Genomic DNA, 55633 nt, shown 5'->3' on the forward strand with positions numbered 1-55633 from the left:
CCGAAGATTTCCATTTCAGTTGCGTTTGGGCCGACCCGTTTCATGACACCGGCAACCCAGTCCTGCACGTCATGCTTTTTGGGGGCATGGAAGGATGCATAGTGCTCATTTTTGTTCGAACTTTTCGTAATCTGGCCCCATATGGGTTGCCCACGGCCGCGACCTTTGTGGACCTAGGAAAGGTGCTTTTCACCGAAATTCTCATCTGCTACACACACAGTGTGTGATTGACCGGATAGTCAGAGTAGCTGCCATGTCGGTCGAAAAATACAAATGAAGACGGTAGGTTAAAAGAGTGCAAGCTTCTTCAAACCCCTGTCAAAGAGCCTATGGTCCCGTAGCTCAACTGGATAGAGCACCTGACTTCTAATCAGGATGTTGGGGGTTCGAGTCCTCCCGGGATCGCCATTTTCATGATCTATTGTCATTCGACATCCAAAGTCCGTTTTCACGTCAACACCGGTGTCTTGTGGCGCTATTGTGCCCGCCACGCATTTAACGAATTCAATTCATCAACTTAACTGAACTTGCCTGCCACACATGTTCCTAAGACTTCCAGGTCCATACCGTCGCCCGGAGGTGATGACACTCACTACGTGCCTCTTTCACGCTACGGTCCCTGGAATCCAGAGCCTTTCATACACAATCGCCGACCCAGAACAGTTCAGACGTTCGGCGCAAGCCGTATGACTTTTGCGCAGAAAGGTGCGCAGCGTGAAACTCAGGACACAGACAGCTTGTCTTCCGTCCTTCGCATCCGCTGCGCGTGCACATTCCAGTCTAAGGAAGGTTTGTAAAAAGGCTGGCGCAGTCCACGTCCGTCTTGCGTGACCCAAACACGTCCGCCAAAAGGTTTCGGCCTGGGTTGATGACAAATCCGGTGTTTGCTGAAAGGCCTTTTGCAAGATACAAGTCCGCCCGCTGATCCTTGGCATCGGATGACACGCGCACCATGTCGCTGACCAAATCCCGCCCTGCTAGAAGGTCGCGCACCACCTTGGGGTTTTTTATGAAAATTCGGATCGCCCCCGTACGACCCACATCGATATGTTCACCTGAAAAATCGCCTGCCACAAAACGGACAGGCATCGTGCGGCAAGCGTTGTTGATGCGAATCGAGGCGGTGCCTTGACCGGCAATCCCGCGCAGCATCAAAAGGTTCCCTTCTTTTGGGTGCAATATATCGATGACGGCGATGTCCCTTTCCGGGACGATGATCGAGTCAGCCTTTGCAACATCGAGTGTTGCGACGGTGATCAATATCACACTGACCGCCAATCCAATGGTCGCCAGATGATCTTTTGGCGTTCTGAGTTTCATGACAATTCCTTTCATGGTTGCTGCGCCACGCTTGCGGGCTGTGCAACCAAGAAAGCTGAAAGGTGCGGGACCTGCGCCCGAATTTACGTTTCCGAACGTTTGAAATCGCAATTGCGAACCTATTTGTCGCCACTCCCGTGGTGTTTATAGGCAGACGGAGTTTGACCGGTCAGGCGGCGAAACTCTGTGTTGAAACTAGATTTACTTTGGAAACCGGCTTCCAACATGATGTCTGTCACGGGCAGATCAGTGGTCGTCAGTAGCATCGCCGCATGGCGCACGCGAAAACCATTAATATAGCGCGAAATGTTCTCTCCGTGAACGCGGTTGACCGCTTTTGAAACGCTCCGTGCGGGGCAGTGAAGCCGCCGACCCAACCGCGCAAGCGTCAGATCCGGGTCCGTGAACATTTGCTGTTCTGCCATCAGTTGATCGAGCTTGCGCAACAGATCCTGGTCTTCTTCCAGAGGTGTCTCTGTATTGGGATCGCGCGAAACCTGCCGCGTCTGACCGCCAAGGACAAGTGGAACGCCAACCAGCGCACTCAGCAAAACGACCGTAACAATCACACCAGATACGCCAGTCAGTAGCTGGATAATCCCTGTGTTGCCCGCGGAAAGCACCGCAACAAAGATCAGATCAGCCGCAACGATCAAGGCGATGAAGAGGAGCGCAAAGAGCAACGAAACTCTGGTTATGCGAAATTTGTTGGGTGGGACCTGAACAAATGCGTCCGGCGGTCGGCGCAGCATCCTTGCCAGCAAAATTGCAAAGATGGCATTGGTGCCGATCACGACCAAATCAGCGGACCAGGCCATTGGTAGAAGAAGCGCAAGTTGCCCTACTACAAGAGCAATGGCCGCTATCACAAGCCTCTGCCGGGTTGGGGACCCGGTCGTAGACGCAAGTGATTGAAAACCAAGCCATAGCGTGGGGGCTATCAATATCGCTATATGAGGCTGTATCCGGCTCAGCGCATCCATCGCATATACCGATCTTAATCCCACAAAGACCGTGACCACTGCAACTAGGCAAAGTGCCAGGCCAAACAGAACGCGCGCAGCAACAGGCAGCAGCGGTCTGCTCTCCACCGCTGCTGCGATAAAAACCGCAAGAATCGAAATGAGCCAAGACGTGGGAACCGTGCTCACTGTGGTATTCCTCAAATCAATTTCTCAAACCCAATGGCTTAGATGCCATGCTACGTTTTGGGTGCTGTTCGTCCGAGTTGTTTGACCCGCAAGACTACGATGCGATCGAATTTAACACCACGCACATTGGAATTTGCTAGTCGTCTCTGGTACGAGATCGCGTTTTAGAACTATGTTCAAGTCAAACTGCGGCGTGGGGCAATAGTGGATGCTGCAAGCGGGTTACTCCCAGCCGGTGTGAATGACCTCTGACCATCGGTAGCGGACATCGCGCCTTCGGCTATGGACGGGGGTTTTGGGACGTTTGCCAAGGGCGAAGGATGGAATCTCATAATAGACAGTTGTGACTGCACCGTTTCGACGGTTTTCGCGTCCGCAAACAAATTGGAAACATGGGCAGAACCTGCTTTAAGCATGTCAAACATGAAAGGATTTCTCGTATCAATAAGGTCACCTCAAAGACGCTGTCACTAGCTCATCACGACGTAGTAAAAAACACCCGTCGATGGCTTGAACAAATGGTAGTGGGATTAAATCTATGCCCATTTTCCTCGAGCGTCATAGCCCGAGACCAAGTCCATTTTGCTGTATGTGATGCCACCGCCGATGCGGAACTAAAGCAGTTCTTTGTGACTGAGTTACAGCGCCTGCTCGTGAGCAACGAAAATGATGTTGCCACGAGCTTGCTCATGTTTACCCGAGGTCTAGAAGAGTTCGATGAATACCTCGCCTTACTCGATTGGTTTCAGCAACTATTGGAGCAGGCAGAGTTGACAAAGGATGTGCAACTAGCCTCCTTTCATCCTCAATATCAATTTGAGGGTGTGGACGCGGGCGATCTTAGTCACTTTACCAATCGCTCGCCCTATCCAACCATACACCTTTTGCGTCAAGATCAGATGACCAAAGTCCTCGCTCACGTTTCTGACCCCGATAAGATTTATCTAGATAACATAAAAACATTGAATAAACTTGGCCGCCAACAGGTCGAAACACTCTGCCCCTGGGGGAAATAAATACTGTTTGCGGTGGTTTGTAACCGCGTCTGTCGACAGGGTTTTCGGGTCCAAAGATGGCTAAACCTAAGAGAGAGTTTGGCTCACCCAGTTTGTAGCATCGCTATGATCTAACCTAGCGGTAAGCGGCAGCAAATTCAGCGACACAAACCTTAGTCGATCCAAAATGCAGCCCCAAAACCCCAACGGCTGGTTTGGCGAAGCTGCATCGCAGAAATTGGTGGACGATGATCGGCTGGAATGGACCGTTTGCAGCGATGCGGCGAACGGTATTATCGACTCCACTTTATCATTTTTCTGCATCGCAGCCAAACTCCAGTTTCGGGAAATGCGAAAATAGTTCTCGAACTCACGGCCCGTACCGGCCGTTGACGAGCAGAGCGTCAACTGGTTTGTCGATGGAAAAACCGTGATTTTAAATCAATAGGTTATCTCTTTGAAAATCAAACCTTGGATGTCGAACGTCATCTATATAGTGACTCGCAGAGGCGGCTCTCGGCTGAGAGGTGGAGGGGCGCTAGACCTTCGCAAGACCAGCCCCAACTAATTCTGCATCCTGCGCGACACCAGACTGTGAATCTCTCCCTACCACGCCCCCTCCCGTTTTGGCCGGAACTTTCGCAAGCGATGGCAATATGCGGAAACAGCATCTCAGGTATGCAGTCACTGCACTTGTCCAACCGAGGTGCAGGCTATACCTGCCACATTGTCAGGACCGCAGACACGGCGACAAAGCCAATTGCGGAAGAGCCACGGCAAACCAGAACGGTTTACCGAATTTTTCGACCCCAAACACAAAAAGTCTCCGCAAGAGACCTGATCCAAGGAGTAAAGCAATGACCCTCAACTTGAAAAAAAGCTTCGAATTCATCCTTACGGTGGTTTCGGGAACGGCTTTGATCTTTCTCCTGGCGATTGCGCATGTTCTGTGACCTGCATTGCCGTTGATTGATAAGTTTCAAAGACCTTATGAGGCAAGAAAGGCCGGGCTAGAATTGGCCCGGCCTTCTTATTTTCATGACGCGCCCAATTTGCGGGTGCTGTCCTGTTTACTCACCCCAACAACAAGTTAGGCAGCCACAAAGCCAGCTCAGGCACGAAGGTGGTCAGGAGCAGCGTCGGGAGCCAGGCAAACAGAATAAACATCAACGTCGGCAGCAGCATTTTAGAAACCGGCGTGTCGCAAACCTGCGCGCCCAGATACAGCAAAGGTGCCGTTGGGGGCGTAATATTTGCCATACCAAGGTTCACGCCGATAACGGCTGCGAAGTGGATCGGATCCATGCCAGTGCTTTGCGCAATCGGCAGCAAGATCGGGGTCGACAGCAGCAAACCAGAGATGTCGTCCATCAGCATCCCGATCAGGATCATCACAACGTTGATCATCAGAAGGATAACAATCGGATTGTCCGACACCGAGTAAACCATGTCTTTGGCCAACTGAGGCGCACCCTGAGCAATCAGATTATCCGATACGATCAAAACCATGAAGATCATCACCATCACAACACCGATGGTCACACCAGAGCGTTGGATTGTTTGCGCCAGGCCTTTCCAAGTCAGCCCGCGATAGAAGTAGATCGCAACCGGGATCGCATAAACCACCGCAATACCCGCAGCCTCGGTCGGAGTCATGACGCCGCCATAAATACCACCGAGAATGATAATCGGCATCAGCAACGCAGGACCGGCCAGACGCCCCTGAGCACCAAAAGCAGGCATGAACGGTGTCGGACGCTCCTTCAACTGGATGTTGTCATACTTGCGCAACATGATCTGGTTGGTGATGATCAACAGGCTGATCAGGATGAACGCCGGAATGACCGTCGACAGAAAGCATTTCAGGACGTGTTGCTGTGCGATCCAACCATAGAGAATGTGAGACGAACTGGGTGGGATCAACAATCCAAGCGGGCTTGCACAGACGATAAGCGCCGCTGACTGCCCCGCCGGATAGTTCGAATCCTTGAGATGCGGCATCATGATTGAGCCGATACAAGTCAGCGTCGCATTTGCGGCACCCGAGATTGACCCAAACACACCACAGGCCAGAACCGCCGCAGCGCTTAAGCCGCCTTTGATGTGGCCGATAAACAGTTCGGCCAAGGCCACAAGTGGTGCTGCGATCTTACCTTTCTCCATGACGCCTCCGGCGATCATGAAGAGTGGAATAGCCAGCAATACCAACGAGCGAACCCCAGTGGACCCCGTCGGAAGATACCCGGTGATCGATTGGTCACCAACCGCGGCGATAAAGATCAGGACCGCACCAAATGCAACATAGACGCTGACGCCGAGCAGCAGCATCAAACAAACAATAATCAGGCTTCCAGTGATAATCATGCGTCATTCCCCTTCGCGATTTCCGACCTTAGGGGAAGGCCGAGCCCTTTTCGAATGTGTACGTAAAGATATGCGCTGGTGAACAGTGCCATTAGCCCAAAGGCGACCATGATCGCGATCCGCCATGAAACGAACGGAATTCGCAACACAGGCGTTGAACGCAGACGTGGGAACGAGAAATCATCAAGCAAAGAAACATAACACGCATAGCACAGGAACATGATTACGATGAGTTCGATCAGCAGAACCGCGAAGCCGCGCCACCAAATTAAACGAGGATTATGAATCACAATTCCGAGAATGTCGGCGTTGATATGCAAGTTCCGCGACGAAGCCAGAACAGCGCCGGCAAAAAAACCTACGATACTGATGGCCAACAACCATTCTTCGTAGGCGAAAAGGTCACCGCCAAAGCCATATCTGATTACAACGACCGCACCAAACGTAAACGCCATGATGAAACCAGACAACGTGACGATCACGCGCATGAGGAATGCAATAAGCTTTAATGGCACCCCAAAAATTGGCGGCAACTCATCAGTGATTTTTTGCTGATGCCCCGCGGTGATGTAACCGAAGAACGTCAGCTTATCGACATCGGTGTTCGACATGTCCCTTCCCCCTGTTCAAATTTTTTGTTTCAGCAATAGAAAAAAGGGCCGGCGGTTGGCCGGCCCTCAGAAATTTGCTGATTAGTTGGACGCGGACATCAGGCGTTCGATGATGTCTTTGCCGACAGACTTCTCCATCAGCGGCCAGATGTTCTCACGAACATTTGCCGCCATGGCCGCCTGTTCTTCGTCGCTCAGGCTGAGGATGGTGTAACCGCTGTCCACAAGCTTCTGGCCAAAGATCGCATCATTTTCGCGGTTGTACGCGAAGAAATCATCAGACGCCTTGGTCATGGCGGCCTGCAGTGCGGCGCGCTGTTCATCGTTCAGCTTGTCGAGTGTACGCTGGGACGCGTAGAAAGTGGTCAGCTCGGAGATCGAGTTGTACTCAACAAAGTGCGAACCGACATCGGACTTTGCAAAGATCGAATAGGTAGCCGTTTTGGTGCAGCAGATCGCGCCATCAACGATACCGGACTGGATCGCTGGGAAGATGTCACCCCAAGCCATTGTTGTAGCCTGGAAACCGAGGGACTCGATCATGGCCTTCACAACGCTGGAAGACCAAACACGGATGTTCATGCCTTTGTCGTCAAAGGTGTTCCAGTTGGTTGGCTCTTTGGTTGCAACGATACCAACAAACCCTTCTGGGTTTTGCGCCATTACGTGCACGCCATAGTCGTCAGTCAGTTCCTGAAGGATCTGGTTATACTGAGAATCCATGTTGCGCATGACGCTATCCATTTCGTCCCAACCGGAAACGAGGAACGGCATGGACAGGAATTCCAGGCGCGGATCGGTATCAGCATAGATAAACGCAGCGGCCAGGTCGATGTTGCCACGGGCAACGTCTTCGAACAGAGCTTCGCCAGAACCCAGCTGGTTGGCTGGGAAAACGTTGATAGACAGGCCAACATCAGCTGCGGCAACATCTGCTGCAACTTGTTCCATCATCTTGGTGCCTTGGTGGTCGATTGGGAACACGCCAGCAAAGCGCAGGGTCACGTCGTCAGCCAGAGCTGCTGTCGACATCAGGGCGCTCAGTGCGCCTACTGCCAAGCCTTTAACGCTATTGGAAAATTTCATTGGGTCTCTCCCGGTTGGATGTGCCGTTTTTTATTGTAAATTTCAGGTCAGTCGAGGAAGTGAAGGTAAAATTTGAGCGGCCCCCAAAGCTCCTTTTGAAGGTTGGGTTTGCTTTCCTTTTGACTGTGACTAGACGTAAAATTCATGAAGCAAGTTACCCCTCGCACTTGTGCTAGAACAACAGGTGAATTGACTAAAATCAACAGGGGCGCAGGCGATTTAACTAATTTTTAAGGATGATTTAGGTCTACCCGGATCGCGCGTAGACGCGATCTTGATCAATCGGTTTTCCACAATCTCATTCGCGAGGCCCGGTACCGGTGAAATAAACACTGAGATTCGAGTGTTTCTATGTCCTGTTTTCTACCGTCCGATGATCACAAGAAAGCGGAAGTCTCTGACTCAATCAATCATTCTCGCAAGGTTAAAACTAGGTCTCACTTTCGACCTATAAAGAGTCATTATGAAGGTAATTTAACCAAACAGGTTTTCTCCGGGAATCGCTTGAGCGAAAGATCCCAACGCGCGTCGGGCCAACGCAAGGCCATTGCCCGATGCTTGGGCCGATACACCGCGGTGTAGAGCGTGCCAAATCCTTGGCTGAATGCCGTTGAATAAAGCGGAGGTCGTAAAAACGCCCGGACAAATTTCTCAATTGGTTCAACGTGCAACGTCAAACGCTGTAGCAAATATCGCTCTCGTTCGACCGTTGCAGTAAAGCGCGCGTGGCTTTCCCACTCAACGCGCTCTTGATGGTTGGTTGCCACCGGAGAGTTGGTAATGACCGTCGGTCGATCTGGTGCCATGAGTGCGGTCAGATAGTTGCGTTTGGCATCAAGGACAGTGACGTTGTAGCTCATATGGGAAGGCAAGCGTAGCAGCGCCTCGCCTGCTGCCTGCGCGGTTTCGCAGGTTTGCAAAACGTAGCGGATGATTAACGGCACGCCGAATCCATCTCCGACGACCCGTCGACCACCAAATGTTAAGGACACAGCAAGCCCAGCATCGTTTATCCCGTCCACCAGACCGAACATCCCGTCGCTTGTGCCCATCACACTGCGGCCTTGCCAAGAGGTCTTCAAGATCAGTTTGTCAAAGGCTTGTGGGCTATAGTCATAGTTCCGAACTAGCACCGGCTCCTTTCCTGGCCAAATCGCCTGCGAACACCCCGAAAGATAGGGCGGCGGGCAATAGAAGCTAAGAAAGCGCGCCGCGGAGTCCGAGCCGCCCGCCTGTTCGCACAACTCCTCATAGAGCGGTGCGATCTCTGGCATGTGGTGTTCGATAGCACGGAGCCCGTCCAAATAGGACGGCCGTGCTTCAATTCCTTCACGGGCCCACCATTGATAATAGGCGGGCCAATTCTCTTGGAAAAGTCCGGCCCATTTGGGGCCGGGCTTATCTTCGCTGACGGAGCGCCAAGTCATGTGCGAAAAAGCACTCATCTCAGTCATGACTGGCGTTAAAGCATCTTGAATGCAGGGTCCGCAAACTCAGGGCTCGCCGCAGCCGACGGGATTGGCTTGGCGGCAACTGCGTTCTTGATACCATGAATCCAGCGCTTCCCACGTTCGTTGAGTTGGAACCCTTGTGTCATAGAGCGACCGCGCGTCACAAGGATGCCAATATCAGCGCCCTCATAGCGGTAGTCGCCCGGCTTGAGAATCCGCAAAAAGAACGCCTCGTTTTCGCTTTCAACTGCGCGCCGGTGATAGTCAAAACGGTCAAATTCGATCCGCCCATCTTCAAGCATCCGATAAATCCCGGTTTCCGGCATCTCGGTGACGATGTCGACAGAATCGTCGGTGTGTTTGATCACCATCTGCGACCAGCTGTCGATCATCTTGGGATCGGCCCAACGCGCATTAAGTTCGTCAACGTCCAACTCAAAGGGCTTTTTGGAGAATTCCAAAAGGTGGAACAGGAACAGCGGTGCATCCGCATGGGCAAAAGCCGCGTGATTGGTCATCGACGACGCCCCGGTGATCCGTGGGTTCAATTCCCCCAACCAGATTTCGTTGGTCTTCTTGTCGATCAGGAAATCGAGTTCAAAATATCCGCGATATCCCTCTTTGCGGAGCTGCTCACCGAACTGAAAGGTCAGCTCGCGTGCTTTTTCGCGAATCTTCGGCGGAAAGGCTGTTGAGAAAATCTCGTTTCCGCACCAACCACCGCGATAAGGTGTCAATTCTTTGAAGCCTACCAATTCGGTCATCAGCGGCCCAACGATTGTGCCTTCCTTGGTCGCGCAGCCTTCGATCGCCGATCCACGGCAGTCGATCCGCTTCATGATCTTGATCTCACCCTGATCAACGATCTCGTGCTCATGCTTACGGAAGTCAGCTTCGTTTTTTATGAAAAATGTCGTATGGCCGCTGTCACCAAAGGCGGATTGAAGCACAAGATCACTGCCCAATTCGGCTTTTTTGCAGATCTTTTCGAGATGTGCGTAGCTGTTCACCTTCGACAGAGTGTTTGGAACTGACGGCACACCGGCCTTGTTGCCAATCCGAACCGTTTCGATCTTGTCGTCCATTTTTGTACGCAGTTTGGCTTTGGGGAACCAAATTTCGCCGCCTAGCTCCTTGACCAAACGCTCAGTTTCCGCGTCGAACATCAGGAAAACGAATTTCGGCTTTCCACCCCGACGTTTGACCAGATCAATCACCTCTTTGTGCTGCAAGAGGTAGTTGTTAATTTCTTCAATCGACTGAAACTCTGAATGCGGTGCCTCTGTGGGAACAAAGGTGTTTGGATGCCGTCCATCATAGCAATCAATATAGCAGATATATTTGAAATTCTTGCTCCATTCGTCCAACCCTAACAAGTTGAAATTGGTCGCTGAGACGAAGTAGATGGGCTCCTCATTTCGGTGAAAATGGCGCCGAATTTCGGAAATGTTTTTTAGAACAGCCTTAGGCATCGTTGAACTCCCTCAGTTCTTTTTCTTGATGGACTTGGTTAGCTTGTCCAGGCTCTCTTGCGTGAAAACACGTAGCCCCAATTCCGGGCGATAGCCGTGGATTTCGCTCACATCGAGCGCTCGCATAAAGGCGAGGATTTCTTCACTAATAACTTGTCCCGGAACAAGGATTGGAAATCCCGGCGGGTACGGAATGATGAAACTGGCCGAAACGATTTCCAGGCCGCTTTCCATCGCGCCTTTGATCGACCCTTCTAGCTGCAGATAATCGCAATTGTCGTCATCATACGCTAAGAAGAACGCTGAACGGATGTCACCTTCGGGCGTCTCCGATCCATGACGGAACGCATCATGGAACCGGCTAAAGTCCGGCAAAGGCGGCAAATCTTCCATTAGGTTGGCGATACGCCGCTCGAAGCCCAATCGCTCCATCTTTGAGGCATCATCCAGTTGATCATCCAAGTCTTTGGCGATCTCGACCAAAACTTCGATCAAATAGGCAATCGACGATCGGGTGGTGCCGATGTTGGTCATGAACAGTACGGTGTTGCGTGAGGTTTTATTGATCTGGATACCAAACTTATCCATCAAAATCTTGGTTTTGAACGTATCCCCATCCCAACCGGTATTGCCGACAGCAAGCGTGATCCGTGTCGGATCAACGGTAAACTCATCATGCTCCCACGAATCCTGATGATTGCCAGCCCAGCCTGAATCCATGTCATAATAACTGGATAATCCACTTTCACGATGGTGTTCCGGGACCATGTCGGCGACGGTCAAAACCCGGAAATACTTTTGCAGCAAAGGGTTCGTCATGATCGCCTTGCGCAGGGACATAGCGGCTTCCTGCTGGCGCTGAACGAACTCATAGCCCTCAAGTTCGACTTGGCGGCGACCGACATCAAGCGACGCAACAATCTGATAGTTAGGGGAGGTCGACGTATGCGTCATGTAAGCTTCGTGAAACGCCTGTTCGACCTCACCTCGGAACTCTTGATCATTGACGTGGATCATCGACCCTTGACGCAGCGATGTCAGTGTTTTGTGCGTGGATTGGGTCGCGTAGGTCCGAACCCGCGCATGCGGGGGGGGCAACAACCGTGTGTTCAGAAGCGTTTCATCATCTGCACCTTCAAGCTCTGCCTGCTGCGCGGCATAGGCGTCCGCATGTTCTTGGGTACGCAGTTTTACCCGAAGTTTGTTGGCGGCAGACATGCCGGTCCGTTTGCGATAATTTGGACTAAACCGGGCAAACGCAAACCACGCTTCGTCCCACAGGAAAACAAGGTCCGGCTTGATCGCCAAACATTCCTCCATGACCCGTTCAACATTGTAAACGATACCGTCAAAGGTACAGTTGGTCAGCAGAAGCATTCGGACCTTGTCCAGCTTTCCAGCCGCCTTGAGATCCAAAAGTCTGTGCTTGATCTCTTTTAGCGGTACCGCGCCATACATCGAGAATTCGTTGATCGGATAGCTGTCAAGATAGCTGACCTGCGCACCGGCAAGAACCATTCCGTAATGGTGCGATTTGTGGCAATCGCGGTCGACCAGCACGATGTCACCCGGCCGAACAAGCGCTTGAACGACAATCTTGTTACAGGTCGACGTCCCATTAGTGGCAAAGAAGGTCTGTTTAGACCCAAAGGCCCGACTGGCCAGTTCCTGAGCTTCTTTGATCGGTCCGTGCGGTTCCAGCAGGCTATCAAGCCCTCCGGACGTCGCGGATGTTTCGGCCATAAAGATGTTAGGCCCGTAAAATGCGCCCATGTCCTGAATCCAATGACTGCGCGAAATCGATTTGCCCCGGCTGATTGGCATGGCGTGAAACACACCGGTTGGCTGGGCCGAGAAGTCCTTGAGGGCTGTAAAAAACGGCGTTTTATAGCGCGCTTGAACACCACGAATAAGGTTTAGGTGCAGTTCCTGGAAGTCTTCTTGGTTGTAAAAGACCCGGCGGCATATCCCCAAGTCATGCCCGGCGATCTCTTCGACGGACCGATCGGTGACCAAATATGCATCCAGTTCGGGCCGCACATCGGCGATCATACGGCACAGTTCGGGGCCATATGAATCGGTTTCCAAGGACTCGATATATTCCGCGCCGCCCGCCAGTTTCAGGTATCTGGACAGAACAGGGGACTCGTTCATTGACCGCAACCTTAGACCAGGGCGCACCACGATGGCCTGAATGTTGTAGTTGAACAGAACGCCGATCAGCGCATCTTCAAGGCTAGGCACGACCACAAGTTGATAGTGAAATGGATCTTCGGGGCGCTGAAGGCGTTGGAAATTCGACTTGAGCCACCGTTCCTGGTGTTCGTTCAGATCATCGACGATCATGACCTCAAAATAGGGCTTGGTCAGCGCGCGTGCCTCAACGGATTGCATTGCCTCGTCTTCGTAATCCTCGGAGTCCGAGTTTTCCCGTTCCAAAGGAATGTGGCGCCGCCGATAGGCGCCTGTGGTCAATGCACGCGTGACACGTTCAACAGAAAAGGCCGCGTCATCAAAGTTGCCGTGTTCGAATTGGCGCCGCATGTGGTCGAAACCTTGAACTCCGGGAAAGGCCCAATAGGTTTCCGTTATCGCCAAGGAATCAAACAAGTCTTTGACGTTTTCGCGATCCTTTGACGTGTCCCTGGTCGTGGCTGCGTTTGCGAGGCGGCGTAACTGCTCTCGCAAGGCATTCCACTGATCAGACCGCAGTTGAATGGCTGAATAGTATTTGTTTTCAATTTGCATGTCTGAGTGCATGTCGGATCCCGTCAGTCTTCATCATTTGAGTCCGGCGCGGAAAACCCGGAAATACCGGGTTTTCCAGGCCACGGGCCTTTTGGCCCACTTAGCCTTAGCTTGCTTCTGCAAGCAGTGAAGCGTTCCCGCCTGCGGCAGTCGTATCAATGCAGATGTGTCGTTCAAGAACACAGCGTTCGGCTAGGTCGTTCTCCGCCAAAAGCGGAATCAACCGGCCTTCGCGCCCCGCCAGTGCAATACGTGCCTCGCGCAGCTCGCTTTCCGGCCCCCACAGGGCAACCGCGTGAAAACCTTCTAGCGATGCCAAGTCCCTTGGCGACAAACGGCCGTTCAACGAACGACCTCCTTCGGCCCCTGGTGCGATGCAAACAGCCCGGCAACCGCTCGCTTCGGCAATCGTGGCCTGTCGCTTGGCCATTTCTGCCGTTGGGCCGAGGCACAAAATTACACCGCGACCAAAGGTCGATAGAATGTTGGACTCACCTGTCGGCCCCGGCAAAACCTTGGTCTCAAGATCGACACGCTCAAGCGCAGGAACTTTAACAAGAAGATCTTGGGCGGCAGATGCGGCAACCGATGCGCCATCATCTGCTACATCTGCGGTTTCGATAGTCGGTCTGGTGAAGCGTTTGACATATGCAGGACCACCGGCTTTGGGCCCTGTGCCCGATAGGCCTTCGCCACCAAAGGGCTGCGATCCGACAATCGCACCAATCTGGTTGCGGTTGATATACATGTTACCAACGTTCAAACGTTCAGTCACCTGCTGGATGCGGTCGTCAATTCGGGAGTGCATCCCAAAAGTCAGCCCGTAGCCCGATGCGTTGATCGTATCGACAACTTTGTCCAGTTCACTCGCCTTGTAAGTCGCAAAGTGCAAGACGGGACCAAAGACCTCACGATCCATGTCCTCTATGCCGTTTACCCGAATGACCGTCGGCGCAACAAACGTGCCCTGCTTTGGCACGGACAACTCTTTCATGACACGGCCTTCGGCGCGTGCGGCTTCGATATAATCCTGAATGCCTTTGCGTGCGCGTTCGTCGATCACTGGCCCAACATCCGTGGCGAAATCCCATGGGTTGCCAAGTCTTTGTTCGTCCGCCGCGCCATAAAGCATTTTCAGAAAGGTCTCTGCGACATCCTCTTGCACATAGAGGCAGCGCAGTGCCGAACACCGTTGGCCCGCTGACTGGAAAGAGGACGCGATGATATCACGGACGGCTTGCTCAGGAAGCGCGGTTGAATCGACGATCATGGCATTCAGGCCACCGGTTTCCGCAATCAGCGGCGCGGTCGGGGACACATTTTCGGCCATTGTGCGGTTGATCCGTTGAGCTGTCGCGGTCGAACCGGTGAAGCACACACCAGAGATACGCGAATCCGACGTCAATGCCGCGCCAACCACGGCACCATGTCCCGGCAAGAGCTGCAACGCCTCTGCGGGGACACCCGCTTCGTGCATCAAGCGCACGCCAATAGAGGCGTTAATCGCGGTCGATTCTGCGGGCTTGGCCAGAACGCCATTCCCCGCAGCCAATGCGGCCGCAATCTGACCTGTGAAAATCGCCAGAGGGAAGTTCCACGGGCTGATACAGGTGAAAATCCCGCGCTCTGGCTGATCTAGTTCGATTGCACGGGCACCATAATAGCGCAGAAAATCAACTGCTTCGCGAAGCTCACCGATTGCATCCATTTGCGTTTTGCCAGCCTCGCGCGTCAGCGCAGCAAATATCTCGCCGAAGTTTTCTTCGAAGAGATCGGCAACACGGAACAAAACCTCTTTGCGCTCTTGCGCAGAAACCGTCCAAGGTGCGGCGTTGTCCAATGCGGTGCTGACATCAGCAGCAGACGCAAGTGTGACTTCGCCGACAATGTCGGACGGATCAGCCGGGTTGCGTACGGTCTCGGTTTCGGTGCCATCGGGTGCGTGGGCCGTTGCGGGCGATACCTTCCAATGATGGGCTTTGAAAGGCGATCGCGCCTTCTCGATATCTTCGAGATCGTCGGCGTCATGCAAATCCCAACCTTTGGAGTTGTTGCGCTCATTGCCGTAAAGGTCGATCGGACGTTGAACGGCTGCGTTGGCGCCATCGGGATCATAGGTCTCGAACGGACCCGCCGCGACCACCTCTGCAGGGACCGTCTTGTCGACGATCTGGTTAACGAAAGACGAGTTGGCACCGTTTTCGAGCAGACGACGCACAAGATAAGCCAGCAGGTCGCTATGCGCCCCAACCGGCGCATAAATCCGGCAACGCGAACCGTTCTTGTTGCGCGCGATCTCGTGCAGCGCTTCGCCCATGCCGTGCAGGCGCTGGAATTCGAAATTCGAAGTGTCGTCGGCCATCTCCATCACGGCGGCAACGGTTTGTGCGTTGTGTGTTGCAAATTGTGGATAGATGCGGTCGGTGTAGCCCAACAGCTTTTTTGAATTCGCAATATAAGAAATGTCGGTCGAGACCTTCTGGGTAAACAGAGGAAACCCGTTCAATCCTTCGACCTGAGACCGCTTGATTTCGGTATCCCAATAGGCACCTTTCACAAGGCGGACCATAATCTTGCGGTCAAGCTCGGTTGCCAAAGTATAAAGCCAATCCAGAACGTGACCCGCACGACGCCCATAGGCCTGCACAACCACACCAAATCCGTCCCACCCCTGAAGCGACGGATTTCGCAAAACGGCTTCGATCACATCTAGGGAGATATCCAACCGGTCGGCCTCTTCGGCGTCAATATTGAACCCCATTCCCGCCGCCTTGGCCGCTTGGGCCAGTTCAAGCGTGCGCGGTACGAGTTCCTCCATGACGCGGGCTTTCTGACCTACCTCATAGCGCGGATGCAACGCCGAAAGTTTGACCGAAATACCGGGATTTTCACGAATATCCTCGGACGTGCACTGCCCCGCCAGTTTGTCGATGGAATCGGCATATGACTTGTAAAACGTATCCGCGTCCGCTTGGGTTAATGCCGCTTCACCGAGCATGTCGAAAGAATATGTGTACCCATTTTCGACGTTTTTCTTGCCGCGTTTCAGAGCCTCTTCTATCGTCTGGCCAAGAACGAACTGCGCGCCCATTTCCTTCATCGCACGACCCACGGCTGTCCGGATCACCGGTTCACCAAGACGCTTAACGGCCCCTTTAAGGATACCAGCGAGGCCAGGCCCCTCTTCCTTGAGAACCTTACCGGTCAGCAAAAGTGCCCAAGTCGACGCGTTCACCAGCGAGGAGCTTGAATGCCCCAGGTGTTTGCCCCATTCCGAAGGCGCGATCTTGTCCTCGATCAGCGCATCAATGGTTTCGGCATCGGGCACGCGCAACAGTGCTTCTGCCAGACACATCAATGCGACACCCTCGTCCGTAGACAGACCATATTCCGCAAGGAAAACATCCATCAGGCTGGGTTTTGCATCATTGCGGATTCCTTTGATAAGGTCGACCGCGTCCCGTTTGATCTGTGCGTGCTGATCATCCGAAATTGCCGCTGCTTTGATCAGCTCATCGACGACCAGTTTTTCGTCTTTTAGATGATAAGCGCGAATATTAGTGCGTATTTCTTGCAAAGCAGTCATGCTGGAACCCTCGTGACAATTTTCAACGAGACTAACCAAGTCCCTGTAGACTTATTCACCAATATTGCGCGGCTCATAGAGATTTGATATAAAAAAACTGCAAAATAGCGGTGAAAGTAACATGCTTCTAAAGACAACTAGCGATCTCGACCAAATCGACCAAAACATTCTGAAGATCCTAAGCATCAACGGGCGGGTCACGGTAACAGAACTGGCAAATATCGTTGGTTTATCAAAGACTCCCTGCCAACTTCGACTGAAACGACTGATCAAAGAAGAGTTCATTCTCAGCTTCAAGGCCCGGTTGAACCCGGCGAAAATGGAACTTGAACACGTCGCATTTGTCGAGGTGAACCTCACAAACACGAACGAAGATGCGCTAAGCGCGTTCAACGCTAGCGTGCGAGAAATAGAGGAAGTTGAGCAATGCCACCTCATCGCTGGTACTTTTGACTACCTTCTCAAGATTCGAACGTCAGACATCCAAAGCTATCGCCGGGTGTTGGCCGAGTCGATTTCTGGCCTCCCCTTTGTGTCCAACACATCGACGCATGTTTCGATGGAATCTGTGATCGATGAAATAACATGACGGCCGTCACATTTTTGTTTTACTGGTCTTCGAAACAAAGGCGATTCAAGCTGTTGAACCCGATTTAACCTCGCAATCAAAACCCAGTTATTATTTCAGCGATGGGCCCGACATTGGGCCTTCCCACTCATTTTCGACAACATCTATGTCATTGCGCACCCAGAAGAACCGAAACCCCATCTCCCGCAACCACTTTTCCAACCGATCCAGGCTCGACCATTCCCGGCGCAGACCGCGCGCGGATTCAACCAACGCCCATTGCCCATCGACCAAAAAATAAACAGTCCAAGTGTTGGGGTGCTTGGATTGATCGGCAAATCCACCTCCTCGCATTTCGCGAGCTGTACGCACGGCAACAGGATAGTCACCGATCCGGTGCTGCGCCGACAGATCCGCGAGATCGTTTTGCCGAATAGTATAGGTCGGCGCAGGGGTTTCATCCATTGTGGTACATGCTTTCAATATCGCAAGGCTTCGACGCCGTGATAGGAGCGTCTAACCGTCAATGCAACGCATCAGGGTCAGGCAGTAGCGGGTTCAACCTGACCTACTTCGGCTGAATCGGATTGCTCAACCTCTGTTTCTACCGAATCCGAGGACACGGCCTCCGTCAAGAGCGCTGGACCTTCAAACCACGCCGAGCGACGCTCTTCGATGTCCCCAGAGCTCAATTGCTCCAACCGCGTTGCAAGGGTCCAGACATGACCAAAGGGATCTTGCACTGTAGCGCAACGCTCTCCCCAAAACGTATCGGCGGCAGCGGCGATTGGCACCGCGCCTGCTGCAACGGCTTTATCAAAGGCGGCATCTACATTTTCGACATAGACGTGGTGAGCAACATTTACAGCCGCTGCGCTGCTAGTGGGCACATGAAGATTGGCGCTCCACCCCGCTGTGACGAACAGCATAGAGTTACCGATCTTGATGGACGCGAAACGCGGATCAGCTTTGGAATCACTGGCACGTGTGTCCGCCCCGAATGCATTTGCATAAAATGCCAACGCTGCGGGAACGTCCGACACCGCCAGTGACGCGGTGCAGGTTCGGTAGCCACGCGGCTGAACCGCTAGTTTCTTTTTCATCTCTTTAATCTCCATACCTTGCAGAAATTTACTCTTCTGAGAATCCGACTCTTCTAGCGACTCCCAATCATCATGATGCATGGTGTTGCATTTTCCGCTTGATATCGCAACACCATGATGCATAGTGTCGAGAAATTGGGTGACAAGCGGAACTGGGCGGCATAACCCCATGCCCCTCTGACGGCCCCCTTAACAACGAAAAAACAGGAGCCCCTTACAATGAGCAAGTTTGCGATTGCAGGCATTCAGATGCACATCACAACGCACAACAACTTGTCTGAAATGCGCAAGCGGCTGTCCATTTTGATGCACATGTATCCTTGGGTGGAAATGGTTGTGTTCAGCGAGCTCGCCGCACACGGACCGGTCCAAACATCTGCACAAGAGGCCGGCGGCTCCTTCGATCAGGAATTCGCCGAAATGGCGCGGCGGTTTAACATCTGGCTGCAACCCGGATCTTATTTTGAAAAGCGTGACGGCAAGATTTATAACGCAGCGCCGGTCTTTAACCCTCAGGGTGAAGAAGTCGCGCGTTATGACAAAATGTTCCCGTTCACTCCCTACGAAGATGGTGTCACCCCAGGTGAAACATTCTGTGTTTTTGACGTCCCGAATGTGGGGCGTCTTGGTTTGACGATCTGCTATGACGTTTGGTTCCCGGAACTGACGCGCACTCTCGCGTCGATGGGTGCCGAGGTTCTGATCAATCCGGTCAACGCGTCCTTCATCGACCGTCACGCCGATATTGCCTGTGCCCGCGCTTCTGCTTCAATGTTCCAGATGTATGTGTTTCACATCAATGGACTTTTGGCCGGTGGCAATGGCTATAGTCAGGTAATCGACCCAGCGGGCCGCATCCTGCATGACGGTTGTGTTCAGGAAGAGATGATCCCAATCGAAGTAGATTTCGCCGAAGTCCGCCGCCAACGCGAGCGGGGCATCCTGAACATGGGACAACCGCTCAAAAGCTTTCGCGACTCCACTATAAAATTCCCGATCTATGAGGATGGTTATCGTTCTGACTATCTGGATGGATTGGGACCACTGGAGAAGGCTAAACGCCTGCGGTGAAGCCATTGAATCGGTTTTACGTCCAGTCGCAAAACTTTAAGAATAGCCACAAAGCCCTAAAGCTAGTTTCCAAACTGCATGACCCCGTTCCGGACAAGGCCGGTTCGACGTATCAAAAGGAATGCCCATGTTAAATACAGAGATCGCCAAACGCCGTGAAACCGCCGTTGCACGGGGTGTTGGGATGCAAACTCAAGTCTATGCCGAACGCGCGTTGAACGCCGAGGTTTGGGACGTGGAAGGGAATCGTTACATCGATTTCGCTGCCGGTATCGCAGTTGTGAATACTGGCCACCGCCACCCCAAGGTGATGGCAGCGGTACAGAAACAGGCCGAAAGCTTTACTCACACCTGCCACCAGGTGATGCCCTATGAAAATTACATACGGCTGGCGGAACGGCTCAACGACAAAGCACCGGGTGACTTTGACAAGAAAACCGTTTTTGTCACGACCGGTGCCGAAGCTGTTGAAAACGCGATCAAGATCGCTCGGGCGGCCACAGACCGTCCGGCCGTTATTGCCTTTGGCGGTGGTTTCCACGGTCGTACCTTCATGGGAATGAGCCTGACCGGCAAAGTTATGCCCTACAAAAAGGGGTTCGGCGCGATGATGCCGGATGTTTACCATGTGCCCTTCCCGATCGAATTGCACGGCGTTTCCACGGACGAAGCGCTTGGAGCGCTGACGAAACTGTTCAAGGCTGACCTGGATCCCGGACGCGTTGCTGCGATCATCATCGAGCCAGTGCAGGGCGAAGGTGGTTTTTACCCAGCGCCAGCAGAGTTGATGCGCGGTTTGCGCGCGCTCTGTGACGAGCACGGGATCGTTATGATCGCTGACGAAATTCAAACCGGCTTCGCACGGACCGGAACCCTGTTTGCCATGGACGGATATGACGTTGCCGCTGACCTGACGACGATGGCCAAGGGCTTGGCTGGTGGCTTGCCGCTCGCTGCTGTTACAGGGCGCGCCGAGATTATGGATGCGGCTGCCCCGGGTGGTCTTGGCGGCACTTATGGCGGCAACCCCCTGGGTATCGCGGCGGCCAATGCTGTTCTAGATGTGATCGAAGAAGAAGACCTTTGCGGGCGCGCGAACGAGCTAGGCTCACGTCTCAAGCAGCGATTGGAATCGCTACGAGAACGCGTACCTGAGATTGCCGATATCCGCGGCCCCGGCTTCATGATCGCAGCCGAGTTCAACACCGTTGATGGCAGCTCGCCAAACCCAGACATGGCAAACGCCATCCGCGCCGAAGCGTTGACCCGTGGTCTCGTCCTGCTGACCTGCGGTGTTTACGGCAATGTCATCCGCTTTCTCGCGCCGATCACCGTCCAAGACGAAATCTTCGCCGAAGCCATGGATATTCTCGAAGCGTCGATTGACGCTGTGAAAGGCAACACAAATGCTTGATCAGAAACCCGAAGTCACTCCACTGAAGCTGAATGATGCCTCACTTCTAGAGACCCGTGCCTATGTGAACGGCGTCTGGGTGGAAAAGCAAAAAACGTTTCCGGTGATGAACCCGGCCACCGGGGCCTGCATTGCGCATGTAGCAGACATGGACATCGCTGACACCACGGCGGCCATTGATGCAGCCTATGCAGCCAAGGCCGACTGGGCCTCGTGGACGGGTAAAGAACGCGCCGCAATTCTGCGCCGCTGGTTTGACTTGATGATTGAAAACGCTGACGATTTGGCGACGATCCTAACGGCCGAAATGGGCAAACCTTGGGCTGAGGCCCGCGGGGAAATCCTCTATGGTGCGTCTTACATCGAATGGTTCGGAGAAGAAGCCAAGCGCGTTTATGGCGATATAATTCCAAGCCACCAACGCGACAAACGGATCGTCGTGATGAAACAACCCGTGGGTGTTGTCGGATCAATCACACCCTGGAACTTCCCCAATGCCATGATTGCACGGAAGGTCGCGCCCGCATTGGCCGTCGGGTGTACCTTTGTCGCGCGCCCTGCCACGCTTACACCGCTTTCCGCGCTGGCCATGGCGGTACTGGGCGAACGGGCGGGTATTCCTGCTGGCGTGCTGAACGTCATTCCCGGGACCGATAGCTCGGGCGTTGGCAATGAATTGTGCTGCAACGAAAAAGTCGCGAAAATCACCTTTACCGGGTCCACGCGCGTGGGACAGATCTTGATGGGTCAAGCGGCCAAGACAATCAAAAAGATGAGCCTTGAGCTTGGCGGCAACGCGCCGTTCATCGTCTTTGATGATGCTGACATCGACGCCGCAGTCGAGGGTGCAATGATCGCCAAGTTCCGGAACAATGGTCAAACTTGCGTTTGTGCCAACCGGATTTATGTACAGGCCGGAGTCTATGATGCGTTCGCTGCGAAGCTGAAAGAAAAGACAGCAACGCTAAAAATTGGCGATGGGTTTGACGAAGGCGTGACAACGGGCCCAATGATCGATGGGGCCGCTGTTGCCAAAGTCGAAGAGCACATCGCCGATGCGGTTGGCAAAGGTGCTGAGATCATCGAGGGTGGTGGTAGGTCCGATCTGGGTGGTAACTATTTCAACCCAACGGTGTTAACCGGCGTGACCAAGGACATGAAGGTCGCAAAGGAAGAAACCTTCGGCCCGGTGGCTCCGCTATTCAAATTCGAGGACGAAGCGGATGTTGTTGAGATGGCCAACGACAGTGAATTTGGCTTGGCCTCCTACTTCTTTAGCCGCGATTTGGCCCGTGTCTGGCGCGTTGCCGAAGCTTTGGAATCAGGCATCGTCGGCGTCAACACTGGCTTGATCTCCACCGAGGTCGCACCTTTTGGCGGTATCAAGCAGTCCGGACTGGGCCGCGAGGGATCGAAATACGGAACCGAAGACTTCCTTGAAATCAAATATGTCTGCATGGGCGAAATCGCTTAGGTTTCCACAAGCCTTGTTGGCTATAATGGCCTCAGATATGGCAGAGCGTGCGATTGCGTTCTGCCATGTCGCACACTTATTGAGCGGCCCAAGACGGGTATTGGAACATTAGCCCCAATACAGAAACGATATGCCGCCAAGATTTTAGTGACTCCTCTAAAAATGAGGGAATTATCCGCTAGAGGTAACATAGACCAAGCTATTTTTCCGGTTTTGACACGGGGGATTTTGTTGGTCCTTTGCGTTTTATCACCGTGTTTTTATTAGAGTTCTATTTGAACAGGCGTGCTCGGTTCTTTTTCAATGTGTATGTCCAAGCAATAAAACGGCTCGTTTTTTGCCCTTGTGCCATTTCGACTACTTTGTATTCAACAACTCTCGATTTGCGCAAAATTCGAGATAGCGTTTGCAGGTTATCTTTTTTCGAAACCAAAGACGTAAACCAAAGGCATTGATGCGCGAAATCATGGCTCTGCTCGATCATGCGTGCAATAAAGTTCATCTCGCCACCTGGACACCAAAGCTCGTTATTTTGACCTCCGAAATTGAGTTTCGTCGACTGCTTTTGTCCAAGGTTCGCCCATTTGCGTTGGGTGCCCTTGTTCGCCTTTTCTTTGGATGAATGAAATGGCGGATTACACATAGTGGCATGAAAAAAGTCATTGGCTTCAATCACCCCTTTAAAAACATCGTCCGGTTCACACTGTTTCTTAAGGGTGATTTGCAGATCGTTTTCATCCTTAATACGTTGGGCTGAGTTGAGGGCACTTTCATCAATATCAACACCAGTAAAACTCCAACCATACTCGCTTTGACCCGTCAGAGGGTAAACGAGGCTCGCTCCGGTCCCGATATCCAACACGTTGATGTGCTGTCCTAGTGGTATGTCTTTGTTGTTGCTGGCGGCAAGCAAGTCGGAGAGATGGTGAATATAGTCAACACGACCAGGAATTGGGGGGCATAGGTATCCGCGTGGAATATCCCAAAATTCGATGTCATAATGCGTCTTTAGCAAGGCCCGATTTAACATCCTGACCGCTTCGACGTCCTTAAAATCGATCGTCATCTGACCGCGTGGATTGAGCGTTGTAAACGTCCTAAGGTCCGGTGTCTGCTCCATCAAACGCTCAAAGTCGTACCCTTGTGTATGTTGGTTCCGCGGATGCAGCTTCGTTTTGGCGGTCATAGAAGGCACCTTTGAAATAAAGCGATGTCATTATGGAATGATTTGGCCCTACAGCACGACACGTAAAATAGGGAGCTAACCACATATATAGCTTGTTAGGAAATCCGTTTGCTTCTCCGGAGGCCAAAAAGCGACATATCAACCTTAGACAAAATTCCACGCCGAACATACAACATAGGTAAAACTCTATCGTTGGAACCGTTTTGTTACGCTTTACCCGCGCCTTTCGCGGCACAACAAAGGTGCCGCGAAAAAACTCTCAAAACAATTCCTAAAAGTCGAGATTCTCAACACTTAGGGCGTTTTGCTGAATGAACTCCCGACGCGGTTCGACTACGTCACCCATCAACTTGGTAAACAGGTCGTCGGCCCCGGCCATATCATCCACCGTCACCTTCAAAAGAGTACGGGCATCTGGGTCCAATGTCGTTTCCCACAATTGATCCGGGTTCATTTCCCCAAGACCTTTGTAGCGCTGCAAGGACAGGCCCTTTTCGCCTTCTTCCAGAATGGCTTTCAGCAACTCAATTGGTCCATTGATAACTTGCAAACGGTCTTTCCGCTCCAAGGTCGCTGTAGCTCCATAAATAGATTGCAAGCTTTCGGTAAAGCTGCCGGTTTTGCGTGCCTCACCAGAGCGCAGCATCGGACCATCCATCGTCCGGACCTCCTCAACACCCCGCAAAATACGCGCCAGACGAATGCCCTTGTCCTGAGTGATCCGGCCATTCCATCCACGCTCATATTCAAGTGCAACCAAGTCCAGACGCGCTGCCACTTTGTTGGCAACCCCTTGTAAATCGCTATCCACCGCACCGGGAACAAAAGCCCCGGCGACCGCAGCCTGTTCCAGAATGTGACGGGGATAGTGTGTTGGGAAGGCCTCAATAACGCGACGCAACTGGCGCGCTTCATCAACCACACGGACCAAGTCCTGGCCGACAATCACTTCGCCAGAGCCAAGCTTGAGCTGAGCGCCTTCGATCCCTTGATGGATCAAGTGATCATCCAGCGCCATTTGATCTTTGAGGTAAACCTCTGACTTGCCACGCGCCACTTTAAAGAGCGGCGGTTGGGCGATGTAGAGGTAGCCGCCTTCAATCAGTTCGGGCATCTGGCGGTAAAAGAACGTTAACAACAGAGTACGAATGTGCGCCCCGTCAACGTCCGCATCGGTCATGATGACGATCTTATGGTATCGGAGTTTTTCAATGTTAAATTCGTCACGGCCAATGCCAGTTCCCAGCGCCATAACGAGGTTGCCAATCTCCTGAGAGCCAAGCATCCGGTCAAAACGCGCGCGTTCGACGTTGAGGATTTTACCACGCAACGGAAGGATAGCTTGGTTCTTGCGGTCGCGCCCTGTTTGCGCCGATCCCCCGGCCGAGTCACCCTCCACGAGGAAGAGTTCGGTTAGGGATGGATCTTTCTCCGAGCAATCTTTGAGCTTGGCCGCGTTAAAGCTGACATCCATCGCAGTCTTGCGGCGGGTCAATTCTCGCGCCTTTCGGGCCGCTTCGCGGGCAAAAGCCGCCTCGATAATTTTGCCAACGATCTGTTTGGCTTGCGCCGGGTTCTCTTCAAACCATTCTGCAAGCTTTTCGCCCATCATGCTTTCGACGGCGGGGCGAACTTCGGAGGACACCAGTTTGTCTTTTGTCTGAGAACTAAACTTAGGGTCTGGCACTTTGACCGACAAAACGGCTGTCAAACCTTCACGCGCATCATCCCCGGTGAAAGAAATTTTCTCTTTCTTGGTGATCCCGCTTTCTTGGGCATATTTCTGGATTTGACGCGTTAGCGCCCCACGAAATCCGGCGAGGTGTGTGCCGCCATCGCGCTGTGGGATGTTGTTCGTAAACGGGAGGACATTCTCATGGTAGCTGTCATTCCACCACATTGCGATTTCCACACCGATGTCGTCTTTTTCGCCGTTGATATAAATCGGTTCCGGCATCACGGCTTGCTTCGAACGGTCCAGGTATTTAACGAATTCCTTAACGCCACCTTCGAAGAACAGCTCGGATTTGAGCGGTTCGGCGGGGCGTTCATCCTCAAGAATGATCCGAACACCGGAGTTTAAGAAGGCCAATTCGCGCAGACGCTTTTCCAAGGTCTCGAAACTGTATTCAAGGTTGGAAAAAGTGTCGGTCGAGGCAAGGAAACGAACCTCAGTACCGGTTTCGTCACCAGCATCCCCAATAACTTCAAGGTGCTTGGCGGTTTCACCATGTTCAAACCGTGCCCGATGGATTTTGCCTTGGCGCCAGATGGTTAGCTCAAGCCAAACAGACAGGGCATTCACAACCGAAACGCCCACGCCGTGCAGGCCGCCAGAGACCTTGTAGGAATTGCTGTCAAACTTACCGCCCGCGTGCAGCTGGGTCATGATGACCTCTGCGGCAGAAACCCCTTCCTCTTGGTGGATATCAACCGGGATACCGCGGCCATTATCACGCACAGAAACACTGGAATCCGAGTGGATTTTTACCCTGACATAGTCAGCATGTTTGGCCAAAGCTTCGTCAATGCCGTTGTCGACAACTTCGTAAACCATATGATGCAGGCCTGAGCCGTCATCTGTGTCGCCAATGTACATGCCGGGGCGCTTGCGAACCGCCTCCAAACCCTTGAGAACCTTAATGGAATCCGCGCCATATTCTTCAGGATTGCCTGCGGTGTCGGACATGTCCGTTTCCTTTGTTATTTGAACGGAATTTATAGCGGTAGGATATAGGTTTGTCACGCAGATGACACAAGATTTGGTGTTTCTTATACAAGTTACACCCGACACCTATTTCCTAAAACAGCGGCCCTAGAAAATCTATCTGGGCCGTCTCGGGCCAAACTCGGTTTTTCAACGGATTCACCATTAGAAAATTGGCCTTGCGGGTGCCGACCCCATGCGTCTTTGCCCCGGTCATATCGACTGAGGTATAGGCGTTTTTGCTTGGCAAGAACCCGGCACGATCATAGAGCGTCCGAGCGCCAAACAGCAGGGCAAATTGCGCCTGACTTTGGGCGGCAAGTGCGAGGCTATGGTCCATCAGTTTGGTGGCGATACCCTGTTCGCGAAAATCAGGGTGGCAAGCGACATCACCAACGCCAGCGATCACCGTCAGATCATCATCAATACGGATCGAGCGATAGAACAGGGCGATGTGGGCAAGGATGCGCTCTTTGCGCCAAATCACGCGAAGATGCGGACGCTGTTGGAAAAAGCTGCGCCCCGAATACTCGGTCGGAAAACTGGCAGCGATCACATCCGCGATCTCAGCCTCGTCAAACGCGGTTAACTGAAATTCTGAAATAACCTCAATCGACAAGGGAAACCTCGGAAACACCGTTTTCGTCTAGGACATCTAAGTGCTGGGCTCTGCTTCCGAGATCGGAAAACAGTTCCGGGCCGGTGCCCGTCATCCACGCCTGCGCACCGAGCGTGCAGATTTCATCGTATAGCGCAGCCCGCCGCCCGGCATCCAAATGCGCCGCCACCTCATCAAGCAGCAAGATAGGCGGTGCACCAATGTCCGCCGCCAAAGACCGCGCATTCGCCAAGATCAGCGAAATCAAAAGGGCCTTTTGCTCCCCTGTTGAGCAATCGGACGCCGGAACTCCCTTGGCCGCGTAACTGCCGTAAAGGTCGGTCCGATGTGGCCCAACCAACGTTCGGCCGGCGGCCATGTCGCGAAACCGGCTTTCCTGCAGCGCATCTAGCAAATCCGTTTCGGTTTCGGGCATCGTGCCTTCGCTTTGCACAAGGTCGAGTTCGGCGGCTGGAAACTGTGGGCTGGCCGAATTTTGCGCCTCACGCAGTCGGGTTAGGGCCGCCACCCGGTTCGCATGGATATCAGCACCCGTTTTCGCCATCTGAGCTTCAAGCACCGCATACCAATGAGCGTCGCGCACTTGTTCCTTAAGCAGGCGATTGCGTTCGCGCATGGTTTTTTCATAGGTCAGCGACGCTTCGGCATGGGAAGGGAAAAAGCTAAGCACCATGCGATCTAAAAACCGACGACGCCCCTCGGCACCTTCGATCCACAAGCGATCCATCGCCGGAATAAGCCACAGAACGCGCGTCAATTGCGCCAGGGCGGTTTGCGGCACAGATTTGCTATCAATCTGCACCTGACGGGCTGCTCCGGCGTCGGATGTCACCGAAATCTCGTGCTGGCCGCTGGGCGCATTCAAGATCGCATTGAGCTTCCACCCCAATGCTTCGGGTTTACGGGCCATGTCCTGGGCCGAGGCCCGGCGTAAACCGCGACCCGGTGAAAACAGCGACACCGCTTCGATCAAGTTGGTTTTGCCCGCGCCATTGTTGCCGTGAATGACCACGGGACGCGCATCAAGCTCCAGCCGAACCAAGCGGTGGGACCGGAAATGGGACAAGGTCAGGTGCGAGAGAAACATCTCACCCATCGCCATCCCTTTCATTTTGGGAAAACGCCGGTGGCGGCGTTTGAATTCGTGCGTTCAAGCGGAAATCGTCACACGCGCATCGGCATGACGACATAGACGGCGCTTGTGTCATTGCCTTCACGCATCAACGCTGGATCGCCGGATGAGTTAAACAAGAACACAGCGTTTTCACGATCAACTTGGCTGGCGATTTCCAGCAGGTATTTGGCGTTAAACCCGATTTCCAACCGCTCATCGCCGTAGGCAACGGCAAGTTCCTCTTCGGCGGCACCGCTATCTGGCGCGTTCACCGACAAGATCAGGCGATCTTCGTCAAGTTGCAATTTCACAGCACGCGAGCGTTCCGAGGACACCGTCGCAACACGATCAACCGCCTTGGCGAAATCGTTGGCGTCAACTTCGAGCTTGCGGGTGTTCCCTTGCGGGATCACGCGGGTGTAATCCGGGAAGGTACCGTCGATAACCTTGGAGGTCAGTGTGATATCTGGCGTTGCAAAGCGCACTTTGGTTTCGGAAACCGACACCGCGATGTCCATCTCGTCATCATCCAAAAGTTTGCGCAGCTCTCCGACGGTTTTGCGCGGCACGATGACACCGGCCATATCCGCGGCCCCATCAGGCAGATCCGCATCAATGCGTGCCAAACGGTGGCCATCGGTGGCAACACAGCGCAGAACCTGACCGCCGTCACTATCGGCGATGTGCATATACACACCGTTCAGATAATATCGTGTCTCCTCTGTGGAAATCGCGAATTTCGACTTGTCGAAGAGGCGACGCAGAACTTCGGCCTTGGCAGAGAAGTTGGTGTTGTATTCAGACGAGGCCATGATCGGGAAATCTTCGCGTGGCAAGGTCGCCAACGAGAAATTCGACCGACCTGCCGAAACGGTCAACCGCCCTGCAGCACTGTCTTCTTCCAATTCAACCAAGGCGCCATCGGGCAATTTCCGGACGATTTCATGCAGCGTCACCGCCGAAACGGTTGTGCCTCCGGCGCGGCTTACCTTGGCCGGAGCCTTGTCCAGCACCTCGATATCCAAATCCGTGGCGCGGAATGTCGCGTCATCGCCTTCGGCGTCAATCAGCACATTGGCCAAAATCGGAATCGTGTTGCGTCGTTCCACAACCGATTGTGCTTGTGCCACTGCGCGCAACAGCGTGGCGCGTTCAATGCTGATCTTCATCGCCCATCTCTCCGCATAGCCGGATGCGCACACTAGACCGATGGGTCCGGCGCTCCAAGCCCGTTTTTACGATTTGTCCGATTGTTTTACAGGAGCGTCAAGTGCATCCGGCCGCCCGAGGGCGGCCAAGGTGCAACTGTTGTGGAAGAGACCCAACGAAAAGGCCGTTAGGCTTCCAATGCGCGACGAAGCAATTCGACATCTTCGTCAATTTGACCATCCTGAAGGCGCAGCTCTTCGATACGGCGCACACCATGCATCACGGTGGTGTGGTCGCGCCCACCAAAACGGCGGCCGATTTCGGGCAAAGACCGCGATGTCAGCTGTTTGCACAAATACATCGCAACCTGGCGCGGACGGGCAAAAGTACGCACGCGCTTGGGGCCAATCATATCGCTGAGGCGGATATTGTAGTGCTCGGCCACCTTGCGCTGAATCTCGTCGATCGAAATTTTGCGTTCAGAGGCGCGCAGAACATCGGACAGGCTGTCCTGAACCAAATCCATGTTGATCGGCTTGCCGACAAGTGAAGCAAACGCGAACAAACGTGTCAAAGCACCTTCGAGAACGCGCACGTTGGTGCTGATCCGATGGGCCAAAAACTCAAGAACGCCGCCATCTATCTCAAGGCTCGGATACATGGCGCGATAGGTTTCGACCTTGGATTGAAGAATGCCGAGACGCAATTCGTAGTCGGTCGGATGAAGGTCAACAACAAGCCCGGATTGCAGGCGGCTGCGGATGCGGTTTTCAAGATCTTTGATCTCATCGGGCGCTCGGTCGGCGGAAATGATGATCTGTTTGTTTTGATCAACAAGGGCGTTGAACGTGTGGAAAAACTCTTCTTGCGTCGAATCTTTTCCAGCGATGAACTGAACATCGTCGACCATAAGAACGTCGACAGAGCGAAACATCTCTTTGAAGTCCATCATCTTACGTTCGCGCAAAGCTTGCACAAAACGGTACATGAACTGTTCCGCTGACAAATACAGAACGGTCAAATGCGGATTGCGAGTGCTCAACTCATGGGCGATTGCATGCATAAGGTGGGTCTTACCCAAGCCAACGCCACCATAGAGAAACAACGGGTTAAACGTAACAGGGCCACCTTCGGCAACGCGTTTCGCCGCAGCATGCGCGAGTTCGTTGGGTTTTCCGACCACAAAGGTGTCAAAGGTAAAGCGGCTGTCGAGCGGAGCGCCCGGCAATTCTTTGGGTGCCGCTGCGACTTCCGGCTCAGCTGGTTTTGCCGCGTCTTTTGGGTGCCGAGCAACTTCGTTCGCCTGAACGACATCATAAGAGATTCGGCGCGCATTTGGCGCAACAGTCGACAGCTGTGCCAGCAGCATGTCGCCAAAATTCTGTGATACATAAGAGCCGAAAAAGCTTGTCGGCGCTTGCAGGGTAACAACGCCCCCGTCACTTATTCCCGCAAAAGAAAGTGGCTTGATCCAGGTTTTGTAGTTGTTTTCCCCAATCGTATTGCAAATCTGCTCTTGCAACGCGCCCCATTGCTCTCTTGTCATTTGTCCCCGTTTCCTTCCTGACTTGTCTTCACCGGTCGTGACTCCGGCGGCGCGTCACATTTCAGAGGGCACACGGCAACCAACCCCATGCCAGCGGCATGAGCTGCGAGGAAATCCTCGAAGTCATTGAATCAGTCCCTCGCATCCCCACGAAGGCCGAGTCAAAAAGACTCGTTTACTGTATTGGACATGGCCAGAGGTAACCCCCTGAAACTCTGCAAAACCATAGTGGTTTCGGCATGAGTGACCCTAAACCCGTGCAACGATCACGGACCAAAGTCGGCAGCCTGTCCCCCCTGCGAAGTGACTCGCAGGGGGAAATTACCAACCTAAGACGGCTTCGAGCAACCGATCTTACGCCTTGACTCAGGGATTCCCGAAAAAGAATCTCCACACGTTAAAGATGTTGGCATTCCAACGAAAAAAGGCACCACATGTAGTGGTGCCTTTAATTTAATCACACAAAATGCGTGATATTTTTATCCCAACGCTTTTACACGCGCAGCGAGACGAGACATCTTGCGGGACGCGGTATTCTTGTGGAAAACACCTTTGGTCACGCCGCGCATCAGCTCAGGTTGAGCCGCTTGCAAAGCAGCAGAGGCCGCAGCCTTGTCACCGGTTTCGATTGCTTCTTCTACAGCGCGAAGGAAAGTGCGGATGCGCGAACGACGGGCTTTGTTAACAGCCAAACGGGATTCATTCTGACGGGCGCGTTTTTTTGCTTGGGGCGAATTTGCCATGATGATCGGTCCTTGATCTTTGTATCTGTCCAGTGCGTGAGCAACACAAAGCCGAATTTTCCCAGAGGAGTTCCATCGGTCCGATTCTTGCCTTAGCGGGCATCACGCGCATGTATGGGGGCCATATAGCCAAACTATCACGGTTTGGAAAGGCCCAATTTCTTGCTAATTATCAATAGCAATATGACCGAAACACCCTTTGTTTCGGTCATATTGCATTTCTCTTATCTATCTCGGAACTGCGGCGTGCGCTTTTCCATAAAGGCGGCCATGCCTTCTTTTTGATCTTCGGTGGCAAACAATGCATGGAACAAACGGCGTTCGTACAACAGCCCTTCGGTCAACGTTGTCTCATAAGACCGGTTCACGGCTTCCTTGACCGCCATTGCCGAGATCATCGACTTTTCGGCAATCTTTTCAGCCGCCGAACGCGTCTCTTCCATCAGCGACTTGACGGGAACAACGCGGCTCACCAAACCTGAACGCTCAGCCTCTTCGGCGTCCATAAAGCGACCGGTCAGGTTCATATCCATCGCTTTGGATTTACCAATAAAGCGTGTAAGGCGTTGCGATCCACCGATCCCGGCAATGACGCCCAGATTGATTTCTGGCTGACCAAACTTGGCGTTATCAGCCGCGATGATGAAGTCACACATCATAGCGAGTTCGCATCCACCGCCCAGCGCATATCCGGCGACAGCCGCGATAACCGGCTTGCGGGTACTGATAACAGCATTGCCTTCTTTGCCGAAAAAGTCCGACATAAACATGTCGACATAACTCTTTTCGGACATTTCCTTGATATCGGCTCCGGCAGCAAACGCCTTGGCCGAACCGGTGATGATGATGCAGCGTACCTTGTCGTTGCCATCCGCGTCCGCCAAGGCATCGGTCAACTCACCCAACAGCTGAGTGTTGAGCGCGTTCAATGCATCAGGGCGATTCAATTTGATGGTAGCGATGTGGTCTTCTACTTCGACGACGATCGTCTCATAGGCCATGGGGTGCGGGCTCCGTCCGTTTCCTCAGACCGTCAGGCTTATCATTGTTGCGCCCCGGTTCAAGCTATCTTTGACAAATTGGACAAAAGAAAGAGGACCGACCCGATTGCACGATTCGTTCAATTTGACCGGAACAAACGGGTGCTTTGCAGTGCTCGCCTTCACGCCCATAGACGTCAAAGCTATGCTGAAAATATCCAAGTTCTCCATCAGCTTGACGAAAATCCTTGAGCGATGAACCACCCGCTTGGATCGCCTCGGAAAGCACGTTTCGAATGATCGGAACAAGCTCTCCGACCTCATGTGTCGTAACGTCACAAGCACGCCGGGATGGGTGCATTTTGCCACGGTAAAGCGTTTCACACACATAAATATTGCCAAGTCCTGAAACGATCTTTTGATCGAGCAAGGCAGATTTCATCGGCAGTTTTCGATTTTTAAGCGCCCCGGCTAGGTGGGATTCGTTGAAATCATTGCCAAGCGGTTCGGGCCCCAGCCCAGATAACAATTTGTGCTGATCGGCCGTGGCGGTCTCAAGTAAATCCATCGCCCCAAACCGGCGCGGATCGTTGAATGTAACGCGAGCACCATTGTCGAAATCTAGAACAACATGGTCATGTTTTTGAGCTGCGGGGTGATCATGTGCAAAGCTGCCCAGCGGGTCTCCTGACACAAGCATCCGCCCCGACATACCGAGATGGATCAACAAGGTTTCACCGGTCGATAGGTCAGCAAGGATGTATTTTGACCTGCGCCGCAAACGATCCACCCGCGCCCCAGTCAGGCGTTCCGCCATTTTCGCGGGAAAGGGCCAGCGTAAATCAGGGCGATTCACTTGGGCTTGGGCAATCACCGCCCCCTCCATCGACGGCGCAAGACCGCGACGCACTGTTTCAACTTCGGGCAGTTCTGGCATGGGTTCCGTTTCTTCGATCACATCACGAATATGAAACTGTAGTCCCTTCTGCCAAAATTTCTACGGCCTGTTTGAACCCCAGCCATTCTGCGTTCATTTTGATAACCCTACCGTCTTGAAAAATAAGCGTAGCTTCTTGCGTCGAGCCAGAGCGATTTAGTTTCACAGTCCGCAAGTCGGACAGGGGCGCGTCAAAGCTTGGCCGTATCAAGCTGCGGTACCACAAGCGGTCTTTGGTAAACGTGATCCTAGTGGCGCTTTCCAGAGGCAGAAATACACCAACATCTGTAAGGCCAACGAACAACACGAATGACCCGAGCACTTTCAATTCCGTATCCAGCCCATGCCATGAACTGGCCCATAAAACAGCGCTCCCTCCGCCAAAAAAAACTGTGCAAAAAACGCCAACCCCAAGGAAACCATGTGGCTTAGTCCGAACCGCCGACTGCGATCCTATTCCCGTTTGATGGGGAACTTTAACTTTTTGGGCCTTGGACGTTAACCCAATAGAGGCCCGTCCAGCGTTCTTGACGATCCACTCAAATGATTTGTGCTTCAACCAGATGAGGCCGACAGGAACAAGCAATGCGAACAGAACTAACAAGTGATCGTTCAACGACACACCAGGAAATTCGTAAGTCACACTCAAAACTCTTTGCGCTCATTTGACTGTTTGTTCTTTGCTCCCCACCTCTGTACGACAGTCGTGACGATATTGAGGCCAAACCGGACCAGTATGATGACTAAAACTTCTGACAACACCACGCATTTCGGTTTTACCGATGTTCCAGAGAGCGAAAAGGCCGGCAAGGTGCAGGGCGTATTCACCTCGGTGGCCTCAAAATATGACGTGATGAATGACGCCATGTCCTTTGGCATTCACCGCATCTGGAAAGACGCGATGATGGATTGGCTGGCCCCACGTCCGGGTCAAAAACTGCTCGATGTGGCCGGTGGGACCGGAGATATTTCGTTTAAGTTTCTTAAACGTGCGGGCCATGGGCATTCGACAGTTCTCGACATCACCGAATCCATGTTGATCGAAGGACGTCAGCGCGCCGAAGCGGGGGCCATGGGGGACAGTCTCGATTGGGTGGTTGGGGATGCGATGGCCTTGCCTTTTGCCGACAACACCTTTGACGTTTATACGATTTCCTTTGGCATCAGGAATGTTGTCCGCCCACAAGAAGCGTTAAACGAGGCCTACCGCGTACTGAAACCCGGTGGCCGTTTGATGGTTTTGGAGTTCTCGCAAATTCCAAACGACATGATGCAAAAGGTCTATGACCTCTATTCGTTCAACATCATTCCCAAGATGGGAAAAGCCATCGCCAATGACGGCGATAGCTACCAATATCTAGTTGAATCTATTAGAAAATTCCCTGACCAAGAGACATTTTTAAGCATGGTACGTGCCGCAGGGTTTGAAAACGCCAAATATCGAAATTTAACAATGGGCGTTGCGTGCCTCCATTCTGGCTGGAAGATCTAAATGCGTGGTCCTCATAATATTTGGCGTCTGATCCGTACCGGAGCAACGTTTGAGCGAACTGGAGCAATGGGCGTGATTTTGGACGCCTTCGACACACCGGCACCCCTGCGGATTACGGCGCGTGTTTTGGCTTGGCCCTTCAAGTGGCTCGGCGAAAAGGGTGATCCTTCTATGCCTCCGGCTGTCCGGGCGTTAACGGCACTGGGCCCTGCTTACATAAAGTTTGGTCAAATCCTATCTACGCGTCCGGATGTTGTGGGCGATGAGATGGCGCAAGAGCTTCGAGTGCTTCAAGACAAGCTACCGGCCTTTTCTGTTGAAGAAGCAAAAGAGCAAGTCGAACAGGAGCTTGATCAGCCGTTGTCGGAAGTGTTCTCCGAGTTTTCCGAACCCGTTGCCGCAGCGTCCATTGCGCAAGTTCATAAGGCCAAATTGGCAGAAACACAGGAAACGGTTGCCGTAAAAATCCTGCGACCGGGCATCGAACGAGCCTTTCGCAAGGATATCGATGCGTTCTATTTTGCGGCTGGATTTATTGAATTTTTCTCACCATCATCTCGCCGATTGCGTCCAACCGAAGTCATTGAGCATTTCGAAGGCGTGGTGAATGGCGAACTGGACCTTCGACTGGAAGCATCCGCCGCCAGCGAGTTCGCCGCGAACACATCAGAAGACACCGGTTTTCAGTTGCCCGATGTGAAGTGGGGTTATTCGGGTCGGCGTATCATGACGATGAGCTGGGCCGAAGGACTTCCACTTGGCGATAATGCAGCGTTAGACGCCGCAGGAATGGACCGTGTCCTCTTGTCAGAGAGGGTGTTGCAACTGTTTCTCAACCACGCTTTGCGCGACGGGTATTTCCATGCGGATATGCACCAAGGCAACCTAAAGGTTGCGGCAAACGGCGACATCATAGCCTATGACTTTGGAATCATGGGACATATCGACGAATATACGCGACGAGTTTATGCCGAAATTTTGTTTGGTTTTATTCGGCGCGATTATTACCGGGTTGCGCAGGTCCACTTTGAGGCTGGATATGTGCCGCCAGACCGGGATGTTGATGAATTTGCACGCGCGCTCCGCGCCGTAGGAGAGCCAATTTTCGGCATGGATGCGACCCGCATTTCCATGGGTAAGCTGCTATCCTACCTGTTCGAAGTAACAGAACGTTTTGGAATGGAAACGCGTACCGAGTTGATATTGCTGCAACGGACCATGGTTGTAGTTGAAGGGGTCGCTCGCTCACTTGATCCAAATATGAACATCTGGACAGTCGCTCAGCCTGTTGTCGAAGATTACATCAAGCAATCGATTGGACCAAAAGCAGTTCTGCGAGATTTCTCCAAAACTGCACGGGTTTTGGCCCGATTTGGCCCCCGGCTTCCCGGGCTGGTGGAAGAGGCTTTGATACGCCAAACTCAAGATGCCCTTCGCAATCCCAACCGTCCATGGGTCGGACGGCTAGGATGGACCGTGCTAGGGGGAATGATCAGCGTTGGCTTACTTGGGATACTCCAAGTAATCATCTAACCTCAAACGCCAGAGCGAAGACCGCTTACATCTGAAGGCGCGACTTCAATTCCACTTGAAAGTGTAAAGGTGACGCTTGACCCTTGGTTTCGGACCTCTTCAACAGAATCGTAGTGTGACGCGATAGTCGTGTCTAGCAGCTCGCCTCCCTTGTGGCTTTGGACTTCAAATTGATAGATTCCGTTAGGAAAAGGCACTCCGGCATCATCGATTCCAGCCCACAGCACCTCCTCTTGGCCAACTGGGAACTCGAGCTTTTGGACAATTTCATTGTCCGAGTTTCTAACTACGAGCGTCGCTTTCTCGGCCCCATTCGCAAATTCTGGTCTCAGGGGCACGGGCTCCCCTGCATAGTAAGCCGGCGCGCTAGCAAGAACGTCCATCCCAACCCAGCTACCAAATTGTTGAAGCGCATTGCCCCCCAACATATCTCCCATCTCTTTCAACAAATCATTAGTTAGAACCTGCTGCTCAACAGACGAGAACGTGGCAAGTTGAGATGCATATTCTGAGGAATCCATTGGATTCATAGGGTCTTGGTTTTGAACCTGCGCCGTCATCATCTTTAAAAACGTCTCAAAATCTGAACTCAACATATCTGCTGAGCTAGCTGTTGAGCTGTTCTTGGCCGTAGCCGCAGAGCTATTAGATGTCGAATGGATTGCACTAATATCGGTCATTTTACGTCCTTATACTCTAATATCCAGGCCGTCATGAACGACAGAAACTGGTTGATCCGGTTGAGGTTGATCTTCAATTCCAGTCTCACCGCCTGATGCTCCAAATTGGTCTTGGTCACCCTGAGCGCCTTGTTCACCAAAGGTAAAGCCGGCCGCATCAAAGCCGCTTTCAGCCAGATCTTTGGCCAGTTGGTCGATGTGACGTCGTATCAGGTCAAGTGTTTCTGGTCTTTCAGCTGCGATATGAACGCTTAGCCCTTGTTCGCTCTGGAAAAACTGCATCCTGACTGGCCCAAGTTCTTCGGGGCTGAGGCGCAACTCGACACCTCCTTCCGACATCTTCTGGATACCATCACTTATTTGACGTATCATGTGGCTGACGTCGTGCCGCGTAGCTGGCAATGGATTTGATCCAGGGCTGATCGAAGACGTCTGACGAGGCTCCAAAGACATAGAAAGAGCGGAAAACTCTGCACCATCTACATCATCATCCAAGCCAACCAAAAACGGATGATTTACACTTACAGGCACCTGATTCAAAAGTTTTTGATCAGGAGCTTCCGAGATACTTTGATTTGGCTTGATTGTATTTTTTTCGCGAACATCAGGAAGCGCTGCTTTTTCCAAATTGCCAGCAAAAGGAACCGCAGTTGGTGCTGTTCCGTTCGACAATACTTTGGGTGCTTCTTCTCTGACCTCCCGTTCATCAATGGTGGCAGTTTTTGGATTTTCATCAATTGAATCGTCAATGAGACCTATTTCATGTTTTGCCTCAATCTCGGACCGCAGAGCATCTTTGGCTAAAACCTGAATTACCTCAGAGGTTTTGTCTGATGAAACATTTTTCCCAACTAAAAATGGGGGCTTTGTTTCAACTTCGCCGTCAGAAACCATCAGTTTTTCCGGTTTTCGACGGATTGGGAAAATCTCAATACTATTTCCTTCAATAACCCGTCTCCTCGGTTGCTCCGATGGTCGAGTTATTTCCAAAACGTCCTTTTGGGGTTTCGTCTCACTTGGATGAGACATTGTCATTGGTATTTGAATGCTTTTTGTTGCACTGGGCCTATGGGCGGGCTGTTCAACCGTTATCCCGGCCTTTTTAGGTTGGGATGTTTCTATCTGCGAAACAGGTGCGGGAACAGGCGCTTGAGATTGTGGTTCTTTCCCAGATGTATTTCTTGAAAAAACTTGATTTATTTCGAACTTCTGCTCCGGATCGGCTAGAGTTTCGCTTATTCCCATTTTTTCAGGCAAAGCACCCAGATCGACTTTTTGTCTAGAGGGTGTCTCGCCTTGAGCCTCTGTCGGAAAAACCATATTCAAACCTGAAGGCCGCAAGTCGCTGCTGCCGACATTCACCTTTAATACCTTAGATTCTCCAGCCGACGCTGCAGGCAAATCACCTCCTTGATCAAGCCGAATTTCATCGCTGGTGAAAGTCGGAATCACCTGTCGAACACCACTATCCAGAAAAGTCGTTCGGGTCACTATTGGCTCAGAAATAGACGTATTTCCTCCTGAAACCGGCGTGATCGGTCCAATGTCCTGTGACCGAGTGTTCCCTAAGTGGGATGTGTTTTCTTGAGCTTTCGCAGAAGGACGTTCAAGAATAGGCGCGTTCTCTCCAACGTCGGGAATCGCAGGTAGTGTATCAATGCGTTCTGTTTTTTGTGTAGAGTTTGCTTGGGAAAATTCTCGCTCACCCTGCGATTCAATTGACAATATTTTCTGGTCTTGAGAGACATCTACTCCAATTTTTTCATGCAAATCTTCATTTACTGGCAAAACAGGTGCCGCTTTCCTGTTGGAAAAAAACGGTACGAGAAAATCTTCCTTCTCATCACTATTTGGAACCCAGGGCGTCATCGGAATTGACTTTTGGTCCTCCCCTGATTTGAGAATTGGGGACTGAGCCATTTGAGTAGCAGAAACATCGGCCTGAAACCGAAGTTTGCCAACAGTCTGAGGTAGATTGGATAGGTTTTCCTCACGCGCATCGGGTATTTTGTCAATCCGCCCAACTTCTTGGTTAATAGAGGTGAACTTGTGGTTGTCCGAAACCTCAAACGGTGTAGTTTCAGTTTCTTGATAACCCTTTTCATCCGCTGAGGCGTTTCTGGTAACGCTCCGCGAATCAGGCTCGGTTCTGGGAATCGGCGCAGTCCGAACCGCCGTAGGATCGAAATCTCTATCCACAACAGCGGAAACCCCATGTTCGGATAGTACTAGGGCTTCGAAGTCATCGCCATCTACCCTTGAGGCTGCATCAATAGCAACATGATCTTCAACACGTTCCCCGTCACCAGAAGATTCTTCACTTAACTCAATGTTTTCAGAAGGTTCTGCGACCTTTTCGTCACTTGAACCCTCCTCCGATGCCGTGAGTAAATCACCATCATCAGAACCCGCATCTTCCTCAAGGCTGGAAAACACTTGCGCGAAATCGATATCCACGCCAACGCGTTCTTTGCCCTGTGCGTTCTCAGGAGTTTGGGTGAGCCCTAAAAGGCTAGTCAATTGTGTAAGCATGTGAGCTCCGGGAATTCTTCCTTGCTCACGTTCTAAACCAAACTTCCTTACTGGTTCTTTACCGCGTTCTGCTCAAAGTCAATCAAGTGAGTCGAATTGGAGTAATTTGCGATGGAAATACATTCCGCACTACCGGCAACTCTTTCAAGCCAAGATCAAAGCTTAAAGAAGGCTGCACAAGAGCTTGAGGCGAATTTTCTGGCTGAAATGCTTAAATCTGCTGGAATTGGAAAGACACCCGAAGGGTTCGGAGGAGGTGCAGGAGAAGACCAATTCGCTTCATTTATGCGGATGGAGCAGGCTCGCGAAATGGCAAAAAGCGGAGGCATAGGGTTGGCTGAGTCGATTTTTGATGCACTGAAGGAGAGAATGAATGACTGATGTAGTACTAACTGAGCAGCTTGAGCTACTTTTACAAGCTGAGCGTGCGGCTCTTCTTGCTGGTGATTTTGATCAAATCGCCGAATTGCTAGAAATAAAAGAAGCTCTGGCAGACAAGCTAACCGAGCAAAAAATTTCCCCCCAAGAACTAGCACCACTTCAGGACGGTATGCGTCGCAATCAAGAATTATTTGATCAAGCATTGGCTGGAATACGCAATGTTGCATCCCGATTGGGAGATTTGCAACGCGTGCGCCGGTCAATGGATACCTATGACGCTTATGGTCGTCGAATGACAATTGATGCGCCTCAAGAAAAGAAACTTGAGCGCAGAGCATGAAGATTTACCTCAAATCCTACGGATCTTTGCAAGTGTTCTTAGGCCTCCGTTAGTAATCCCGGTTCAAATTGACCCTGCACCAAAACAAGGTGGCGCAGCTTGGATATGCCCATGGCTGCAACCGTCAGAAAGACGTCAGAGGTGCCGCTCGCGGCAAATGCAACCGGCGCAAAAGCGCTTTTAAAAACTAGGGACTTTTTAAATGTCTAGCATCCTGACGAACAACGGCGCCATGGTGGCGCTGCAGACTCTAAAGTCAATCAACTCGAATATGGCCGATACACAGTCGAAAATCTCGACCGGTAAGTCGGTTGCAAACGCCAAAGACAACTCTGCAGTTTGGGCCATCTCGAAAGTGATGGAAGCAGACGTCAAAGGCTTCAAGGGTATTTCGGACAGCCTAAACCTTGGTCAATCGACCGTTGCGGTTGCACGGCAAGCGTCTGAGACTGTTACCGATCTGCTAACAGATATCAAAGGGAAGATCGTTGCCGCTCAAGAAGAAAACGTTGACCGCGACAAGATCCAAACTGATATCGACGCTCTTCGTGACCAGATTGGGGCTGTTGTAGGAGCCGCGCAATTCAATGGTTTAAACCTACTTGAAAACACAGGTTCTTCTGCCGGCTCAGGATCGATCAATGTTCTGGCGTCACTTGATCGATCATCTTCAGGCGTTGCAGCTTCGGACATCAGTGTTGCGAAACAGGACTTGGGGTCAACTGCTCAAACAGCAGGTACCCGTACAACAAACACTGGTGGTTCCAACAGTGCCATTGCCGATGGTGCGACCGCGTTGGCAATTACCTTCACTGGCACTCCAGAAGCAGGTATGTCTTATGAAGTCGTGGCCGGTGGTTTAACATTCTCCGATCCTGTTCAGTATGTGGCACGCGATGGCGACACTCTTGGTGACGTTACCAATAAAATGGTCGATGCACTTAACGAACAAGCTGCCATCGATGAGATTGACGTGTCATTTGCAACCAATGCCACGACTGGTCAAATTGAAATGACCAATAATTCTGGCGCTTCAATCACAGTTGCAACTGCTGATGTTTTCCAATCGGCAGCATCAGGTGAAAGCGACGGTACCGTCGGTGGTGGACTGGCCAATCTTGCTGATATTGATGTCACTACTCAGGCCGGTGTTGATGAAGCACTGATCCGTGTGGAAGGCTTGATTCAGACATCCGTTGATGCGGCCGCAAACTTCGGTTCCGTCCAAGGGCGCATCGAAACTCAATCCGATTTTATCTCCGGTCTGACTGACGCCTTGAAATCAGGTATTGGCTCGCTTGTTGATGCCGATATGGAAGAAACCTCGGCACGCCTGCAGGCGCTTCAAGTTCAGCAACAGCTTGGTGTTCAAGCACTGTCAATCGCGAACCAGGCACCACAACAGCTGTTGTCTCTCTTCCGCTAAATACTGGGGCGAGGAGGGGTAATAGCCGACCCTTCCTCGCTTAGATTCCTTCGCACCGTGCAAGGTGGCGCAGTCCGCTAAGATGGGTCTGCATCCGTCAGAAAGACGTTGAAATGCCGGTTTCGGCAAACGTAACCAGCGCAAAGCGCTGACCAATCAAAGGATGATACAAATGTCTAGTATCCTGACGAATAACGGCGCAATGGTTGCGCTGCAAACCCTAAAATCTATTAACTCGAACATGGCTGATACCCAGTCGAAAATCTCGACAGGTAAGTCTGTTGCAAACGCCAAAGATAATTCCGCCGTTTGGGCCATCTCCAAGGTAATGGAAGCGGACGTCAAAGGGTTCAAAGGCATTTCCGACAGTCTTAACCTAGGCCAGTCTACCGTTGCAGTTGCTCGCCAAGCTTCCGAAACTGTGACGGATCTTTTGACGGACATCAAAGGGAAAATTGTTGCCGCCCAAGAAGAAAACGTCGACCGAGACAAGATTCAAACAGATATTTCCGCACTACGAGACCAAATCGGGGCAGTTGTTGGTGCAGCTCAGTTCAATGGCCTGAACTTGCTGGACAACAAGGAGACAACAGCAGGTTCAGACACTATCAACGTTCTGGCCTCTCTTGATCGTTCGTCAACAGGCGTCTCTGCGTCCGATATTTCTGTTTCAAAGCAGGACCTCGGTACAACCGCTGCTACAATCACGGGAGGCGCGCAGGCGACAGGTGGCGTGCACATGTCTGGTACAGCCGCTGGCGCTACTGATGCACTTGCGGGCGTTGATACCACTGACTTTACAATTGTCACATCTGAAGTCGCAGCTGGAGTAGGGTATTCCATCTCGCTGTCCAGCGGTGCAGGTGACTTTTCCTCAGCGAACACCAGTTCGGCAACGGGGCGCCCTTCTGAAATCATGTATGTTGCTCGTGAAGGTGACACCGCTCAGGATGTTTTTGACAACTTGAACAACTCGCTCCAGACACATATTGCTGGCGAAGGTCTGTCATCTGACGACCTGTCCATGTCGTTCAATTCTTCGACGGGTGCGGTTACGGTTTCCAACACGACATCGACAGGCAATGACATCACATTGCGGGCTGACACTTACCTGGCTACGGGTACCAGTATCGGTGGTGGTTTAGGCGAACTTGCATCGCTTGATGTGACAACCCAAGAGGGTGTTGATTCTGCTCTGACCGCAATTGAAGGGTTTATCCAAACCGCCGTGGACTCGGCAGCCAACTTTGGTTCTGTTCAAGGCCGTATCGAAACTCAGTCAGACTTTATCTCTGGGCTAACCGATGCTTTGAAATCCGGCATTGGCTCTCTTGTTGATGCAGATATGGAAGAAACATCTGCACGTCTTCAGGCGTTGCAAGTTCAGCAACAACTAGGCGTTCAAGCCCTGTCGATTGCCAACCAAGCACCGCAGCAGCTGTTGTCTCTCTTCCGTTAACTCGGAACTCGGAAGGCCGGATCAATACCGGCCTTCCTTCATTAATATCCTGATCATTCAAGCCAGAAGGTTATGAAGTGAACGCCCAGTCCTTAGCCCACCGAGGCTACTCGCAAAACGCACGAACCACGCAAACGCCTCGCGGTACAGAATACGAATTGATAGCGCGGGTAACGCATCGAATAAAATCATCCGCTGAAGCCGGTCCAAGATCTTATCCCAAGCTGGTTGAAGCACTGTCCGACAATCAACGACTGTGGACAACTCTAGCTGTCGATGTGGCAGACACGGACAATGCCCTGCCTCAGGAATTGCGTGCACAAATATTTTATCTTGCTGAATTCGTTCAACAACACACGGGCAAAGTTCTCGCACGAAAAGCACGTCTTGCACCATTATTGGAAATAAACGCAGCCATCCTCAAGGGGCTGAGCGGTCGGAGGAAAAAACAATGAGCGGACTGGTACTAAAACTGGGACCCCGTGAACGCGTTCTTATCAATGGCGCCGTCATTGAAAACGGTGACAGACGTAGTCGTTTGTCAATTATAACCCCAAATGCAAATGTTTTAAGGCTGCGTGATGCAATTCATCCTGATGACGCAAAAACACCTGTGCGCCGATTGTGCTATTCGGCCCAGTTGATTCTTACTGGTGACACAGATGTCGTTGACGCCCGCCAACAATTGCTACCACGCATAGAAGAACTGAGCCACATTTTGGTTGATTCTGACAGTAGGCGCCTTCTTTCTCAAGCAACCGAAGCGTTGTTGGGAGATCAATTCTACCAATGCCTAAAAGCGCTGCGTTCATTAATTCCACGTGAGGATCGGCTTCTGGCCGCGAGACAGCTATGAGTTTTCAACCTGTAATAGTTGGGTCCGGACTAGTAGGTTGGCAGTTTCTTAAGTCAACCGAAGCATCACAGAAGAGCGTTTTTAATAGTGGTGCAGAGTTATCTCGCGATACTGAATACTTCGAGTCCAATATCGCGAATATCAAGACCGCAGAAGACTTAGTTTCCGATCGACGCTTGCTAAAAGTTGCGCTCGGTGCATTCGGGCTACAAGATGACTTGGACAACAAGTTCTTTATAAAAAAGATATTGGAAGAAGGGATTTCAGATTCCGGGTCACTCGCAAATAGAATGGCCGATGAGCGTTATAAATCATTGACCAAGGCTTTTGCGTTCGACTCGCCGCTAGGCTCACGGACGTCTCTAAGCGGTTTTCCAAATGAGATTTTGACAAAATACCGGGCACAAGAGTTTGAGATTTCCGTAGGAAACCAAGATGAAACTCTACGGTTATCCATGAATTTCGAACGCAACCTTCCGGAAATAGCCGGTTCTGACGGAACAGATGACACGAAATGGTTTCGTGTTATGGGGACCACGCCAATCAGAACTGTATTTGAAACGGCTCTTGGCCTACCGAGCAGCTTTGCCCAACTAGATTTGGACAAACAGTTGGAGACACTGCGCGACAAGACGCAATCTCGGTTTGGTGTAAGTGAGATAGATCAACTCTCTGATCCCGAAGTAATGGACAAAATTGTTCAAACCTATCTGCTCCAAAGCCAAATTAAAAATTTCTCGGCGTCATCTTCGAATCAAGTGGCAGTAACGTTGCTCCAGCAAATTCCCCGAACCTCTCTTTTCGGCTAGAAATTTGCAGTGGGGGGAGCTCCCCCTACTGACTTTGTACTATTGATCTTTGTTGTGGTCGCTTTGCGGGAGAAATATTGGCCCTTCGAAGAATAAGCTGCAACTTTTGAAACGACGCCGTAGGTCCGTTTGGAGATTTTTCGGCTAGAAACTTGTCTATTTCTGGCCAGGCCCGAATTGCTTGATCCAATACCGGGTCCTCCCCATCACTGTACAAACCGGCCCGGATCATCGTTTCAGATTTCGCGTATGCCCCTAGTAGCTGTCGAACCTGGCTGATTATCTCATTCTCCTTATAGTCAGCAGCCTCGGGAAGACTTCTGGATACTGAGCGCAGCAGATCAATTGCAGGGTAGCGACCTCGTTCCGCAATTTGCCTATCCATAACAACATGTCCATCAAGGACACCACGGAGAATGTCAGCAACCGGTTCATCCATATCCGAACCAGCGACTAGAACACTGAAAATTGCGGTGATGTCACCGGCATCAGAAACTCCAGGTCCAGCACGTTCCGCCAACCGCATTATTTGATGCGCGACAGACGGCGGGTGCCCGCGAAGGGCAGGAAGTTCGCCTGACGCGATAGCAACTTCGCGGTGAGCTTCCGCGAAACGAGTTATAGAATCAGCTAAATATAGAACGTGTAGACCTTGATCACGGAAATGCTCAGCTATGGTCATGGCCGCTAGCGGGCAACGGCGTCGTTCAAGCGGTGATCGGTCGGATGTTGCCGCCACGACAACGCTTCTCGCCATGCCTTCCGGCCCCAGGACGTTGCTAACAAAATCTAAAACCTCTCTTCCGCGCTCCCCCACCAAAGCCAGTACAACAACATCTGCTTGCACACCCTGCGCCAATTGGGCCAGCAATCGAGATTTGCCAACACCAGATCCCGCAAAAAGGCCGACTCTTTGACCTTTAACAATTGGCAACAGAGTATCGAAAATGGACAAGCCAGTAGCAAGGCGATCGCCCAGTTGGCGCCTAGCTGCTGCAGGAGGCGGACTGGCTCTAAAGGGCCTGCGACGGGGCCCAGGGCCTAACGGAGCTCCATCTAGGGGCCGACCGTACGCATCAATAACACGCCCAATCCAACTATCACAGGGCGCCAAGGTTGGAGGGCCCAGCACGGCAACACGATCGCCTTTGGATACGCCGTCTGCTGCCTCATCTGGCAACATTGCGACAAGATCATCCCGGATTCTGAGTGCTTCTCCACCCAGCTCTCCTTCGGGTCGTATGAGGCGCAAACGATCACCGATACATGCATCCTCTGCCAACCCCTTTACCCAGATGGTTGTTCCATCTACCTCCTGAACACGACCCACGGCCTTGACTGGTTGCATCTGTGCGATTCTGGCCCGAAGGCCGGCAATGTCTTCTTCCATCGGTCACTCCATTCATTTCTCTGCAAACTGTTTCTAAAGGAATCAGGGTTAAGCCTTGGTTGAAACAAATCGAGGGAGAAGCCCCGATGTTCCAAAACTTGGACATCTTTAGAACGGCGATGGCCATGGCAAAGCATGCTGGTAACCAGCAAGCTTTGAGTTCGCAAAATATCGCCAATGCCGACACACCCGGTTATCGCGCACGTGAAATGCCTAAATTTCAAGATACTTTGCGCAGTGCTTTAACCAGTCAGAAAGCTACCCGGACGTCACATTTACACGGACAGTCGGATCGCAGTGTTGATGGCTCAATAGTCAAATCCGCATTGGATCCTAACGGTAACACCGTCTCTCTCGAAGAAGAAATGGTCAAGGCTGTTGAAGCGAAACGCCACCACGACAAGGCGATTGCAATCTACCGTAGCAGTCTGTCCGTTTTGCGAACCAGCCTTGGCCGGTAACAAGTAAGGAGCTGAATATGAGTGCTTTTTCGGACGCCCTATCCGTCACATCAAGCGGCTTGCGCGCGCAAGCAAATAGATTGCGCATTGTCTCAGAAAACATCGCCAACGCCGACACGCCTGGATATCGCAGGAAAACCATTCCCTTCGAGATTGAACAGGCCGGTTCCCAATTGGCGCGCGTTCAAGCAGGAAAACCTAATTTGGACAAATCCGACTTGGCGCGAATCCATGATCCATCGCACCCATTGTCTGATGCGAGTGGCCATTATGAAGGCTCCAACGTCGATTTGATAATCGAAATCGCCGACGCAAGAGAAGCCCAGCGCAGCTATGAAGCCAACCTCAAGATGTTTGACCAAACACGTCAAATGTCGACTGGGTTGATGGATTTATTGCGTCGATAATCTTTAATTTAAAACAGGAGGCCAGAATGGACGTCCGATCACTTTTTGCTGCTCAGAAATATGCAGCATCCATGCCAGCAATGGAACCGAAACCCGAAGCCCCGGCGCTTGCTGAAGCTCAGTTTTCAAAATTTGCCGATGAATTTGCCAGTACACTGCGTCAAGCAGAGGCAGCCTCTCAGGGTACAATGGTCGGCGATGCCGATCCACATGCGTTGGTTGAGGCATTGGCCCAATCTGAATTAGCCGTCGAAACCGTCGTTGCAGTGCGTGACAAGGTTGTCGAAGCCTATCAAGAAATTCTTCGAATGCCAGTTTGACCGATGTTAACTGAAGCCATTTTTTTTGACACTCTACGCCAAGGCCTTTGGGTGGCCACCATCACCTCAATCCCGATTTTGTCAGCCGCATTGGTTGCAGGCGTCGGAGTTGGGTTGTTTCAGGCTCTGACGTCAATCCAAGAAATGACCCTAACGTTTGTACCAAAGCTTCTCGCCATCGTCGCCGTGTTTTGGATTTCGATGAGCTTCATGACACGCACGTTGGTGGATTTCTTTCAGAACCAGATCATCCCGATCATCACCGGAGGTTAAAATGGAAACCGCAGGCTATACAACACTATCGCGCCAAACTGGCTTGATGCGTGAAATGCAGGTGATCGCGAACAACATCGCCAATGCCAATACCAGTGGCTTTCGCCAAGAAGGCGTTATCTTCTCAGAATATGTCGCGGAAGGAGACGGTGTTTCCGGCGTTGCTATGGCATCTGCACGGGTTCGCAACACATCCTATGTTCAAGGGACCCTCGAGCAAACGGGCGGCACCTTTGATATGGCAATCGAGGGCGACGGATTCTTTTTAATCCAAGCCCCAGACGGCCCGCGCCTTACCCGCGCCGGAGCGTTCTCCCCAAGCGCAGAAGGAACATTGGTGACGCCGGATGGTTATCCGGTTCTCGATGCTGGCGGAACGCCAGTTTTTGTTCCACCTCAATCTGACGATCTTGCGATTGGGCGGGATGGCACCCTTAGCAGCGCTGGTCGCGCCATCGGCCAGATCGGCGTTGTCCGCCCATTGGACGAACGCCAAATGGTGCGCGAGGGCGGGGTCTTGTTCCGCGCTGACGAAGGTTTTGAACCACTTGAAAACCCACGGGTAATGCAAGGTTTTGTTGAAGCGTCCAATGTGGATCCAATCCTTCAGGTTGCACGTATGGTCGAAGTCCAGCGCGCCTATGAATTGGGCCAAAGCTTCATGGAAAGAGAAGATGAGCGGGTCAGATCCGCTCTGAAGGCATTCATCAAATAAGGAGGCAGATATGCGAGCGTTGAAAATTGCTGCAACGGGCATGAGCGCCCAACAAATGCGGGTCGAGGTTATTTCCAACAACCTCTCAAACATGAGCACGACGGGCTACAACCCGCGTCGAGCCGAGTTCGCCGACTTGCACTACCAACAAATGACTCGAGCCGGCACAGTTAATGCTTCGGACGGCACAGTCTTGCCAACAGGAATTCAGCTTGGACTTGGCGTCCGACCCTCCGCAGTCTCTGTGCAGCTGTCTCAGGGGTCTTTGTCCGCAACTGGGGGTGACTTGGATGTCGCCATTGAGGGGGCCGGATATCTCGAAGTGACTCTTCCCTCAGGCCAAACAGCGTACACCCGAGATGGTGGTCTAAAACGAACTGGCGAGGGTTTGATTGTCACGTCCGATGGCTTCCCGGTTTCACCTGAAATCGTCATCCCATCCGATGCGCTAAGCGTCTCGATCAACCCCGAGGGAGAAGTTTTTGCCTATTTCGCTGCAGACGCGGAAGCGCAACTATTGGGGCAATTTACCATGTCCGGCTTTACCAACCCAAAGGGCCTCGAAGCGATTGGCTCCAATATGTTCACCGAAACTGAGGCCTCTGGTCCGGCCATACAAACAACACCCGGCCAAGATGGATTGGGCTCGTTGCGCCAAGGATACTTGGAAGACAGCTCAGTCGATGCCGTTCGGGAGATCACTGATCTGATCGAAGCCCAGCGCGGATACGAGCTTAACTCCAAAGTCATTTCAGCAGCCGACCAAATGCTGAGCGCAACCAGCCAGGTGCGCTAATGAAAACTCTGTTCGCCATATTGCCGTTGTTGGCCAGCCAAGTCGCGGCGGACACCATCGTCGCGACAAGATCAATACGCCCACAACAACTCATTACTGCAGAAGATGTTCGGTCGGAACCTGCGGACGTCGACGGGGCCTATGCATTCCTCGGAGAAGTCATTGGACAAGAGGCGCGGGTCGCAATTTACCCCGGGCGCGCGGTGATGTTCGGTCAAGTTGGACGCCCGGCACTGGTTGAACGGAATCAAATGGTTGAGCTTATTTTTTCACTGGGCGGTTTGAGAATCGCGGCAGAGGGCCGAGCCTTGGCCCGCGCTGGAGCCGGAGAGCGTATCCGCGTCATGAATACAGATTCCAAGACGGTACTTTTTGGCACTGTTGCCGAAAACGGTTCTGTATTGGTAACCAATTAAGGACAATATTGTGAGACCTATCAGCCTTCTTGCTTTGATTTTGCTTGTGTCGGCGTGCGGACGTATGAATCATATAGGCAAGCCCCCAGATTTTACACCACCGACCCAGAGCCCTGAACGTGTCGCTATGATCGCGTCTGGAATCCCTGACGCCGCACCCTTGAACCGAAAGTCAGAAGCGGCCTCGTTGTGGAGCGGCGGACAAACCTCATTGTTGGGTGACCGACGGGCTATAAAACGCGGTGATATTATGACTGTAGTCATCGAAATTGACGAAAGTGCCGAAATTTCGAATAGTACAAATCGTTCGAGGTCTGGATCTGAAAGTCTCGAAATTCCTCAATTTTTTGGAATTCCTCAGAGGATAAACCAGGGCATCACTGACGGTGCAAGCTTGGACAACGCCGTCGATTTAGGAAGCAGCAGTAAATCCAATGGAAGCGGCTCTGTTAAACGCAGCGAAACTCTAACACTCCGGATCGCAGCAACGATAACAGACGTTTTACCCAATGGTATTCTCGCGATTGAAGGTGCTCAAGAAGTTCGTGTTAACTTTGAAATGCGTGAGCTCCTGGTTTCTGGCTATGTCCGCCCAGAAGACATCTCGCGTCAAAACGAGATCACCTACGACAAAATTGCCAGTGCTCGTATTTCATACGGGGGCCGCGGCCAGATCAGTGACATGCAACAACCTCGTATCGGCCAGCAAGTTCTGGACGTCGTTTTACCCTTCTAAGGAGGCAACATGCGCAAGCTTTTACCAATTATTTTGGCTCTGCTCGGAACTGGTGCAGGCGTTGGTGCGGGCCTCTTCTTGATGCCCGAACCAACTGCAGAAGACGTTCATGCTGCTGCCGACTGTGTTGTGCCTACAGAGGAAGTTAAACACGAAAGCCCTGATACGCAAAATGATGGGCCCGCCGAAGGGCGTGAGTATGTCAAACTGAACAATCAGTTTGTCATCCCCGTTGTCGGGCCAGATCGTGTCAAGGCACTTGTTGTTGCTTCATTGAGTGTCGAAGTCGCGTCTGGGACCACTGAAGTGGTTTATGCAAGAGAGCCCAAACTGAGGGATGTTTTCCTGCAAGTCCTTTTTGATCATGCAAACATTGGCGGTTTTGAAGGAACTTTTACAAGCAACGACCGCATGAGTATTTTGCGAACTGCCCTCCTAGAAGCCGCAAAGCCCGTTCTTGGAAGCGATTTATCCGACGTTCTGGTCACCGAAATCGCGCGTCAGGATTCTTAGCATTCACCCAATTGTGTCTGTCTAAAAATACACAAGCATTCTCCCATGCCACATAGCCCGGGCCCAAAAGCTAGGTTTCATCTGGATTGAAGACATGGTCTGGTCCGGTGCGCTTTCGGTCGAACGCCAAGGGGTTTGCAGGTCAAACTACCAATAATCGGAGCTTGGCCGAACTTCGATTACTTCATTAGATTGTCCTTTGGCGTGTTTTCAATCAGCGTCCAGTAACGCCCTGAAAGGCTGTCTCATAAGCGGTTGACCTCTCAATGCGCGCCAAAAAAATTTAGAAAAAAACTTACTAAAAATAAACTGCTGCCTTCTAGCCTGTCAGAGCAGAGAGCTGGGAGCGACAAAATGGTTAGCAAACGAAGTATCTACGGAAAAGGCACCCCAAGGACGTTTGATTGCAACTTCCAATGCAGTAGCGACCGCCTTGACCCTTCCTTCCCAAGAACACATGGCCTGAAGGTTGAATATGAAACCTAAGTCTTCGTCTCTGTTCAATCCAACAATCCTCATGTCGTTGGCCTTGATGGCCGTCATCGTCATGATGATCCTTCCAATGCCTTCCTGGGTATTGGATGTCGGTCTTGCCGCTTCCTTTGGGCTTGCGATTCTTATCTTCACCGTCACTCTTTTTATTGAGAGACCGCTCGATTTTTCGGCATTCCCGACCATTCTACTAACATCTCTTATGCTGCGTCTCTCACTCAATGTTAGCTCCACAAAACTGATTATCGGTGAAGGGCACACAGGAACTCATGCAGCCGGCGAAGTCATTCAAGGTTTCGCTAACTTCGTCATGGGCGGAAGTGTTTTCCTTGGCCTTGTGGTTTTTGGCGTCCTGATGATCGTAAACTTCGCCGTCATCACAAAGGGTTCTGCACGAATGGCCGAGGTCTCCGCAAGGTTTGCCCTTGATGCTATGCCTGGCAAGCAACTTGCTATCGACGCCGACATGTCTGCTGGGGCAATCGATCATGCTGAGGCAAAACAGCGACGCGATACTGAACAGCAAGAGACAACGTTTTTTGGCTCCTTGGATGGTGCCTCGAAATTTGTGAAAGGCGATGCGGTCGCTGGCTTGTTGATTACGGGGCTTAACCTGGTAATGGGAATGATCATGGGAGTTGTAGTTCATGGCATGCCCCTGGGCAGCGCCATGGAAACCTATGCTATTCTAACAGTCGGCGACGGTCTAGTTTCCCAAATTCCCGCGGTCATTATTTCTATTGCTGCCGGCTTGTTGCTGGCCCGTGGGGGATCCAATGTTGCGGCGGATGTTGCCGTGGCGAACCAACTTGGGCGTCACCCTGCGGCACTAGCAACTGTAGCGGTACTAATGGCACTTTTCGCCTTGGTCCCTGGATTGCCTTTTGTTCCATTCATTGCAGGGGCATGTCTACTTGGTGGGGCGGCTTGGTGGCTGTCTCAGAAAAACACCGAAGAAGAGACAAATGAGGTAGAAAACGAACCGGTTGAACCTACAATCCGACCAATGGGAGACGTCTTGGATTTGGACGACATTCATGTCGAGTTTGCACCGGATCTCGTCAATATGGCACTGGACCCCGGGACCGGACTGGATGTGCGTATCGCCAATATGCGAAACCACATTGCGTCAACTTTTGGTTTGATTTTACCAGAGATACGCCTCACCGATGCATCCGCGCTACCAGTTGGTACCTACGTTATCAGAATCCATGGCGTAGAAATGGCGAGAGGAGTTTTGAACTCGGATTTAGTACTTGCGCTCGTTCCAGAGGGCAACAATGCCCTACCGAGTGGTGAGGATGTTACTGAGCCTGTTTATGGAGCACCCGCCCGCTGGATTCGGCCAGAAGATCAAGAGCGAGCCTCAATCACCGGTGTTACAATTGTGTCCCCGGCCGAGGTGCTGGCCACCCATCTACTTGAAGTTATTCGTAGGAATTTCGGTCGCTTACTGACCCTCAAGTCTCTGCGGCGTCTACTAGATGAAATGGTCAATCTGACCAACTCAGGTCGCGCAGATGCGAACCGGAAATTGATAGATGAATTGATCCCCGAAAAAGTTCAAATAGATACGTTACACCAAGTGCTCCGGTTGCTTTTAGATGAACAAGTTTCCGTTAGAAACCTTCCCCTCATTCTAGAAGCCATTTCCGAAATGCGCGGCCAACAAACCAGACCCGACCTGATTTGTGAGCACGTTCGTCAGAGAATGGGCTTTCAACTGGTTGCTGGTATGCGACGTGAGGACGGGTCAATTCCTTTAATCCAGCTGGCTCCTGAGTGGGAAGAAACCTTTACAACCTACCAAATTGACGGCGGACAAGGTGCGCTGGATGTGGCTTTGCCGCCGGACCGCTTTGAAGCACTAACAAATGGTCTCGCCGAGCAAATCGGGGAAGCGGGAAGCCGAGGAGTATTGCCCGCTGTCGTAACATCCGCCCGGCGCCGCCGCTTCATCCGAACTGTTATGGCGGCAAAGGGTATTACAAACCCTGTGATGTCATTTGAAGAAATCGGTGTGGAGGCCAAGCCGACGCTTGTAGGGGTGGTCGCGGCGTGACCAACCTTTTGCCGCTTGTGGAAAGTCTATCCCATTCAATGTGGGTTTCTCTTATTGTCTTCCTGAGGGTCGCCGCTGCGGTTTCCGTGATGCCCGCGTTCGGCGAGCAAATGATTTCTACACGTATTAGGCTCATTGTTGCCTTGTTACTCACTGTTACAGTCGCTCCGGCCATATCGACGGAGCTCGCAATACCTGATCCAAATTTGTTTTTCTTTCTGAGAGCCCTAGCAACAGAAACACTGTCTGGGCTTTTCCTGGGGCTCATGCTGAGAACATTTACTCTAGCGATCCAAACCGCCGGCGCAATTGCAGCTCAATCAACCTCTTTATCCCAATTGTTAGGACAATCCGGTTTGGACCCTTTGCCAGCAGTCGGCAACATACTAGCAATTGCAGCTCTGGCTCTCTTGATGGTAACGGGATTTCACGTAAAGGCCGCTGCCTTTTTATTGCTCTCATATGACATACTCCCGGCTTTGCAGTTTCCTATCCCGGCCGATATTGCAGAGGCCGGAAGCGCACAAATCGCAAAATGTTTTGCCCTCGCATTTACCCTGGCGGCTCCTTTTGTGGTCCTTTCCGTTCTCTACAACCTGACTCTCGGGGTCATCAACAAAGCAATGCCCCAGCTAATGGTAGCATTTGTTGGTGCGCCAGTAATCACCTTCGGGGCTATTGCTTTTTTACTTGTATCAGCACCCCTGATGCTGACTGTTTGGATTCATGCTATGGACGGCTTTCTAGCCGCACCTTTTAGGTAGCATCTTATGGCAGAGCAGGACGAGAGCGGCGAAAAAAGCCATGAACCATCCCAAAAGAAGCTGGATGACGCACGCAAGAAAGGTGAAATACCGCGGGCCACTGATCTTCTAACAGCCATGGGCTACATGGGTTTATTGCTCGGTGCTGTTTCTTTCGGCGGTCATAGTCTCACAAACTTCGCAAACGTCCTACTTCCCTTCTTGGAACAGCCAGAAAGAATGACATCTTTGTTCTTTGACGGGAATGCAAAACCTATTTCTGGCCAAATTTTGTCAGCCGGATTAGCACAGGCTCTTCCATTGCTACTGGCTCCCACTGCCTTTGTTCTTTTGACCTTATTTGCAACGCGTAGTTTCGTTTTTTCCAGTGGGAAACTAAAGCCAAAAGGCTCCCGCTTGTCACCTTTGGAGAACGCAAAAAATAAATATGGTCGCAGAGGGTTATTTGAGTTCTTCAAAAGTTTTGCAAAACTTTCCATCTACTCCATTTTACTTACATTGTTCATTCGAAATCAACTTGACGGAATAATCGGAACTGTCAGAACCTCACCCGGAGAGGTTTTCATGATGATCCTTTCTTTAGTTACTCAATTTTTGTTCATTGTCGTTCTAATCGCGATGACCATCGGTGGAATTGATGCATTTTGGCAGAGAGCTGAACACATTCGTAAAAACCGAATGTCGTTCAAAGAGTTAAAGGATGAAATGAAGGAAGCTGAGGGTGACCCACATTTAAAACAGCACCGACGAATGAAGGCCCAGGAACTGGCGCTCAACCAGATGATGGCCGAAGTCCCGAATGCGGATGTCATAATTGTTAACCCAACGCATTACGCAGTAGCTTTGAAATGGAGTCGAATGCCTGGAACTGCGCCTGAATGTGTGGCCAAAGGTGTTGACGAAATTGCTTTAAGAATTCGAGAGGTTGCCACTGAAGCAGGTGTTCCAATTCATTCAGATCCGCCAACAGCTCGGGCACTGTTTGCGACCGTTGACGTTGGCCAAGAAGTTGACCCTGATCACTATCAACCGGTGGCGGCAGCAATTCGCTTCGCACAAAACATGCGCGAAAAGGTGCGCACTAAAGGATGGTTATGAAAACCGATCTAGTTGAATTAGTCAAAGTAACGTCGGTGATGAAGGAAAAAGCCATGGCTTCACATCGCGCGAACGTCGAAGAACGTCATAGGATAGAAGAGGAAATAGATCAAATTGATGTTCTAAGAAAAACGGTACAAACCGACGAAGAAAACCTAACGGCACGGCGAGCGGTTGGTGCGGACTCTCTCTGGCAAAGCTGGCTGATACGTAGACGGGCCGACCTATTGCGTGAAGCTGCGATGGCTCGCGCCCTTGAAGGGGAAAGCCTTAAAAGAGCTCAATTT

Annotated in this window: 53 protein-coding genes and 1 tRNA gene; 29 read left to right on the top strand and 25 right to left on the bottom strand. The window is 51.9% G+C overall.

Translation table 11 applies throughout. The annotated features are described in order from the left end of the window. A partial coding sequence (locus tag AC5EFR_RS22825) for a hypothetical protein (protein ID WP_493577991.1) occupies positions 1 to 227 on the top strand: 227 nt, incomplete at its 5' end. A 104-nt stretch (positions 228 to 331) separates the two neighbouring features. Further along, a tRNA-Arg gene (locus tag AC5EFR_RS22830) sits at positions 332 to 408 on the top strand. Between the two features lie 372 nt (positions 409 to 780). On the opposite strand, the gene AC5EFR_RS22835 is transcribed toward AC5EFR_RS22830, so the two are convergent. Both AC5EFR_RS22835 and AC5EFR_RS22840 read right to left on the bottom strand, forming a co-directional pair. After that, entirely contained in the window at positions 781 to 1320 is a 540-nt protein-coding gene (locus tag AC5EFR_RS22835) for a hypothetical protein (RefSeq protein ID WP_493577992.1), read from the bottom strand. Positions 1321 to 1439: 119 nt separating this feature from the next. Continuing rightward, entirely contained in the window at positions 1440 to 2471 is a 1032-nt protein-coding gene (locus AC5EFR_RS22840) for a helix-turn-helix domain-containing protein (protein WP_493577993.1), read from the bottom strand. A gap of 392 nt (positions 2472 to 2863) precedes the next feature. On the opposite strand from AC5EFR_RS22840, the gene AC5EFR_RS22845 reads away from it, so the two are divergent. Next, the gene (locus AC5EFR_RS22845) at positions 2864 to 3487 is read left to right on the top strand and encodes a DUF1415 domain-containing protein (RefSeq protein WP_493577994.1); all 624 of its coding nucleotides are present in this window, start codon (positions 2864 to 2866) and stop codon (positions 3485 to 3487) included. Between the two features lie 1053 nt (positions 3488 to 4540). Here the strand turns inward: AC5EFR_RS22845 and AC5EFR_RS22850 are convergent. The 7 genes from AC5EFR_RS22850 to putA all read right to left on the bottom strand — a co-directional run bounded on the left by AC5EFR_RS22850 (position 4541) and on the right by putA (position 16784). Continuing rightward, the gene (locus tag AC5EFR_RS22850; protein ID WP_493577995.1) at positions 4541 to 5830 is read right to left on the bottom strand and encodes a TRAP transporter large permease; all 1290 of its coding nucleotides are present in this window, start codon (positions 5828 to 5830) and stop codon (positions 4541 to 4543) included. Beyond that, the gene (locus AC5EFR_RS22855) at positions 5827 to 6441 is read right to left on the bottom strand and encodes a TRAP transporter small permease (protein ID WP_493577996.1); all 615 of its coding nucleotides are present in this window, start codon (positions 6439 to 6441) and stop codon (positions 5827 to 5829) included. Before AC5EFR_RS22855 ends, AC5EFR_RS22850 begins: the two co-directional genes overlap by 4 nt. An 81-nt stretch (positions 6442 to 6522) precedes the next feature. Beyond that, a complete protein-coding gene (gene dctP / locus AC5EFR_RS22860) occupies positions 6523 to 7527 on the bottom strand; it encodes a TRAP transporter substrate-binding protein DctP (protein WP_493577997.1) in 1005 nt (334 codons plus the stop codon). Positions 7528 to 7988: 461 nt separating this feature from the next. Continuing rightward, on the bottom strand, positions 7989 to 8954 hold the full coding sequence (locus tag AC5EFR_RS22865; RefSeq protein WP_493577998.1) for a C45 family autoproteolytic acyltransferase/hydrolase: 966 nt from the start codon (positions 8952 to 8954) through the stop codon (positions 7989 to 7991). 35 nt (positions 8955 to 8989) lie between these two features. Further along, complete coding sequence (locus AC5EFR_RS22870) at positions 8990 to 10450, bottom strand: biotin carboxylase (protein ID WP_493577999.1); 1461 nt, start codon at positions 10448 to 10450, stop codon at positions 8990 to 8992. A gap of 12 nt (positions 10451 to 10462) precedes the next feature. Then, a complete protein-coding gene (locus AC5EFR_RS22875) occupies positions 10463 to 13198 on the bottom strand; it encodes an aminotransferase class I/II-fold pyridoxal phosphate-dependent enzyme (protein ID WP_493578000.1) in 2736 nt (911 codons plus the stop codon). Positions 13199 to 13304: 106 nt separating this feature from the next. Beyond that, positions 13305 to 16784 carry a bifunctional proline dehydrogenase/L-glutamate gamma-semialdehyde dehydrogenase PutA gene (putA, locus tag AC5EFR_RS22880; protein WP_493578001.1) on the bottom strand — a complete coding sequence of 1160 codons (3480 nt, stop codon included), beginning with the start codon at positions 16782 to 16784 and terminating at the stop codon, positions 13305 to 13307. 121 nt (positions 16785 to 16905) lie between these two features. Here putA and AC5EFR_RS22885 point away from each other — a divergent pair, with 121 nt between their 5' ends. Continuing rightward, entirely contained in the window at positions 16906 to 17373 is a 468-nt protein-coding gene (locus tag AC5EFR_RS22885; protein ID WP_493578002.1) for an Lrp/AsnC ligand binding domain-containing protein, read from the top strand. A 90-nt stretch (positions 17374 to 17463) separates the two neighbouring features. On the opposite strand, the gene AC5EFR_RS22890 is transcribed toward AC5EFR_RS22885, so the two are convergent. Continuing rightward, on the bottom strand, positions 17464 to 17817 hold the full coding sequence (locus AC5EFR_RS22890; RefSeq protein WP_493578003.1) for a hypothetical protein: 354 nt from the start codon (positions 17815 to 17817) through the stop codon (positions 17464 to 17466). A gap of 77 nt (positions 17818 to 17894) precedes the next feature. Continuing rightward, a complete protein-coding gene (locus AC5EFR_RS22895; protein WP_493578004.1) occupies positions 17895 to 18578 on the bottom strand; it encodes a VOC family protein in 684 nt (227 codons plus the stop codon). 96 nt (positions 18579 to 18674) lie between these two features. Between AC5EFR_RS22895 and AC5EFR_RS22900 the strand changes: the two genes are divergently transcribed. From AC5EFR_RS22900 to AC5EFR_RS22910, 3 genes are all read left to right on the top strand, one after another. Continuing rightward, on the top strand, positions 18675 to 19526 hold the full coding sequence (locus AC5EFR_RS22900) for a carbon-nitrogen hydrolase family protein (protein ID WP_493578005.1): 852 nt from the start codon (positions 18675 to 18677) through the stop codon (positions 19524 to 19526). Positions 19527 to 19653: 127 nt separating this feature from the next. After that, positions 19654 to 20940 carry a 4-aminobutyrate--2-oxoglutarate transaminase gene (locus tag AC5EFR_RS22905; protein WP_493578006.1) on the top strand — a complete coding sequence of 429 codons (1287 nt, stop codon included), beginning with the start codon at positions 19654 to 19656 and terminating at the stop codon, positions 20938 to 20940. Continuing rightward, on the top strand, positions 20933 to 22414 hold the full coding sequence (locus AC5EFR_RS22910) for an NAD-dependent succinate-semialdehyde dehydrogenase (RefSeq protein ID WP_493578007.1): 1482 nt from the start codon (positions 20933 to 20935) through the stop codon (positions 22412 to 22414). The genes AC5EFR_RS22905 and AC5EFR_RS22910 overlap by 8 nt, the downstream gene beginning before the upstream one ends. A 271-nt stretch (positions 22415 to 22685) precedes the next feature. Here the strand turns inward: AC5EFR_RS22910 and rlmF are convergent, their stop codons facing one another. The 10 genes from rlmF to AC5EFR_RS22960 form a co-directional block, all read right to left on the bottom strand. Further along, entirely contained in the window at positions 22686 to 23600 is a 915-nt protein-coding gene (gene rlmF / locus AC5EFR_RS22915) for a 23S rRNA (adenine(1618)-N(6))-methyltransferase RlmF (RefSeq protein WP_493578008.1), read from the bottom strand. Positions 23601 to 23871: 271 nt separating this feature from the next. Continuing rightward, positions 23872 to 26289, bottom strand: coding sequence for a DNA topoisomerase (ATP-hydrolyzing) subunit B (gene gyrB, locus AC5EFR_RS22920; RefSeq protein ID WP_493578009.1), 2418 nt, complete (start codon positions 26287 to 26289; stop codon positions 23872 to 23874). Positions 26290 to 26401: 112 nt separating this feature from the next. Further along, on the bottom strand, positions 26402 to 26926 hold the full coding sequence (locus tag AC5EFR_RS22925; RefSeq protein WP_493578010.1) for a GNAT family N-acetyltransferase: 525 nt from the start codon (positions 26924 to 26926) through the stop codon (positions 26402 to 26404). Beyond that, positions 26916 to 28022, bottom strand: a complete 1107-nt coding sequence (recF, locus tag AC5EFR_RS22930; protein WP_493578039.1) for a DNA replication/repair protein RecF — start codon at positions 28020 to 28022, stop codon at positions 26916 to 26918. Before recF ends, AC5EFR_RS22925 begins: the two co-directional genes overlap by 11 nt. Before the next feature lie 68 nt (positions 28023 to 28090). Further along, positions 28091 to 29209 carry a DNA polymerase III subunit beta gene (gene dnaN / locus AC5EFR_RS22935; RefSeq protein ID WP_493578011.1) on the bottom strand — a complete coding sequence of 373 codons (1119 nt, stop codon included), beginning with the start codon at positions 29207 to 29209 and terminating at the stop codon, positions 28091 to 28093. Positions 29210 to 29376: 167 nt separating this feature from the next. Beyond that, entirely contained in the window at positions 29377 to 30735 is a 1359-nt protein-coding gene (gene dnaA, locus AC5EFR_RS22940; RefSeq protein ID WP_493578012.1) for a chromosomal replication initiator protein DnaA, read from the bottom strand. Positions 30736 to 31214: 479 nt separating this feature from the next. Next, positions 31215 to 31478, bottom strand: coding sequence for a 30S ribosomal protein S20 (gene rpsT / locus AC5EFR_RS22945; protein ID WP_493578013.1), 264 nt, complete (start codon positions 31476 to 31478; stop codon positions 31215 to 31217). A gap of 224 nt (positions 31479 to 31702) precedes the next feature. Continuing rightward, entirely contained in the window at positions 31703 to 32479 is a 777-nt protein-coding gene (locus tag AC5EFR_RS22950) for an enoyl-CoA hydratase (protein WP_493578014.1), read from the bottom strand. Between the two features lie 64 nt (positions 32480 to 32543). Then, entirely contained in the window at positions 32544 to 33395 is an 852-nt protein-coding gene (mutM, locus tag AC5EFR_RS22955) for a bifunctional DNA-formamidopyrimidine glycosylase/DNA-(apurinic or apyrimidinic site) lyase (RefSeq protein WP_493578040.1), read from the bottom strand. Positions 33396 to 33417: 22 nt separating this feature from the next. Continuing rightward, the gene (locus AC5EFR_RS22960) at positions 33418 to 34038 is read right to left on the bottom strand and encodes a hypothetical protein (RefSeq protein WP_493578015.1); all 621 of its coding nucleotides are present in this window, start codon (positions 34036 to 34038) and stop codon (positions 33418 to 33420) included. 96 nt (positions 34039 to 34134) lie between these two features. On the opposite strand from AC5EFR_RS22960, the gene ubiE reads away from it, so the two are divergent. Together ubiE and ubiB are read left to right on the top strand one after the other, a co-directional pair. Beyond that, the gene (ubiE, locus tag AC5EFR_RS22965) at positions 34135 to 34887 is read left to right on the top strand and encodes a bifunctional demethylmenaquinone methyltransferase/2-methoxy-6-polyprenyl-1,4-benzoquinol methylase UbiE (RefSeq protein WP_493578041.1); all 753 of its coding nucleotides are present in this window, start codon (positions 34135 to 34137) and stop codon (positions 34885 to 34887) included. Next, a complete protein-coding gene (gene ubiB / locus AC5EFR_RS22970; RefSeq protein WP_493578016.1) occupies positions 34888 to 36420 on the top strand; it encodes a 2-polyprenylphenol 6-hydroxylase in 1533 nt (510 codons plus the stop codon). A gap of 2 nt (positions 36421 to 36422) precedes the next feature. Here ubiB and AC5EFR_RS22975 read toward each other — a convergent pair whose 3' ends face one another. Both AC5EFR_RS22975 and AC5EFR_RS22980 read right to left on the bottom strand, forming a co-directional pair. Further along, a complete protein-coding gene (locus AC5EFR_RS22975; protein ID WP_493578017.1) occupies positions 36423 to 37100 on the bottom strand; it encodes a flagellar hook capping FlgD N-terminal domain-containing protein in 678 nt (225 codons plus the stop codon). A gap of 9 nt (positions 37101 to 37109) precedes the next feature. Continuing rightward, on the bottom strand, positions 37110 to 39632 hold the full coding sequence (locus tag AC5EFR_RS22980) for a flagellar hook-length control protein FliK (protein ID WP_493578018.1): 2523 nt from the start codon (positions 39630 to 39632) through the stop codon (positions 37110 to 37112). Between the two features lie 111 nt (positions 39633 to 39743). Between AC5EFR_RS22980 and AC5EFR_RS22985 the strand changes: the two genes are divergently transcribed. The 7 genes from AC5EFR_RS22985 to AC5EFR_RS23015 all read left to right on the top strand — a co-directional run bounded on the left by AC5EFR_RS22985 (position 39744) and on the right by AC5EFR_RS23015 (position 44903). Then, a complete protein-coding gene (locus AC5EFR_RS22985; protein ID WP_493578019.1) occupies positions 39744 to 40013 on the top strand; it encodes a rod-binding protein in 270 nt (89 codons plus the stop codon). Next, positions 40006 to 40353, top strand: coding sequence for a flagellar protein FlgN (locus AC5EFR_RS22990; RefSeq protein WP_493578020.1), 348 nt, complete (start codon positions 40006 to 40008; stop codon positions 40351 to 40353). Before AC5EFR_RS22985 ends, AC5EFR_RS22990 begins: the two co-directional genes overlap by 8 nt. Before the next feature lie 202 nt (positions 40354 to 40555). Continuing rightward, a complete protein-coding gene (locus AC5EFR_RS22995) occupies positions 40556 to 41779 on the top strand; it encodes a flagellin N-terminal helical domain-containing protein (protein WP_493578021.1) in 1224 nt (407 codons plus the stop codon). Between the two features lie 172 nt (positions 41780 to 41951). Further along, positions 41952 to 43238 carry a flagellin N-terminal helical domain-containing protein gene (locus AC5EFR_RS23000; RefSeq protein ID WP_493578022.1) on the top strand — a complete coding sequence of 429 codons (1287 nt, stop codon included), beginning with the start codon at positions 41952 to 41954 and terminating at the stop codon, positions 43236 to 43238. Between the two features lie 77 nt (positions 43239 to 43315). Beyond that, the gene (gene flaF / locus AC5EFR_RS23005) at positions 43316 to 43693 is read left to right on the top strand and encodes a flagellar biosynthesis regulator FlaF (RefSeq protein WP_493578023.1); all 378 of its coding nucleotides are present in this window, start codon (positions 43316 to 43318) and stop codon (positions 43691 to 43693) included. Next, positions 43690 to 44094: a flagellar biosynthesis repressor FlbT gene (gene flbT / locus AC5EFR_RS23010; protein WP_493578024.1), complete on the top strand. Its 405-nt coding sequence runs from the start codon at positions 43690 to 43692 to the stop codon at positions 44092 to 44094. The genes flaF and flbT overlap by 4 nt, the downstream gene beginning before the upstream one ends. Continuing rightward, on the top strand, positions 44091 to 44903 hold the full coding sequence (locus AC5EFR_RS23015) for a DUF1217 domain-containing protein (protein WP_493578025.1): 813 nt from the start codon (positions 44091 to 44093) through the stop codon (positions 44901 to 44903). The genes flbT and AC5EFR_RS23015 overlap by 4 nt, the downstream gene beginning before the upstream one ends. Before the next feature lie 25 nt (positions 44904 to 44928). On the opposite strand, the gene AC5EFR_RS23020 is transcribed toward AC5EFR_RS23015, so the two are convergent. Further along, entirely contained in the window at positions 44929 to 46293 is a 1365-nt protein-coding gene (locus tag AC5EFR_RS23020; RefSeq protein ID WP_493578026.1) for a FliI/YscN family ATPase, read from the bottom strand. Between the two features lie 86 nt (positions 46294 to 46379). Here AC5EFR_RS23020 and AC5EFR_RS23025 point away from each other — a divergent pair, with 86 nt between their 5' ends. The 9 genes from AC5EFR_RS23025 to AC5EFR_RS23065 are packed head-to-tail and all read left to right on the top strand — an operon-like array spanning position 46380 to position 50930. Continuing rightward, entirely contained in the window at positions 46380 to 46754 is a 375-nt protein-coding gene (locus tag AC5EFR_RS23025; protein ID WP_493578027.1) for a FlgB family protein, read from the top strand. A gap of 17 nt (positions 46755 to 46771) precedes the next feature. Then, positions 46772 to 47161 carry a flagellar basal body rod protein FlgC gene (flgC, locus tag AC5EFR_RS23030; protein ID WP_493578028.1) on the top strand — a complete coding sequence of 130 codons (390 nt, stop codon included), beginning with the start codon at positions 46772 to 46774 and terminating at the stop codon, positions 47159 to 47161. 26 nt (positions 47162 to 47187) lie between these two features. Next, positions 47188 to 47481: a flagellar hook-basal body complex protein FliE gene (gene fliE / locus AC5EFR_RS23035; RefSeq protein ID WP_493578029.1), complete on the top strand. Its 294-nt coding sequence runs from the start codon at positions 47188 to 47190 to the stop codon at positions 47479 to 47481. 3 nt (positions 47482 to 47484) lie between these two features. Continuing rightward, entirely contained in the window at positions 47485 to 47754 is a 270-nt protein-coding gene (locus AC5EFR_RS23040; protein ID WP_493578030.1) for a flagellar biosynthetic protein FliQ, read from the top strand. Position 47755: 1 nt separating this feature from the next. Next, a complete protein-coding gene (locus AC5EFR_RS23045) occupies positions 47756 to 48469 on the top strand; it encodes a flagellar hook-basal body complex protein (RefSeq protein ID WP_493578031.1) in 714 nt (237 codons plus the stop codon). 10 nt (positions 48470 to 48479) lie between these two features. Further along, positions 48480 to 49265 (top strand): flagellar basal-body rod protein FlgG, encoded by a 786-nt coding sequence (gene flgG, locus AC5EFR_RS23050; protein WP_493578032.1) that lies wholly within the window; start codon positions 48480 to 48482, stop codon positions 49263 to 49265. Beyond that, positions 49265 to 49681 (top strand): flagellar basal body P-ring formation chaperone FlgA, encoded by a 417-nt coding sequence (gene flgA / locus AC5EFR_RS23055; protein ID WP_493578033.1) that lies wholly within the window; start codon positions 49265 to 49267, stop codon positions 49679 to 49681. The genes flgG and flgA overlap by 1 nt, the downstream gene beginning before the upstream one ends. A gap of 7 nt (positions 49682 to 49688) precedes the next feature. Then, complete coding sequence (flgH, locus tag AC5EFR_RS23060) at positions 49689 to 50417, top strand: flagellar basal body L-ring protein FlgH (protein WP_493578042.1); 729 nt, start codon at positions 49689 to 49691, stop codon at positions 50415 to 50417. A gap of 9 nt (positions 50418 to 50426) precedes the next feature. Then, the gene (locus AC5EFR_RS23065; protein ID WP_493578034.1) at positions 50427 to 50930 is read left to right on the top strand and encodes a flagellar basal body-associated protein FliL; all 504 of its coding nucleotides are present in this window, start codon (positions 50427 to 50429) and stop codon (positions 50928 to 50930) included. 327 nt (positions 50931 to 51257) lie between these two features. On the opposite strand, the gene AC5EFR_RS23070 is transcribed toward AC5EFR_RS23065, so the two are convergent. Beyond that, positions 51258 to 51479, bottom strand: a complete 222-nt coding sequence (locus tag AC5EFR_RS23070; RefSeq protein ID WP_493578043.1) for a hypothetical protein — start codon at positions 51477 to 51479, stop codon at positions 51258 to 51260. Here AC5EFR_RS23070 and flhA point away from each other — a divergent pair. The 4 genes from flhA to AC5EFR_RS23090 all read left to right on the top strand — a co-directional run. After that, positions 51406 to 53484 (top strand): flagellar biosynthesis protein FlhA, encoded by a 2079-nt coding sequence (flhA, locus tag AC5EFR_RS23075; protein WP_493578035.1) that lies wholly within the window; start codon positions 51406 to 51408, stop codon positions 53482 to 53484. The genes AC5EFR_RS23070 and flhA overlap by 74 nt on opposite strands. Further along, the gene (locus tag AC5EFR_RS23080) at positions 53481 to 54248 is read left to right on the top strand and encodes a flagellar biosynthetic protein FliR (protein WP_493578036.1); all 768 of its coding nucleotides are present in this window, start codon (positions 53481 to 53483) and stop codon (positions 54246 to 54248) included. Before flhA ends, AC5EFR_RS23080 begins: the two co-directional genes overlap by 4 nt. A gap of 6 nt (positions 54249 to 54254) precedes the next feature. Continuing rightward, on the top strand, positions 54255 to 55346 hold the full coding sequence (locus tag AC5EFR_RS23085) for an EscU/YscU/HrcU family type III secretion system export apparatus switch protein (protein WP_493578037.1): 1092 nt from the start codon (positions 54255 to 54257) through the stop codon (positions 55344 to 55346). After that, positions 55343 to 55633 (top strand): hypothetical protein (locus AC5EFR_RS23090; protein WP_493578038.1); only part of this gene is annotated, 291 nt, incomplete at its 3' end. The genes AC5EFR_RS23085 and AC5EFR_RS23090, both read left to right, overlap by 4 nt.

The sequence above is a fragment of the Pelagimonas sp. genome (assembly GCF_058892305.1).

Bases quoted from the DNA above. Each gene is read 5' to 3' on its own strand.
- AC5EFR_RS22835 (WP_493577992.1), bottom strand. From the start codon at position 1,320: ATGAAACTCAGAACGCCAAAAGATCATCTGGCGACCATTGGATTGGCG.
- AC5EFR_RS22845 (WP_493577994.1), top strand. From the start codon at position 2,864: ATGGGCAGAACCTGCTTTAAGCATGTCAAACATGAAAGGATTTCTCGT.
- AC5EFR_RS22850 (WP_493577995.1), bottom strand. From the start codon at position 5,830: ATGATTATCACTGGAAGCCTGATTATTGTTTGTTTGATGCTGCTGCTC.
- AC5EFR_RS22855 (WP_493577996.1), bottom strand. From the start codon at position 6,441: ATGTCGAACACCGATGTCGATAAGCTGACGTTCTTCGGTTACATCACC.
- dctP (WP_493577997.1), bottom strand. From the start codon at position 7,527: ATGAAATTTTCCAATAGCGTTAAAGGCTTGGCAGTAGGCGCACTGAGC.
- AC5EFR_RS22865 (WP_493577998.1), bottom strand. From the start codon at position 8,954: ATGACTTGGCGCTCCGTCAGCGAAGATAAGCCCGGCCCCAAATGGGCC.
- AC5EFR_RS22870 (WP_493577999.1), bottom strand. From the start codon at position 10,450: ATGCCTAAGGCTGTTCTAAAAAACATTTCCGAAATTCGGCGCCATTTT.
- AC5EFR_RS22875 (WP_493578000.1), bottom strand. From the start codon at position 13,198: ATGCAAATTGAAAACAAATACTATTCAGCCATTCAACTGCGGTCTGAT.
- putA (WP_493578001.1), bottom strand. From the start codon at position 16,784: ATGACTGCTTTGCAAGAAATACGCACTAATATTCGCGCTTATCATCTA.
- AC5EFR_RS22885 (WP_493578002.1), top strand. From the start codon at position 16,906: ATGCTTCTAAAGACAACTAGCGATCTCGACCAAATCGACCAAAACATT.
- AC5EFR_RS22890 (WP_493578003.1), bottom strand. From the start codon at position 17,817: ATGGATGAAACCCCTGCGCCGACCTATACTATTCGGCAAAACGATCTC.
- AC5EFR_RS22895 (WP_493578004.1), bottom strand. From the start codon at position 18,578: ATGCATCATGGTGTTGCGATATCAAGCGGAAAATGCAACACCATGCAT.
- AC5EFR_RS22900 (WP_493578005.1), top strand. From the start codon at position 18,675: ATGAGCAAGTTTGCGATTGCAGGCATTCAGATGCACATCACAACGCAC.
- AC5EFR_RS22905 (WP_493578006.1), top strand. From the start codon at position 19,654: ATGTTAAATACAGAGATCGCCAAACGCCGTGAAACCGCCGTTGCACGG.
- AC5EFR_RS22910 (WP_493578007.1), top strand. From the start codon at position 20,933: ATGCTTGATCAGAAACCCGAAGTCACTCCACTGAAGCTGAATGATGCC.
- rlmF (WP_493578008.1), bottom strand. From the start codon at position 23,600: ATGACCGCCAAAACGAAGCTGCATCCGCGGAACCAACATACACAAGGG.
- gyrB (WP_493578009.1), bottom strand. From the start codon at position 26,289: ATGTCCGACACCGCAGGCAATCCTGAAGAATATGGCGCGGATTCCATT.
- recF (WP_493578039.1), bottom strand. From the start codon at position 28,022: ATGGGTGAGATGTTTCTCTCGCACCTGACCTTGTCCCATTTCCGGTCC.
- dnaN (WP_493578011.1), bottom strand. From the start codon at position 29,209: ATGAAGATCAGCATTGAACGCGCCACGCTGTTGCGCGCAGTGGCACAA.
- dnaA (WP_493578012.1), bottom strand. From the start codon at position 30,735: ATGACAAGAGAGCAATGGGGCGCGTTGCAAGAGCAGATTTGCAATACG.
- rpsT (WP_493578013.1), bottom strand. From the start codon at position 31,478: ATGGCAAATTCGCCCCAAGCAAAAAAACGCGCCCGTCAGAATGAATCC.
- AC5EFR_RS22950 (WP_493578014.1), bottom strand. From the start codon at position 32,479: ATGGCCTATGAGACGATCGTCGTCGAAGTAGAAGACCACATCGCTACC.
- mutM (WP_493578040.1), bottom strand. From the start codon at position 33,395: ATGCCAGAACTGCCCGAAGTTGAAACAGTGCGTCGCGGTCTTGCGCCG.
- ubiE (WP_493578041.1), top strand. From the start codon at position 34,135: ATGACTAAAACTTCTGACAACACCACGCATTTCGGTTTTACCGATGTT.
- ubiB (WP_493578016.1), top strand. From the start codon at position 34,888: ATGCGTGGTCCTCATAATATTTGGCGTCTGATCCGTACCGGAGCAACG.
- AC5EFR_RS22975 (WP_493578017.1), bottom strand. From the start codon at position 37,100: ATGACCGATATTAGTGCAATCCATTCGACATCTAATAGCTCTGCGGCT.
- AC5EFR_RS22980 (WP_493578018.1), bottom strand. From the start codon at position 39,632: ATGCTTACACAATTGACTAGCCTTTTAGGGCTCACCCAAACTCCTGAG.
- AC5EFR_RS22985 (WP_493578019.1), top strand. From the start codon at position 39,744: ATGGAAATACATTCCGCACTACCGGCAACTCTTTCAAGCCAAGATCAA.
- AC5EFR_RS22990 (WP_493578020.1), top strand. From the start codon at position 40,006: ATGACTGATGTAGTACTAACTGAGCAGCTTGAGCTACTTTTACAAGCT.
- AC5EFR_RS22995 (WP_493578021.1), top strand. From the start codon at position 40,556: ATGTCTAGCATCCTGACGAACAACGGCGCCATGGTGGCGCTGCAGACT.
- AC5EFR_RS23000 (WP_493578022.1), top strand. From the start codon at position 41,952: ATGTCTAGTATCCTGACGAATAACGGCGCAATGGTTGCGCTGCAAACC.
- flbT (WP_493578024.1), top strand. From the start codon at position 43,690: ATGAGCGGACTGGTACTAAAACTGGGACCCCGTGAACGCGTTCTTATC.
- AC5EFR_RS23015 (WP_493578025.1), top strand. From the start codon at position 44,091: ATGAGTTTTCAACCTGTAATAGTTGGGTCCGGACTAGTAGGTTGGCAG.
- AC5EFR_RS23020 (WP_493578026.1), bottom strand. From the start codon at position 46,293: ATGGAAGAAGACATTGCCGGCCTTCGGGCCAGAATCGCACAGATGCAA.
- AC5EFR_RS23025 (WP_493578027.1), top strand. From the start codon at position 46,380: ATGTTCCAAAACTTGGACATCTTTAGAACGGCGATGGCCATGGCAAAG.
- flgC (WP_493578028.1), top strand. From the start codon at position 46,772: ATGAGTGCTTTTTCGGACGCCCTATCCGTCACATCAAGCGGCTTGCGC.
- fliE (WP_493578029.1), top strand. From the start codon at position 47,188: ATGGACGTCCGATCACTTTTTGCTGCTCAGAAATATGCAGCATCCATG.
- AC5EFR_RS23040 (WP_493578030.1), top strand. From the start codon at position 47,485: ATGTTAACTGAAGCCATTTTTTTTGACACTCTACGCCAAGGCCTTTGG.
- AC5EFR_RS23045 (WP_493578031.1), top strand. From the start codon at position 47,756: ATGGAAACCGCAGGCTATACAACACTATCGCGCCAAACTGGCTTGATG.
- flgG (WP_493578032.1), top strand. From the start codon at position 48,480: ATGCGAGCGTTGAAAATTGCTGCAACGGGCATGAGCGCCCAACAAATG.
- flgA (WP_493578033.1), top strand. From the start codon at position 49,265: ATGAAAACTCTGTTCGCCATATTGCCGTTGTTGGCCAGCCAAGTCGCG.
- AC5EFR_RS23065 (WP_493578034.1), top strand. From the start codon at position 50,427: ATGCGCAAGCTTTTACCAATTATTTTGGCTCTGCTCGGAACTGGTGCA.
- flhA (WP_493578035.1), top strand. From the start codon at position 51,406: ATGAAACCTAAGTCTTCGTCTCTGTTCAATCCAACAATCCTCATGTCG.
- AC5EFR_RS23070 (WP_493578043.1), bottom strand. From the start codon at position 51,479: ATGACGATGACGGCCATCAAGGCCAACGACATGAGGATTGTTGGATTG.
- AC5EFR_RS23085 (WP_493578037.1), top strand. From the start codon at position 54,255: ATGGCAGAGCAGGACGAGAGCGGCGAAAAAAGCCATGAACCATCCCAA.